This window comes from Comamonas sp. DB36, from assembly GCF_057914905.1.
The window spans coordinates 545,172-599,394 of the sequence record NZ_CP196631.1; the positions used below are offsets into that span (position 1 = coordinate 545,172).

General features: G+C 66.2%; 57 protein-coding genes and 1 riboswitch (2 of these 58 only partly in view). Of the genes, 31 read left to right on the plus strand and 26 right to left on the minus strand.

Annotated elements, in window-relative coordinates; genetic code table 11:
* From ACSVDO_RS02540 to ACSVDO_RS02560, 5 genes are all read left to right on the plus strand, one after another.
* On the plus strand, positions 1 to 793 hold the 3' portion of the coding sequence (locus ACSVDO_RS02540) for an MFS transporter (protein WP_332533851.1). Its footprint begins 449 nt before the window's first position; 793 of the gene's 1,242 nt are visible here — the last part of the coding sequence; its start codon lies off the left edge, out of view; the stop codon is at positions 791 to 793.
* Positions 794 to 871: 78 nt separating this feature from the next.
* Positions 872 to 985: riboswitch (S-adenosyl-L-homocysteine riboswitch) on the plus strand.
* Between the two features lie 63 nt (positions 986 to 1,048).
* Entirely contained in the window at positions 1,049 to 2,479 is a 1,431-nt protein-coding gene (gene ahcY, locus ACSVDO_RS02545) for an adenosylhomocysteinase (RefSeq protein ID WP_489594785.1), read from the plus strand.
* Between the two features lie 265 nt (positions 2,480 to 2,744).
* Positions 2,745 to 3,527 carry a TlyA family RNA methyltransferase gene (locus tag ACSVDO_RS02550; protein ID WP_489594786.1) on the plus strand — a complete coding sequence of 261 codons (783 nt, stop codon included), beginning with the start codon at positions 2,745 to 2,747 and terminating at the stop codon, positions 3,525 to 3,527.
* On the plus strand, positions 3,524 to 4,360 hold the full coding sequence (metF, locus tag ACSVDO_RS02555; RefSeq protein ID WP_489594787.1) for a methylenetetrahydrofolate reductase [NAD(P)H]: 837 nt from the start codon (positions 3,524 to 3,526) through the stop codon (positions 4,358 to 4,360). Before ACSVDO_RS02550 ends, metF begins: the two co-directional genes overlap by 4 nt.
* Positions 4,361 to 4,424: 64 nt before the next feature.
* Complete coding sequence (locus ACSVDO_RS02560) at positions 4,425 to 5,186, plus strand: septal ring lytic transglycosylase RlpA family protein (RefSeq protein ID WP_489594788.1); 762 nt, start codon at positions 4,425 to 4,427, stop codon at positions 5,184 to 5,186.
* Between the two features lie 59 nt (positions 5,187 to 5,245).
* On the opposite strand, the gene ACSVDO_RS02565 is transcribed toward ACSVDO_RS02560, so the two are convergent.
* Entirely contained in the window at positions 5,246 to 6,112 is an 867-nt protein-coding gene (locus ACSVDO_RS02565) for a 23S rRNA (adenine(2030)-N(6))-methyltransferase RlmJ (protein WP_332533856.1), read from the minus strand.
* A 278-nt stretch (positions 6,113 to 6,390) separates the two neighbouring features.
* On the opposite strand from ACSVDO_RS02565, the gene rplM reads away from it, so the two are divergent.
* The 5 genes from rplM (at position 6,391) to mdtD (ending at position 10,971) form a co-directional block, all read left to right on the plus strand.
* Positions 6,391 to 6,819, plus strand: a complete 429-nt coding sequence (gene rplM, locus ACSVDO_RS02570) for a 50S ribosomal protein L13 (protein ID WP_159917394.1) — start codon at positions 6,391 to 6,393, stop codon at positions 6,817 to 6,819.
* Between the two features lie 11 nt (positions 6,820 to 6,830).
* The gene (gene rpsI / locus ACSVDO_RS02575) at positions 6,831 to 7,223 is read left to right on the plus strand and encodes a 30S ribosomal protein S9 (RefSeq protein ID WP_175505228.1); all 393 of its coding nucleotides are present in this window, start codon (positions 6,831 to 6,833) and stop codon (positions 7,221 to 7,223) included.
* Between the two features lie 152 nt (positions 7,224 to 7,375).
* The gene (locus tag ACSVDO_RS02580) at positions 7,376 to 8,905 is read left to right on the plus strand and encodes a methyl-accepting chemotaxis protein (RefSeq protein ID WP_489594789.1); all 1,530 of its coding nucleotides are present in this window, start codon (positions 7,376 to 7,378) and stop codon (positions 8,903 to 8,905) included.
* A gap of 111 nt (positions 8,906 to 9,016) precedes the next feature.
* Positions 9,017 to 9,382 (plus strand): iron-sulfur cluster insertion protein ErpA, encoded by a 366-nt coding sequence (gene erpA / locus ACSVDO_RS02585; protein WP_332533860.1) that lies wholly within the window; start codon positions 9,017 to 9,019, stop codon positions 9,380 to 9,382.
* Positions 9,383 to 9,603: 221 nt separating this feature from the next.
* A complete protein-coding gene (mdtD, locus tag ACSVDO_RS02590) occupies positions 9,604 to 10,971 on the plus strand; it encodes a multidrug transporter subunit MdtD (protein ID WP_489594790.1) in 1,368 nt (455 codons plus the stop codon).
* Here the strand turns inward: mdtD and ACSVDO_RS02595 are convergent, their stop codons facing one another.
* Both ACSVDO_RS02595 and ACSVDO_RS02600 read right to left on the minus strand, forming a co-directional pair.
* Positions 10,972 to 12,099, minus strand: a complete 1,128-nt coding sequence (locus tag ACSVDO_RS02595; protein ID WP_332533862.1) for an anhydro-N-acetylmuramic acid kinase — start codon at positions 12,097 to 12,099, stop codon at positions 10,972 to 10,974. It lies immediately after the preceding gene.
* A gap of 85 nt (positions 12,100 to 12,184) precedes the next feature.
* Positions 12,185 to 13,543 carry a peptidoglycan DD-metalloendopeptidase family protein gene (locus ACSVDO_RS02600; protein ID WP_489594791.1) on the minus strand — a complete coding sequence of 453 codons (1,359 nt, stop codon included), beginning with the start codon at positions 13,541 to 13,543 and terminating at the stop codon, positions 12,185 to 12,187.
* 182 nt (positions 13,544 to 13,725) lie between these two features.
* Between ACSVDO_RS02600 and tyrS the strand changes: the two genes are divergently transcribed.
* Positions 13,726 to 14,958, plus strand: a complete 1,233-nt coding sequence (gene tyrS, locus ACSVDO_RS02605; RefSeq protein WP_332533864.1) for a tyrosine--tRNA ligase — start codon at positions 13,726 to 13,728, stop codon at positions 14,956 to 14,958.
* Positions 14,959 to 14,961: 3 nt separating this feature from the next.
* Here tyrS and ACSVDO_RS02610 read toward each other — a convergent pair whose 3' ends face one another.
* Positions 14,962 to 15,939: a LysR substrate-binding domain-containing protein gene (locus tag ACSVDO_RS02610; RefSeq protein ID WP_332533865.1), complete on the minus strand. Its 978-nt coding sequence runs from the start codon at positions 15,937 to 15,939 to the stop codon at positions 14,962 to 14,964.
* 181 nt (positions 15,940 to 16,120) lie between these two features.
* Here ACSVDO_RS02610 and glmU point away from each other — a divergent pair, with 181 nt between their 5' ends.
* Positions 16,121 to 17,557: a bifunctional UDP-N-acetylglucosamine diphosphorylase/glucosamine-1-phosphate N-acetyltransferase GlmU gene (gene glmU, locus ACSVDO_RS02615; RefSeq protein WP_489594792.1), complete on the plus strand. Its 1,437-nt coding sequence runs from the start codon at positions 16,121 to 16,123 to the stop codon at positions 17,555 to 17,557.
* Complete coding sequence (locus ACSVDO_RS02620; protein WP_332681510.1) at positions 17,554 to 18,366, plus strand: sensor histidine kinase; 813 nt, start codon at positions 17,554 to 17,556, stop codon at positions 18,364 to 18,366. Before glmU ends, ACSVDO_RS02620 begins: the two co-directional genes overlap by 4 nt.
* A gap of 8 nt (positions 18,367 to 18,374) precedes the next feature.
* On the opposite strand, the gene ACSVDO_RS02625 is transcribed toward ACSVDO_RS02620, so the two are convergent.
* Complete coding sequence (locus ACSVDO_RS02625) at positions 18,375 to 18,854, minus strand: Lrp/AsnC family transcriptional regulator (protein ID WP_332533868.1); 480 nt, start codon at positions 18,852 to 18,854, stop codon at positions 18,375 to 18,377.
* A gap of 143 nt (positions 18,855 to 18,997) precedes the next feature.
* Here ACSVDO_RS02625 and glmS point away from each other — a divergent pair, with 143 nt between their 5' ends.
* Positions 18,998 to 20,905 (plus strand): glutamine--fructose-6-phosphate transaminase (isomerizing), encoded by a 1,908-nt coding sequence (gene glmS, locus ACSVDO_RS02630; protein WP_332681508.1) that lies wholly within the window; start codon positions 18,998 to 19,000, stop codon positions 20,903 to 20,905.
* Positions 20,906 to 20,909: 4 nt separating this feature from the next.
* Here the strand turns inward: glmS and ACSVDO_RS02635 are convergent, their stop codons facing one another.
* Genes ACSVDO_RS02635 through ACSVDO_RS02650 form a run of 4 tightly spaced genes read right to left on the minus strand, consistent with a single transcriptional unit; the run spans position 20,910 to position 24,134 of the window.
* Positions 20,910 to 21,311 (minus strand): RidA family protein, encoded by a 402-nt coding sequence (locus ACSVDO_RS02635; RefSeq protein WP_332533870.1) that lies wholly within the window; start codon positions 21,309 to 21,311, stop codon positions 20,910 to 20,912.
* Positions 21,301 to 22,446: an alanine racemase gene (locus tag ACSVDO_RS02640; protein ID WP_489594793.1), complete on the minus strand. Its 1,146-nt coding sequence runs from the start codon at positions 22,444 to 22,446 to the stop codon at positions 21,301 to 21,303. Before ACSVDO_RS02640 ends, ACSVDO_RS02635 begins: the two co-directional genes overlap by 11 nt.
* A 4-nt stretch (positions 22,447 to 22,450) precedes the next feature.
* A complete protein-coding gene (locus ACSVDO_RS02645) occupies positions 22,451 to 23,443 on the minus strand; it encodes a tripartite tricarboxylate transporter substrate-binding protein (protein ID WP_489594794.1) in 993 nt (330 codons plus the stop codon).
* 22 nt (positions 23,444 to 23,465) lie between these two features.
* Positions 23,466 to 24,134, minus strand: a complete 669-nt coding sequence (locus ACSVDO_RS02650) for an HAD family hydrolase (protein WP_489594795.1) — start codon at positions 24,132 to 24,134, stop codon at positions 23,466 to 23,468.
* Between the two features lie 73 nt (positions 24,135 to 24,207).
* Here ACSVDO_RS02650 and ACSVDO_RS02655 point away from each other — a divergent pair, with 73 nt between their 5' ends.
* The gene (locus ACSVDO_RS02655) at positions 24,208 to 25,107 is read left to right on the plus strand and encodes a LysR family transcriptional regulator (protein ID WP_489594796.1); all 900 of its coding nucleotides are present in this window, start codon (positions 24,208 to 24,210) and stop codon (positions 25,105 to 25,107) included.
* 11 nt (positions 25,108 to 25,118) lie between these two features.
* Here ACSVDO_RS02655 and ACSVDO_RS02660 read toward each other — a convergent pair whose 3' ends face one another.
* The 3 genes from ACSVDO_RS02660 to ACSVDO_RS02670 form a co-directional block, all read right to left on the minus strand.
* Positions 25,119 to 26,930: a sensor histidine kinase gene (locus ACSVDO_RS02660; RefSeq protein WP_489594797.1), complete on the minus strand. Its 1,812-nt coding sequence runs from the start codon at positions 26,928 to 26,930 to the stop codon at positions 25,119 to 25,121.
* Positions 26,931 to 27,366: 436 nt separating this feature from the next.
* On the minus strand, positions 27,367 to 28,065 hold the full coding sequence (locus tag ACSVDO_RS02665; RefSeq protein ID WP_489594798.1) for a LuxR C-terminal-related transcriptional regulator: 699 nt from the start codon (positions 28,063 to 28,065) through the stop codon (positions 27,367 to 27,369).
* Between the two features lie 107 nt (positions 28,066 to 28,172).
* Entirely contained in the window at positions 28,173 to 29,075 is a 903-nt protein-coding gene (locus ACSVDO_RS02670) for a LysR family transcriptional regulator (RefSeq protein WP_489594799.1), read from the minus strand.
* Between the two features lie 110 nt (positions 29,076 to 29,185).
* Here ACSVDO_RS02670 and ACSVDO_RS02675 point away from each other — a divergent pair, with 110 nt between their 5' ends.
* Positions 29,186 to 29,815, plus strand: a complete 630-nt coding sequence (locus tag ACSVDO_RS02675; protein WP_489594800.1) for an RraA family protein — start codon at positions 29,186 to 29,188, stop codon at positions 29,813 to 29,815.
* Positions 29,816 to 29,838: 23 nt separating this feature from the next.
* Positions 29,839 to 30,807, plus strand: coding sequence for a Bug family tripartite tricarboxylate transporter substrate binding protein (locus ACSVDO_RS02680; RefSeq protein ID WP_489594801.1), 969 nt, complete (start codon positions 29,839 to 29,841; stop codon positions 30,805 to 30,807).
* Positions 30,808 to 30,827: 20 nt separating this feature from the next.
* Here ACSVDO_RS02680 and ACSVDO_RS02685 read toward each other — a convergent pair whose 3' ends face one another.
* Positions 30,828 to 31,466 carry an SMI1/KNR4 family protein gene (locus tag ACSVDO_RS02685; protein WP_489594802.1) on the minus strand — a complete coding sequence of 213 codons (639 nt, stop codon included), beginning with the start codon at positions 31,464 to 31,466 and terminating at the stop codon, positions 30,828 to 30,830.
* A 55-nt stretch (positions 31,467 to 31,521) separates the two neighbouring features.
* Positions 31,522 to 32,043, minus strand: coding sequence for a MarR family winged helix-turn-helix transcriptional regulator (locus ACSVDO_RS02690; RefSeq protein ID WP_489594803.1), 522 nt, complete (start codon positions 32,041 to 32,043; stop codon positions 31,522 to 31,524).
* A 62-nt stretch (positions 32,044 to 32,105) separates the two neighbouring features.
* Between ACSVDO_RS02690 and ACSVDO_RS02695 the strand changes: the two genes are divergently transcribed.
* From ACSVDO_RS02695 to ACSVDO_RS02720, 6 genes are all read left to right on the plus strand, one after another.
* Positions 32,106 to 32,978 carry an EamA family transporter gene (locus ACSVDO_RS02695; protein WP_489594804.1) on the plus strand — a complete coding sequence of 291 codons (873 nt, stop codon included), beginning with the start codon at positions 32,106 to 32,108 and terminating at the stop codon, positions 32,976 to 32,978.
* Between the two features lie 137 nt (positions 32,979 to 33,115).
* Positions 33,116 to 33,643, plus strand: coding sequence for a DUF2796 domain-containing protein (locus ACSVDO_RS02700; RefSeq protein ID WP_489594805.1), 528 nt, complete (start codon positions 33,116 to 33,118; stop codon positions 33,641 to 33,643).
* A gap of 8 nt (positions 33,644 to 33,651) precedes the next feature.
* Complete coding sequence (locus ACSVDO_RS02705) at positions 33,652 to 34,368, plus strand: ATP-binding cassette domain-containing protein (RefSeq protein WP_489594806.1); 717 nt, start codon at positions 33,652 to 33,654, stop codon at positions 34,366 to 34,368.
* Positions 34,365 to 35,636, plus strand: a complete 1,272-nt coding sequence (locus tag ACSVDO_RS02710) for an ABC transporter permease (protein WP_489594807.1) — start codon at positions 34,365 to 34,367, stop codon at positions 35,634 to 35,636. The genes ACSVDO_RS02705 and ACSVDO_RS02710 overlap by 4 nt, the downstream gene beginning before the upstream one ends.
* 4 nt (positions 35,637 to 35,640) lie before the next feature.
* Positions 35,641 to 36,201, plus strand: coding sequence for a DUF3299 domain-containing protein (locus tag ACSVDO_RS02715; protein WP_489594808.1), 561 nt, complete (start codon positions 35,641 to 35,643; stop codon positions 36,199 to 36,201).
* Positions 36,202 to 36,323: 122 nt separating this feature from the next.
* Positions 36,324 to 36,671 (plus strand): serine/threonine protein kinase, encoded by a 348-nt coding sequence (locus ACSVDO_RS02720; protein WP_332533886.1) that lies wholly within the window; start codon positions 36,324 to 36,326, stop codon positions 36,669 to 36,671.
* Positions 36,672 to 36,737: 66 nt separating this feature from the next.
* On the opposite strand, the gene ACSVDO_RS02725 is transcribed toward ACSVDO_RS02720, so the two are convergent.
* Both ACSVDO_RS02725 and ACSVDO_RS02730 read right to left on the minus strand, forming a co-directional pair.
* Positions 36,738 to 36,938 carry a hypothetical protein gene (locus ACSVDO_RS02725; RefSeq protein WP_332548217.1) on the minus strand — a complete coding sequence of 67 codons (201 nt, stop codon included), beginning with the start codon at positions 36,936 to 36,938 and terminating at the stop codon, positions 36,738 to 36,740.
* Positions 36,939 to 37,059: 121 nt separating this feature from the next.
* Complete coding sequence (locus tag ACSVDO_RS02730; RefSeq protein WP_489596316.1) at positions 37,060 to 38,496, minus strand: sensor domain-containing diguanylate cyclase; 1,437 nt, start codon at positions 38,494 to 38,496, stop codon at positions 37,060 to 37,062.
* Between the two features lie 208 nt (positions 38,497 to 38,704).
* Here ACSVDO_RS02730 and ACSVDO_RS02735 point away from each other — a divergent pair, with 208 nt between their 5' ends.
* The 8 genes from ACSVDO_RS02735 to ACSVDO_RS02770 all read left to right on the plus strand — a co-directional run bounded on the left by ACSVDO_RS02735 (position 38,705) and on the right by ACSVDO_RS02770 (position 46,393).
* On the plus strand, positions 38,705 to 39,619 hold the full coding sequence (locus tag ACSVDO_RS02735; RefSeq protein WP_332533889.1) for an AraC family transcriptional regulator: 915 nt from the start codon (positions 38,705 to 38,707) through the stop codon (positions 39,617 to 39,619).
* Between the two features lie 167 nt (positions 39,620 to 39,786).
* Complete coding sequence (locus ACSVDO_RS02740; RefSeq protein WP_489594809.1) at positions 39,787 to 40,770, plus strand: Bug family tripartite tricarboxylate transporter substrate binding protein; 984 nt, start codon at positions 39,787 to 39,789, stop codon at positions 40,768 to 40,770.
* 6 nt (positions 40,771 to 40,776) lie between these two features.
* Positions 40,777 to 41,556: an SDR family NAD(P)-dependent oxidoreductase gene (locus ACSVDO_RS02745; protein WP_489594810.1), complete on the plus strand. Its 780-nt coding sequence runs from the start codon at positions 40,777 to 40,779 to the stop codon at positions 41,554 to 41,556.
* 14 nt (positions 41,557 to 41,570) lie between these two features.
* Positions 41,571 to 42,557, plus strand: a complete 987-nt coding sequence (locus ACSVDO_RS02750; RefSeq protein ID WP_332533892.1) for a fumarylacetoacetate hydrolase family protein — start codon at positions 41,571 to 41,573, stop codon at positions 42,555 to 42,557.
* The gene (locus ACSVDO_RS02755; protein ID WP_489594811.1) at positions 42,554 to 43,510 is read left to right on the plus strand and encodes an NAD-dependent epimerase/dehydratase family protein; all 957 of its coding nucleotides are present in this window, start codon (positions 42,554 to 42,556) and stop codon (positions 43,508 to 43,510) included. The genes ACSVDO_RS02750 and ACSVDO_RS02755 overlap by 4 nt, the downstream gene beginning before the upstream one ends.
* A gap of 45 nt (positions 43,511 to 43,555) precedes the next feature.
* Positions 43,556 to 44,491, plus strand: a complete 936-nt coding sequence (locus ACSVDO_RS02760; protein ID WP_489594812.1) for a LysR substrate-binding domain-containing protein — start codon at positions 43,556 to 43,558, stop codon at positions 44,489 to 44,491.
* 383 nt (positions 44,492 to 44,874) lie between these two features.
* Positions 44,875 to 45,474 (plus strand): BspR family type III secretion system anti-sigma factor, encoded by a 600-nt coding sequence (locus ACSVDO_RS02765; protein ID WP_489594813.1) that lies wholly within the window; start codon positions 44,875 to 44,877, stop codon positions 45,472 to 45,474.
* A gap of 247 nt (positions 45,475 to 45,721) precedes the next feature.
* The gene (locus ACSVDO_RS02770) at positions 45,722 to 46,393 is read left to right on the plus strand and encodes an RNA polymerase sigma factor (protein ID WP_332533896.1); all 672 of its coding nucleotides are present in this window, start codon (positions 45,722 to 45,724) and stop codon (positions 46,391 to 46,393) included.
* Positions 46,394 to 46,673: 280 nt separating this feature from the next.
* Here ACSVDO_RS02770 and sctC read toward each other — a convergent pair whose 3' ends face one another.
* The 10 genes in view from sctC to sctN are tightly spaced (at most 57 nt apart) and all read right to left on the minus strand, a layout consistent with a single transcriptional unit that may run on beyond the window.
* Positions 46,674 to 48,590 (minus strand): type III secretion system outer membrane ring subunit SctC, encoded by a 1,917-nt coding sequence (gene sctC, locus ACSVDO_RS02775; RefSeq protein ID WP_489594814.1) that lies wholly within the window; start codon positions 48,588 to 48,590, stop codon positions 46,674 to 46,676.
* Between the two features lie 57 nt (positions 48,591 to 48,647).
* Positions 48,648 to 49,049 carry a type III secretion system chaperone family protein gene (locus tag ACSVDO_RS02780; RefSeq protein WP_489594815.1) on the minus strand — a complete coding sequence of 134 codons (402 nt, stop codon included), beginning with the start codon at positions 49,047 to 49,049 and terminating at the stop codon, positions 48,648 to 48,650.
* Positions 49,050 to 49,060: 11 nt separating this feature from the next.
* Positions 49,061 to 50,110: a type III secretion system export apparatus subunit SctU gene (sctU, locus tag ACSVDO_RS02785; RefSeq protein WP_489594816.1), complete on the minus strand. Its 1,050-nt coding sequence runs from the start codon at positions 50,108 to 50,110 to the stop codon at positions 49,061 to 49,063.
* Positions 50,111 to 50,125: 15 nt separating this feature from the next.
* Positions 50,126 to 50,905 carry a type III secretion system export apparatus subunit SctT gene (sctT, locus tag ACSVDO_RS02790; protein WP_332533900.1) on the minus strand — a complete coding sequence of 260 codons (780 nt, stop codon included), beginning with the start codon at positions 50,903 to 50,905 and terminating at the stop codon, positions 50,126 to 50,128.
* Positions 50,906 to 50,960: 55 nt separating this feature from the next.
* Positions 50,961 to 51,230, minus strand: coding sequence for a type III secretion system export apparatus subunit SctS (sctS, locus tag ACSVDO_RS02795; protein ID WP_332533901.1), 270 nt, complete (start codon positions 51,228 to 51,230; stop codon positions 50,961 to 50,963).
* Between the two features lie 20 nt (positions 51,231 to 51,250).
* Entirely contained in the window at positions 51,251 to 51,898 is a 648-nt protein-coding gene (gene sctR / locus ACSVDO_RS02800; protein WP_489594817.1) for a type III secretion system export apparatus subunit SctR, read from the minus strand.
* Positions 51,895 to 52,983 carry a type III secretion system cytoplasmic ring protein SctQ gene (gene sctQ / locus ACSVDO_RS02805; RefSeq protein ID WP_489594818.1) on the minus strand — a complete coding sequence of 363 codons (1,089 nt, stop codon included), beginning with the start codon at positions 52,981 to 52,983 and terminating at the stop codon, positions 51,895 to 51,897. Before sctQ ends, sctR begins: the two co-directional genes overlap by 4 nt.
* A 22-nt stretch (positions 52,984 to 53,005) precedes the next feature.
* Positions 53,006 to 53,587 carry a hypothetical protein gene (locus ACSVDO_RS02810; RefSeq protein ID WP_332533904.1) on the minus strand — a complete coding sequence of 194 codons (582 nt, stop codon included), beginning with the start codon at positions 53,585 to 53,587 and terminating at the stop codon, positions 53,006 to 53,008.
* Between the two features lie 27 nt (positions 53,588 to 53,614).
* The gene (sctO, locus tag ACSVDO_RS02815; RefSeq protein ID WP_489594819.1) at positions 53,615 to 54,118 is read right to left on the minus strand and encodes a type III secretion system stalk subunit SctO; all 504 of its coding nucleotides are present in this window, start codon (positions 54,116 to 54,118) and stop codon (positions 53,615 to 53,617) included.
* Positions 54,118 to 54,223, minus strand: the 3' portion of a protein-coding gene (gene sctN, locus ACSVDO_RS02820; RefSeq protein ID WP_489596317.1) for a type III secretion system ATPase SctN. It continues 1,226 nt past the right edge of the window; only the last 106 of its 1,332 coding nucleotides appear in the window; the start codon falls outside the window, past its right edge; its stop codon occupies positions 54,118 to 54,120. The genes sctO and sctN overlap by 1 nt, the downstream gene beginning before the upstream one ends.

The following is a 54,223-nucleotide window of genomic DNA, read 5'->3' on the forward strand; positions in this document are numbered from 1 at the left end:
GGGCCTGTATGTCGGCGGTTCGGCGCTGGGCGGAATGCTCGGGCGCGTGGCCATGGGCGTGATGACCGAGTACGTCGACTGGCACATGGCGCTGGCCGCGCTGAGCCTGGTCAACCTGTGCGCGGCCATAGGCTTCTATCTGCTGCTGCCGCCATCGCGCAATTTCGTGCGCAAAACGGGCCTGGGCGCGGCCTACCATCTGCAGGCCTGGGGCCGGCATCTGGCCCAGCCCGGTCTGCTGTGGCTGTTCCTGATCGGCTTCGGCCTGATGGGCGTGTTCGTCAGCATCTACAACTATGTCGGCTTTCTGCTCGCCGGCGCGCCCCATGCGCTGAGCCCGCTGCAGATCAGCCATGTGTTCTACGCCTACCTGTTCGGCGTGGTGGCTTCGCCCGTGGCAGGCGCACTCGCCGACCGTTTCGGCCGCGCGCCCGTGCTGCTCGGTGGCGTGGCGCTGATGGCGCTGGGCGTGCTGCTGACCTTGATGACGCAGCTGAGCGCCATCGTGCTGGGAATCGCGCTGCTGACCATGGGCTTCTTCACCGCGCATTCGGTGGCCAGCGGCTGGGTGGGCCGGCTCGCCACGCAGGCCAAGGGCCATGCGTCGTCGCTGTACCTGCTGGGCTATTACCTGGGCTCCAGCCTGCTGGGCGCGGCCGGCGGCTGGTTCCTGCAGAACACGGGCTGGCCCGGGCTGGTGGCGAGCATGCTGGTGCTGCTGGCGGCGGTGCTGTTGCTGGCGCTGCGCGTGCGGCACCTGGCGCCTACGGCAAGGCCCGCTGGGCCTCATTAGGCAGGCCGTTCATCGTTCGACAAGCCCGGGACAAGCGCCGGCGGTCAGCATGCCGCCCGCTTTTTAGTACAATGCGTGCTTTCCGAGGAGCGTTGCAGCGCACCCCCCGCACCATCCGGTGCCCGGCGGAGCGTGAGGCTCGGAACCCGCCTGTGACCTTCGGTCCGGCGTTAGCAACGACGCTCGCCCACGTCGTCTGTGCGGTGAGTGTCTTCCCCCCAGAGCGTGGTTTTGCCATCCGTAACGGAGAAAACCATGAACGCAGCTATCCCTCTGAACACCCTTGATTCGGCCATCGCCGACATTTCCCTGGCCAACTGGGGCCACAAGGAAATCCGCATCGCCGAGACCGAAATGCCCGGTCTGATGGCAATCCGCGAAGAATTCGCCGCCGCCCAGCCCCTCAAGGGCGCGCGCATCACCGGTTCGCTGCACATGACCATCCAGACGGCCGTGCTGATCGAGACGCTGCAGGCCCTGGGCGCGCAAGTGCGCTGGGCATCGTGCAACATCTTCTCTACGCAGGACCATGCAGCCGCGGCCATTGCCGACGGCGGCACGCCGGTGTTCGCGATCAAGGGCGAGTCGCTGGCCGATTACTGGGACTACACCCACCGCATCTTCGACTTCGGCCCCAAGGGCAGCGAAGGCGAAGGCCCGAACATGATTCTGGACGACGGCGGCGATGCCACCATGCTGATGCATCTGGGCCAGAAGGCCGAGAAGGACCTGTCGGTGCTGGCCAACCCCGGCAGCGAAGAGGAAGTCATCATGTTCGCCGCGATCAAGGCCAAGCTGGCCGTGGACGCCACCTGGTACACGCGCAAGTCGGCGCAGATCATAGGCGTGACCGAGGAAACCACCACCGGCGTGCACCGCCTCAACGAGATGTCGGCCAAGGGCACATTGTTGTTCCGCGCGATCAACGTCAACGACTCGGTGACCAAGAGCAAGTTCGACAACCTGTACGGCTGCCGCGAATCGCTGGTCGACGGCATCAAGCGCGCCACCGACGTGATGATTGCCGGCAAGGTCGCCGTGGTCGCCGGCTACGGTGACGTGGGCAAGGGCTGCGCCCAGGCGCTGCGCGCACTGAGCGCCCAGGTCTGGGTCACGGAAATCGACCCGATCAACGCGCTGCAGGCCGCGATGGAAGGCTACAAGGTCGTGACCATGGAATGGGCCGCAGACAAGGCCGATATCTTCGTGACCACCACCGGCAACCGCGACATCATCCGCCACGAGCACATGCTGGCGATGAAGGACCAGGCCATCGTCTGCAACATCGGTCACTTCGACAACGAAATCGATGTCGCTTCGATCGAGCAGTACGAGTGGGAAGAAATCAAGCCCCAGGTCGACCACATCAAGTTCCCCGACGGCAAGAAGATCATCCTGCTGGCCAAGGGCCGTCTGGTGAACCTGGGCTGCGCCACCGGCCACCCCAGCTTCGTGATGAGCGCTTCGTTCGCCAACCAGACCATCGCCCAGATCGAGCTGTTCACCAAGCCCGAAGCCTATGAAGTCGGCAAGGTCTACGTGCTGCCCAAGCTGCTGGACGAAAAGGTCGCGCGCCTGCACCTGAAGAAGGTCGGCGCGATGCTGACCGAACTCACCGAAGGCCAGGCGGCCTATATCGGTGTGTCCAAGCAAGGCCCTTACAAGCCTGACACCTACCGCTATTAAAAAGCGGCTCGGCCATGCCGCACGCCGGCATGGCCGCTGAACATTTTTCCGCCCCTGAGGGCAATGCCAGACAGCCCAACCGTTCGTGTTGCGCCTGTCGAACCATGAACGGCCTGTCCTCAAGGAAAATGCCGGTTCATTCTTCGACAAGCTCGGGACGAACGGACAATTTCCCGGGCTGACTGGAATTGCCTGAGTCAGGGGCACTTTGCCGCCGGCCCCTGCGCCGGCGGTAGCGATTCCATTTTTAAGACGGATTAACTCCATGCGTGCCGATCAATTGCTTGTAGACCAGGGCCTGGCGGCTTCCCGCGCGCAAGCCCAGCGCCTGATCGCTTCTGGCGTCGAGTGGCGCACCGCGGCCACGGGCCAGTGGCAGGCCATCAAGAAGAACAGCGAAGACCTCGCTGGCGACGCCGAACTGCGGCTGCTCGACATCGCCGAGGCGCGCTATGTGTCGCGCGGCGGCCTCAAGCTTGAAGGCGCGCTGGCGGCGTTCAAGGTCTCGGCCCAGGGCAAGTGGTGCCTCGACGTGGGCCAGTCCACGGGCGGCTTCACCGACTGCCTGCTGCAGCAGGGCGCCGAGCGCGTGGTCGGCGTCGATGTGGGCCATGACCAGCTCAATCTGACGCTGCGCGGCCACGAGAAGATCGTGTGCCTCGAGCGCGTCAATGCGCGCACGCTCGATGCCGACACGCTGGTCGAGGCCGGCGCGTTCGAAGGCGCGCCCGATGAATCGCAGCAGTTCGACCTGATCGTCGGCGACCTGTCCTTCATCTCGCAGACGCTGGTGCTGCCCGCCGTCGTGCCTTTCCTGGCCCCCGCGGGCGACCTGCTGATGCTGGTCAAGCCGCAGTTCGAACTCCAGCCCGAGCACATCGGCAAGGGCGGCATGGTGCGCGACGTGGCCTCTTATGCCGTGGTCGAGACACGCATCCGCGAATGCCTGGCCGAGCTGGGCCTCGAAGTGCGCGGCTGGATCGACAGCCCCATCACCGGCGGCGACGGCAACCGTGAGTTCTTCGTGCACGCGCGGAGGAGCGCATGACCCGGACCACGCTTCCCATCAGCTATGAGTTCTTCCCGCCCAAGACGCCCGAAGGCGCGGAAAAGCTGCGCGCCGTGCGCCAGCAACTGGCCGTGCGCCGGCCCGAGTTCTGCTCTGTGACCTATGGCGCGGGCGGCTCCACGCAGTCGGGCACCTTCCGCCTGGTGCAGGAAATCCAGCAGGAAGGCATGAGCGCGGCTTCGCACTTCTCGTGCGTGGGCGCGACGCGCGAAAGCGTGCGCACCGAGCTGCGCGAGCTGCAGTCCATGGGCATTGCGCGCCTGGTCGCGCTGCGCGGCGATCTGCCTTCGGGCTACGGCCTGGGCGGCGAATTCCAGTACGCGAGCGATCTCGTGGCGTTCATCCGCGCGGAGTTCGGCGACGCCTTCCATATCGAAGTTGCGGCCTACCCCGAGATGCACCCCCAGGCGCGCTCGCCCGACGCCGATCTGCAGGCGTTCGCGGCCAAGGTCAATGCCGGCGCCGACTCGGCGATCACCCAGTACTTCTACAACGCGGACGCCTACTTCCGCTTTGTCGACAGCGCGCGCGCGCTGGGCCTGGACGTTCCCGTGGTGCCCGGCATCATGCCCATCACCAGCTCCACCCAGCTGTTGCGCTTTTCCGACGCCTGCGGCGCGGAAATTCCGCGTTGGATACGCCTGCGCCTGCAAGGCTACGGCGATGACACTGCCTCCATCAAGGCTTTTGGCTTGGATGTCGTGACCGAATTGTGCGAACGTCTGCGCAGCCAAGGTGCACCCAGCCTGCACTTCTACACCATGAACCAGAGCGCGGCCGTGCTGGCCATTGCCGAGCGGCTGGGCTTGTAAACATTGCGGTCGGCGTTGCGGCGGCCTGCGCACCGGCGCTCGAGCCGCAATTCCAGGAGACACAATGGATGAAAGCAAAACCCGCTGCGCGCGGTGGACCCGCTGGCTGGGAATAGTCGGCATGTCGCTGTGGCTTGCGGCCTGTACGCCGCTGCCCGTGGCCCAGGAGTCCGGCGCTGCGCTGTCGACCTGCACCGTGCCCGTGGGCGGTGGCGAGGGCGACACCACGACCCAGGCCTGTCCCGAACCTGCCGACTCGTTGCAGCCGGCCGATCCCTTCGAGCGCCCCGCGCCGTCGCGGCCACGGCCGCCGCGCAAGCCCAAGCCGGCCTTGCCGCCCGTCGCCGAACCTGCCGCGCCGCCTTCTTCGCCTTATGAGCTGTCGCCGCCGCGCGAAAGCGATCAGCAGGGCCTGGCATCCTGGTACGGCCCGCGCTTTCACGGCCGGCGCACGGCCAGCGGCGAGCGTTTCGACAGCCAGGATCTGACGGCAGCGCACCGCACGCTGGCATTCGGCACGCGTGTCTGCGTGCGCAGCAGCATCACCGGCAAGGCCGTGGTGGTGCGCATCAACGACCGCGGGCCGTTCTCGCATGGCCGCGTGATCGACCTGAGTCAGGGCGCGGCCGAAGCCTTGGGCATGGTCGGCCTGGGCATCAAGCCTGTCGAGCTGTGGCAGCTCGACAAGGACGAGGAAGAGTGCCCTGAAATGTTCGACGAAGCCGCGGCCGATGCCGAGCCCGCGGCAGCCAAGCCTGTCGCCCGCGTGCAGCAAAAAGCCAAACCTGCGCCGCGCAAGAAGGTCGCGCCTCAGCGCAAGCGCTGAGGCGCAAATGCAAAAAGCCAGGCAGCGGCCTGGCTTTTTGCTGGACGCAGCGCCGGAAATCAGCCGCCGGATTCGAGCGAGAAGGTCGCGTTGTTGTCCTGGCCCAGCAGCTTGACCAGCTGGGGCATGGCGGGCTTGAGCAGTTCCTTGAGCTGGAACGGCGGGCTGATGATGAACATGCCGCTCGCGGGCAGGCCGCCGCGCTCGGACGTCTTGTTGCTCTTCACGGTCAGCGTCACGTGCAGCCAGCTCTTGCCGGCCTTGACGGCCATGGTCTTGAGACGGCGCGGCAGATCGTGGGCTTCGGGCCGCGGAATGATCGGGTACCAGATGGCGTAGGTGCCCGTGGGGAAGCGCTTGAGGCTGTCGGTCACCATGTCGAGCACGCGGCCGTAATCGGTCTTCATCTCGTAGCTCGGGTCGCACAGCAGCAGCGCGCGGCGCGAGACCGGCGGCAGGAATTTCTTCACGCCTTCGAAGCCGTCTTCGTGCAGCACGGCCAGCTGGCGGCCGGCTTCGAGCTGGGTCACGTTGCCGGCGAGCGAGCGCATGTCGGTCGGATGCAGCTCAAACAGCTTGAGTTTGTCGTGTGAGCGCAACAGGGCCTGGCTGATGAACGGCGAGCCCGGATAGTTGCGAATGCCGCTGCCCTGATTGAACGAGCGCACCATCGCCAGGTATTCCTGCAGGATGGGAGCGAGTTCCTCGGTCGGCGTCTGGGCCAGCTTGAGAACGCCTTCGCTGGCTTCTCCGCTCTTGCTCGCGTAGTCGCCGTCGAGGCGGTACAGGCCCGCGCCGGCGTGCGTATCCAGAACGGTCAACGCCGCGTCTTTCTGCGTGAGGTATTGCAAGGTGGCAATCAGCACCGCGTGCTTGAGCACGTCGGCGTGGTTGCCCGCATGGAAGGCGTGGCGATAACTAAACATGGGGCAATGGTAACCAGACGCTGCCAAGAGGCAAGAGCGCAGGTCTTTGGGAATGGGCAGGTATTTTTACATGCCGGCCAAGGTCATGCAGCACAAGGGTTGCCGCATTTCGTATAATGGAGAGCTTCGCAGCGATTTTTTGGTCCCGCGGCGGAGTGTTTGCGGTCATGCACTATGTGCATAGAGGCTGCGGGCATCGCCACCTAAGAGGCTTCCTTCAGAGAAGCGCCGACCGTGGAAAAGGACCTTCAAACCCTCTTATCGAAAAGAGAAAACTCATGTCTACATTCAGCGCAAAACCCGCTGAGGTGCAACACGAGTGGTTTGTGATTGACGCCACCGACAAGGTGCTCGGCCGGGTAGCCAGCGAAGTTGCCCTCCGTCTGCGCGGCAAACACAAAGCCATTTATACACCTCACGTTGATACCGGCGACTTCATCGTCATCATCAACGCAGCCCAGCTCAAAGTGACTGGCACCAAGTCCCTGGACAAGGTGTACTACCGTCATTCCGGCTATCCGGGCGGCATCACTGCCACGAACTTCCGTGATATGCAGTCGAAGCACCCCGGTCGTGCTCTGGAAAAGGCCGTCAAGGGCATGCTGCCCAAGGGTCCTCTGGGCTACGCCATGATCAAGAAACTCAAGGTGTATGGCGGTGCTGAGCATCCCCACACCGCACAGCAGCCCAAAGCGCTGGAAATCTAAGGAGCCTTGAGATGATTGGTGATTGGAACAATGGCACAGGCCGTCGCAAATCCAGCGTCGCCCGCGTGTTTCTGAAGAAGGGTTCCGGCAAGATTACTGTGAATGGCAAAGACATTCAGCAGTACTTCGGCCGCGAAACTTCCATCATGATTGCTAAGCAACCGCTGGCACTCACGGAAAACCTCGAAGCTTTCGACGTGCAAATCAACGTGCACGGCGGCGGCGAATCCGGCCAGGCCGGTGCTGCCCGTCACGGCATCACCCGTGCACTGATCGACTATGACGCAGGCCTCAAGCCCGTCCTGAGCCAAGCCGGCTTCGTGACGCGCGATGCCCGTGAAGTCGAACGTAAGAAGGTCGGCCTGCGCTCTGCTCGCCGCGCCAAGCAGTTCTCGAAGCGTTAAGCCTCCAGTCCTGCAGTCTGCCGCAGTCTCTGCGGCGGGCGCAAGAAAAGCCACCTTCGGGTGGCTTTTTTCATGGGCGTGCACCTCAGCGGCGCATGCGCCTCACCCACGCACCAGCTGTTCTGCCCTCCAGCGCAGAGCGGGAAGAAATCGTGAAACTCAGTCTCAAACTGCCTCTGGTCATCGCCGCATCGCTGCTCTTCATGCTGTGCGCCGCACTGCTCGGAATCCAGCAACTCAACCAATCGCTCACTACCTACGCCACGACGGTGAAGGCCCGCCATGACAGCGAGCGCGACGTCGCCGACATGGCACTGGCGTTCAAGACGCAGGTGCAGGAATGGAAAAATGTGCTGGTGCGCGGCAAGGATCCGAAAGCCCTGGACCGCCACTGGAGCGCTTTCAACCAGCTGTCGCGCGACGTGGAGGCGGCCAGCCGCAGGCTGATTGCGTCCCTGCCTGCGGGTGAAGCCAGGGCATTGGTCGAGAAGTTCGCCGCCTCGCATGCCGACATGGCCGCGCGCTATCGGCGCGGATTCGACGCGTTCAAGGCCGCCGGCTTCGATCCGCTGGCCGGCGACTCCGCGGTCAGCGGAATCGATCGCGAACCCGCGCGGCTGCTCGATGAATCGCGCGACAAGATCGCGGCCGACAGCGCTGCACAGTCGCTGCGCGCAGACAGCAGCGCTCGCCGGGCGACCATGATCTCGCTGACGTTGATGTTCGTGGTCTTTGGCGCCGGCCTGGGTGCGGGCGTGCTGTTCAGCCGGACCGTCACCCGCCCCATCGCGCGCGCGGTGGCGGTGGCGCGCGCCGTGGCTGCGGGCGACTTGAGCCGGCAGTTCGACGCGCAGGGCAAGGACGAAACCGCACAGCTGCTGTCTGCGCTCCAGCATATGCAGGCCAGCCTGACCCGGGTGGTGGGTGAAGTGCGCCAGAGTTCGGAGTCGGTGGCGACGGCGGCATCACAGATCGCGCAGGGCAACAGCGATCTGAGCCAGCGCACCGAAGAGCAGGCGTCGGCGCTCGAAGAAACCGCCGCCTCGATGGAGCAGCTCAGCGCCACGGTCCAGCAGAACGCCGAGCATGCGAGGCATGCCAATGAACTTGCGCAGACCGCATCCACGGCGGCGGTGCGGGGCGGGGAGGTCGTGCGCCAGGTCACCGAAACCATGCAGACCATCAATGACAGCTCGCGCCAGATTGCCGCCATCATCGGCGTGATCGATGGCATTGCATTTCAGACCAATATCCTGGCGCTGAACGCCGCGGTCGAAGCGGCGCGCGCGGGCGAGCAGGGCCGTGGCTTCGCCGTGGTCGCCAGCGAGGTGCGCAGCCTCGCGGGTCGCAGCGCCCAGGCCGCCAAGGAAATCAAGCAGCTGATCGACGCCAGCGTTCAGCGGGTCGAGCAGGGCAGCGCGCTGGTCGATCGCGCCGGCACCACGATGTCGGAAGTCGTCGGTTCTGTGCAGCGCGTCACGGACATCATGGGCGAGATCAGTTCGGCCAGCGCCGAGCAGAGCACGGGTGTGGCCCAGGTCGGCGAAGCCATCATCCAGATGGACCAGGTCACGCAGCAGAATGCCGCGCTCGTCGAGGAAAGCGCCGCTGCCGCGGCTAGCATGCAGGCCCAGGCCGGGCAACTGGTTCAGGCCGTGGCGGTGTTCAAGCTGGCGCACTGACTGTCGGCGGATAAAGGCCCCACTTGCATAAGCGGCAAGCGCGCAGGGGTCCGAATTCCCGAGCGATTTGCAGTACCATTCCCCTCAAACCTTGAATATCGGAGTACCCACATGAGCGCCGTTGCAGAAAACATCCAGAGCGAAATGCCTTCTCCCATCCTTTTCACCGACAGTGCCGCGGCGAAAGTGGCGGACCTGATCGCCGAAGAAGGCAACCCTGAGTTGAAGCTGCGCGTGTTCGTGCAAGGCGGCGGTTGCTCGGGCTTCCAGTATGGTTTCACGTTCGATGAAATCACCAACGAAGACGACACGGTCATGTCCAAGAACGGCGTCTCGCTGCTGATCGACGCCATGAGCTACCAGTACCTGGTGGGCGCCGAGATCGACTACAAGGAAGACCTGCAGGGCGCGCAGTTCGTGATCAAGAACCCGAACGCCACGACCACCTGCGGTTGCGGCTCCAGCTTCTCTGCATAAATGATGCACCCCCTGAGCCGCTTCGCCGGATGGCCGGCCCCGGCTTCCCCCTCTCAACCTTCGGTGGAGGGGGACGGCACCCTTGCTGCGGGGCGGCCCTTGCTCGGTGCCCCCACGATGGGACATGCCCATTCATAAAGTTCGCCCATGTCCATGAGACCGCTGTCAGAGGCGGTTTTTTTACGCCCGTTCCCGCCTGCTGATGGCACTGATGTTTCTCCATGACGACTGATCGCTCGAATTCGGTGCTGCTGTGGCTGGTGGCCCTGGGCTTCTTCATGCAGACGCTGGACGCCACCATCGTCAACACGGCCCTGCCTGCGATGGCGCAGGCCCTGGGCGAGAGCCCGCTGCGCATGCAGTCGGTGATCGTCGCGTACTCATTGACCATGGCGCTGGTGATTCCGGCTTCGGGCTGGGTCGCCGACCGCTTCGGCACGCGCCGCGTGTACCTGATGGCGATTGCGCTGTTCGTGCTCGGTTCGCTGCTGTGTGCGCTGGCCGCGAGCCTGAACCAGCTGGTGCTGGCGCGCGTCGTCCAGGGCTGCGGTGGCGCGCTGCTGCTGCCCGTGGGCCGGCTGGCGGTGTTGCGCGCCTTTCCGCGCGAGCAGTTTCTCAAGGCCATGAGCTTCGTCACGCTGCCGGGGCTGGTCGGCCCGCTGATCGGTCCCACGCTGGGCGGCTGGATGGTCGAGTACGCCTCGTGGCACTGGATTTTCCTGGTCAATGTGCCGGTGGGCATCCTGGGCCTGCTGGCCACGCTGCGCCATATGCGCGATGCTGCGCCAATCATCCACCGGCGCTTCGACGGCGCCGGCTATGCGCTGCTGGCGTTTGCCATGGTGGGCGTGTCGCTGGCCCTCGAAGGCCATGCGCTGCTCGGAGCATTGGGCGCAGGCGCGCTGCTGGCGGCGGGCGCGGCCAGCCTGCTGGTCTATTGGTGGCATGCGCGGCGCCGGCCCGATCCGCTGTTCGCTCCAGCGCTGTTCACGGTGCGCAGCCTGCGCATAGGCCTGCTGGGCAACCTGTTCTCGCGCCTGGGCGGCTCCTGCATTCCGTTTCTGATTCCACTGGTGCTGCAGGTCTGCCTGGGCTTCTCGCCCATGGAGGCCGGCATGATGATGCTGCCCACGGTGCTGGCCAGCATGACCGTCAAGCGCGTGGCTGCGGCGCTGATCGAGCGCTGGGGCTACAGACGCACGCTGGTCGCCAACACGGTGCTGCTGGCGCTGATGATCGCGAGCTTTGCGCTGGTCGCGCCGGACCAGCCGCAATGGCTGCGCATCCTGCAGCTGCTGGTCTTCGGCGCGACCAATTCGATGCAGTTCACGGCCATGAACACCGTCACGCTCAAGGACCTGGAAACGTCCCATGCGAGCAGCGGCACCAGCCTGCTGTCGATGGTGCAGATGCTGGCCATGGGGCTGGGCGTGGGCATTGCGGGCGCGGTGCTGGCGGGATTCCATGAACTATGGGGCCAGGCCAGGCCCGAGGCCGTGCTGCACGCCTTCCAGGCGACCTTTGTCTGCATGGGCGTGCTGACGCTGTTCTCGGCGTCGATCTTTGCCCGGCTGGACCGCGGGACCTGATCAGGCCGGGTAGATCGCGCCGAGCACGCGCGGCCCGCGCGCGCCGGTCACGCGCGCGAGGTTGCCCGGCAGCCCCAGCAGCGTCTGGCGCGCGAGCCAGGCAAAGGCCGCGGCTTCGACCTGCAGCGGCGGCAGTCCGCCAGCTTCGGTGCTTTGCACCTGCATGCCGGGCAGCAGCGCGGCCATGCGCGCCATCAGATGGCCGTTGAGCGCACCGCCGCCGCAGACCAGCAGTTGCTCCGCGTCCCGACCCCAGCGCAAAGCGCTGTCGGCGCAGGCGCGCGCGGTGAATTCGGTCAGCGTGGCCTGCACATCCTCGGCGCGGGTGTGCGCCGGCAGCCATTCCAGCCGCTGCTGCAGCCACTGCGCGTTGAACAGGTCGCGCCCCGTGCTCTTGGGCGGGGCCTGCTGCAGAAAAGGCTCGTCGAGCAGCCGCTGCAGCAGTGCGGGCAGCACCTTGCCGCTGGCCGCCCAGGCGCCGTTGTCGTCATAAGGCCGGCCCGTATGGCGCTGGCACCAGGCGTCCATCAGCGCATTGCCCGGGCCGCAGTCGAAGCCGCTGACCTGGCCGTCGGCGGGCAGCACGCTGAGGTTGGAAATGCCGCCGATGTTGAGTGCCAGCAGCGTCTGGCCGGGCCGGCCGAACACGCTCTGGTGGAAGGCAGGCACCAGCGGCGCGCCCTGGCCGCCCGCGGCCACGTCGCGGCTGCGGAAGTCGGCCACCACGCTGATGCCGCAGCGCTCGGCGAGCAGCGCGGGATTGTTGAGCTGCAGCGTATAGCCCGTGCCGTCGAACATCTGCGGGCGGTGGCGCACGGTCTGTCCGTGGGCGCCTATGGCCTTGACCGCCTGCGCCGGCACGCTGGCCTGCAGCAGCAGCTGGTGCACCACGTCCGCATAACAGGCGACCAGCGCGTTGGCCGCGAGCGCGGCGCGGTGCAGTTCGTTGTCGCCTGCGGTGTTGAGCTCCATGAGCTCGGCGCGCAGTCCGACAGGGAAGCCGCAGCTCGCATGCTGCAATACATGTGTCTGGCGCTGGAAGTCGACCAGCACCCCGTCCACTCCATCGAGCGAGGTGCCCGACATCAGGCCGATATAGAGATCCGGGGTGGGGGCAGCAGAGGTCATGGGGCAATGTTAGCGGCGTGGTGCACCGCAGACATGAAAAAAGCCGCTTTGCAGCGGCTTTCGGGAAGAGGCGGAAGGCGGCGGCTTATTCCGCGCTGGCCAGCGTCTGGCCGGCGGAGTCGAGGGCCAGACGCATCTGCGCGGCCTTGCGGTTGAATAGAGCGCGCGACGCCGTAGAAATCGGGCGTGCGGCCTGCGCCGTGCCGATCACGGTCAGCGGGTCCTGGGCCTGGCCGTTGACGCGCACTTCGAAGTGCAGGTGAGGCCCTGTAGCCCAGCCGGTGGAGCCGACGGCGCCAATGGTCGCGCCTTGTTCCACGCGTGCGCCCTTGCGCACATCCATGCGGCTCAGGTGGGCGTAGACCGTGACATTGTTGTCGGGGTGCTTGACGAAGATCACGTTGCCGTAGCCGTTCTGCACGCCCGAGAATTCAACGATGCCATCGGCCACGCTGCGCACCGCCGTGCCCGTGGGCGCCGCGAAATCGGTGCCGCTGTGCGCGCGCCAGGTCTTCTGGATGGGGTGGAAACGCATGGCGAAGCCGCTGCTCACGCGCGAAAACGCCAGCGGAGCGGAGAGGTACGAACGCTCCAGGCTGGAGCCGTCGAGCGAGTAGTACGCACCCTTGGTGCCGGGTTCCTGGAACCACATGGCCTGGTGCACATCGCCATTGTTGTGGAACTCGGCGCTCAGCAGGCGGCCGCTGCGCAGCGGTTCGCCATCGGCTTCCAGGGTTTCGTAGACCAGGGTGAAGCGGTCGTTCTTGCGCAGCGAGCGGCGGAAGTCGATCTTGCCGTTGAACACCTCGGCGAGTTGCGAAGCGACGGCATCGGGGATGTTGGCCGCATCGGTCGCGGCGAACAGCGAGCTCTGGATCACGCCGCCGGCCAGGCGGTTGTTCGACACCAGATCGCCGGTTTCAAGACGGGTCACGAAACCCTTGTCCTTGCGTTCCACCACCAGGCGCTGGAACTTCGTGCTGTCGTCATCGGGTGCCCAGCGCGCGGTCAGGCGCGTGAGTTGATGGTCGTTCGTGGCTTCGGCCGAAACCAGGCGGCCGCCGCGCGCCAGCAGGTGCTGGCGCACCTGCTCATTGCTGCGCAGGAAGGCCGAGGCCTGGGGATCGGCAATGCCCAGGCGCTGCAGCAGCGCTTCGGCGTTGTCGTTGCTGCGCGAAAGGTCGGAGCGGTAGAGCGCAAAGTCCTGCAGCTCGGTCAGCTCGACCAGAGGCGTGTCATCGGCCAGCGAGACGACTTGTTGGGTCAGGGTGCGGACCGGCAGATCGGCTGGATCGGGACCCAGCGACGCCACGGCGAAAGCACCACCACCACCAGTCAGCAACAGGGCAGCCAGCGCGGCGGTAACGCGCTTGGGATGCTGTTGCAGTGTGTTACTTATCCGCGCCAGCAAAGCATTGCCGGCAATGATCAGTCCAGATTTCAAAATGGAGTTCCCGTTTCGGTGCGCGTCCACTCGGACGAGGAAAAGGAGGTGCGACAGGACGCGCTTTCCAGGGGTTGGAGGCCATTCGACAGTGTCGATACGGGGACCCTACTAGAATTCGCCACAGCGACAAGCCACGAATTATAACGGGGGGCACTTCCCCAGCATCGAAAAAAACCCTTATGAATCAACCTGCTGTTACAACATACCCAGTCACCGAAGCGGTAGGACAAGCGCTTGAAATCACTTTGCGCGGCGTCGAAGAGCTTCTGCCCCAGGAGGAATGGACGCGCAAACTCGCGCGCTCGGCGGCCACCGGCGTGCCTTTGCGGGTGAAACTGGGTCTTGATCCTACGGCGCCGGATATTCATATCGGTCATACGGTGGTGCTCAACAAGATGCGCCAGCTGCAAGATCTGGGCCACCAGGTGATCTTTCTGATCGGCGACTTCACCACGCTGATCGGCGACCCCTCGGGCCGCAACTCCACGCGCCCGCCGCTGACGGCCGAACAGATCAAGATCAACGCCGAAACCTACTACCGCCAGGCGGCGATGGTGCTCGATCCGGCACGCACCGAAGTGCGCTACAACAGCGAATGGTGCGACAAACTGGGCGCGCGCGGCATGATCGAGCTGTCGGCCAAGTACACCGTGGCGCGCATGATGGAGCGCGACGATTTCCACAAGCGCTTCCATGGCGGCCAGTCGATCTCGCTGCACGAATTCCTCTACCCGCTGCTGCAGGGCTATGACTCGGTCGCGCTCAAGGCCGACCTGGAGCTCGGCGGCACGGACCAGAAGTTCAACCTGCTGATGGGCCGCCATCTGCAGCAGGAATACGGCCAGGAGCCGCAGTGTGTGCTCACAATGCCGCTGCTCGTGGGTCTGGACGGCGTGGACAAGATGTCCAAGTCCAAGAACAACTACATCGGCATCACCGAGGAAGCCAACACCATGTTTGCCAAGGTGCTGTCGATCTCGGACACGCTGATGTGGGACTGGTACACGCTGCTGTCGTTCAAGAGCCTGGCCGAGATCGCCGCGCTCAAGGCCGAAGTCGCGGGCGGGCGCAATCCCAAGGATGCCAAGGTCATGCTGGCCAAGGAAATCACCGCGCGTTTCCATTCCGCCGCTGCCGCCGATGCCGCAGAGCAGGACTTCATCAACCGCAGCAAGGGCGGCGTGCCCGATGAAATCCCCGAAATTGCGCTGTCCGGCGCACCGCTGGGCATTGGTGCGCTGCTCAAGCAGGCGAATCTGGCGCCATCGAGCAGCGAAGCCAACCGCCTGATCGACGGCGGCGGCGTGCGCGTCGATGGTGCGGTGATCAGCGACCGCGGCTTGAAGCTCGATGCCGGCACTTTCGTGGTGCAGGTCGGCAAGCGCAAGTTTGCGCGCGTGACCCTGGGCTGATATTCAGGGCGTGCCCATGGCCGCGCGCGTCAGCGCGGCCTGGCCGCGCAGCCAGTCGCAGAAGGCCTGCACTTCGGGTCGCGGCGCGCTGCGCGGGCCGGGCAGCAGCCAGTAGGCCAGGGGCGAGTCGAGCCGGTGCGCGGGCAGCACTTCGACCAGATCGCCGCTGGCCAGCGCGTCGGCCACCAGCGGCAGGCGCGCGATCGCCAGGCCCTGGCCGGCAAGCGCGGCCTGCACGATCTGGTGGGCGTAATTGAAATAGAGCCAGCGCGGCGGTTGCAGTTGCGCGCAGCCGTGCGCATGGAACCAGCGCTGCCAGCCCAGCCAGGCAAGCTGCGGCAGGCGCTGGGCGTCGCCGGTCTCGATCAGCGTGAAGCGCGCGGCATCGGCCGGCGTGCGGATCGCGGGCTGGCTGCGCAGCAGCCAGGGGCTGGCCACGACAGCCAACTGTTCGCCGAACAGCCGCTCGGCACCCACGCCCTCGGGCGCGCGGCTGTAGCGCAGCGCGAGATCGACATCCGTGGTCTCCATGTCCATCACGGTGTCCGAGGTGTCGATGCGGATGTCGATGTCGGGAAATTCGCGCTGAAAGGCTTCGAGCCGCGGAATCAGCCACATGGCCGCGAAGCTGGCCCAGGTGGTGATCGCCACGCTTTTGCGCCCCGCGGTCTGGCGCAGCTGGCGCACCGCGGCGTCAATGCGCTCCAGCCCTGGCGCGACCGCGCGCAGCAGGTGCACGCCGGCGCTGGTGAGCTCCACGGCGCGCGTGTGGCGCAGGAACAGTGCCACGCCCACCTCGTCTTCGAGGGCCTGGATCTGTCGGCTCACGGCCGACGGCGTGAGCGCCAAGGTGTCGGCGGCGGCGCGGAAATTCAGGTGCTCGGCCGCGGCCACAAAGGCCCGCAGATGGCCTGCGGCCACGGCGCGCGTGCGCAGCGGCAGTGCGGCGGCTGACGATGCGGGGAGCGGTGAAGAGGACATGGACAGCTCCAGGGCAGGAATGCGGCGGCAAAGGACTGCCGGTGTCGCACTGAAATGTAAAAGATATTTGTTTGCCGTTACCTGGGGTTGCCGCTGGTATGTGCGGGCAAGGACCGGGCGCGATAATTCGGCACCATGTCTGTGCCTCAGGCGCATTCTTACGATCACGACAAGCAATCAAATGACAGTATCACTGGACCTCATCATCATGGCCGCGGGCAAAGGCACGCGCATGAAAAGCCGTTTTCCCAAGGTTTTGCAACGCCTCGCGGGCCGGCCGCTGCTGCAGCATGTGCTGGACCAGGCTGCGCACCTCGGAGCGCGCAGCGCGGTGGTGGTGACCGGTCATGGTGCGGCTGAAGTGGAAGCCGCGATTTCCGCGGCAGCCTATGCCCGCCCAATGGGCTTTGCACTCGATTTCGTGCGCCAGGAACCCCAGCTGGGCACGGGACACGCGGTACAGCAGGCGGTGCCGCTGCTGCGTGACGACGGCGTCGCCGTGGTGCTGTCGGGCGACGTGCCGTTGACCCAAGCCGCAACGCTGCAGGCCCTGGTCGACGCCGCAGGCAGCGACAAGCTCGCGCTGCTGACCGTGACCCTGCCCGACCCGAGCGGCTACGGCCGCATCGTGCGCACGCCGGCAGGCGCGGTCCAGGCCATCGTCGAGCACAAGGATGCGAGCGAGGAACAGCGCCGCATCACCGAAATCTACAGCGGCATCATGGCCGTGCCCGCGCGCCTGCTCAGTGCCTGGCTGGCGCGCCTGACCAACGACAATGCCCAGGGCGAGTACTACCTGACCGACATCGTGGCGATGGCCGTGGCCGACGGCGTGGCCGTGGTCGCGCATTGCATTGATGACGCGCTGCAGGTCGCGGGCGTCAACAGCCCGGTGCAGCTGGCCGAACTCGAGCGCGCCCACCAACTGCGCCAGGCGCATGCATTGATGGAGCAGGGCGTGCGCCTGGCCGATCCCGCGCGCTTCGACCTGCGCGACGACCAGCGCAGCGGCGCGCGCGCGGCGCTCACCTGCGGCCAGGACGTGGAGATCGATGTCGGCTGCATCTTCAGCGGCGCGGTGACGATTGGCGCGGGTGCGTCGATTGGCGCGCATTGCAGCATTGCCAACGCCACCATTGGCGCGGGCGCGGTGATCCACCCCTATACCCACATCGACGGCGAAAAGCTGGGCGTCACGGTAGGCGAAGGCACGCTGGTCGGCCCGTTCGCGCGCCTGCGCCCCGGCGCCCAACTGGGCCGCGAAGTGCATATCGGCAACTTCGTCGAAGTCAAGAACAGCACTCTGGCCGATGGCGCCAAGGCCAACCACCTGGCCTATCTCGGCGATGCGACGGTGGGTGAGCGCGTCAACTATGGCGCCGGCAGCATCACGGCCAACTACGATGGCGTCAACAAGCACCGTACGGTGATCGAGGCCGATGCGCACATCGGCAGCAACTGCGTGCTGGTGGCGCCGGTCACGATAGGCGCGGGCGCGACCATCGGTGGCGGCTCGACCATCGCCAAGGATGTGCCGGCTGGCACCTTGGCTGTGGGGCGCGGCCGTCAGGCCAATATCGCTAACTGGAAACGACCGAGCAAACTTCCCAAACCATGATGCCCGACCCTGCTCCCAGCGCTTCTGCGGACAGCGCGCTTGCGACCGATCTGCCCCAGGCGCTGGCCTTGCTGGCCCAGCGCGAGCAGGAGCTGGCCGCGCTGCGCGCCAGCCACGACGATTGGCTGCGCGCGCTGTCGCACGATCTGCGCGCGCCGCTGCGCCACATCACTTCGTACACGCCCCTGCTGCGCGAAACCCTGCATGTGGCGGGCCTGCAAGGCGCGGATGCGCAGGAGGCCGAACAGTTTCTTGGCGTGATGGAGCAGGCGGCGCGCCGCATGGGCGGCATGCTCGATGGCGTGCTGCAGGTCGCCGGAATGCTGCGCGAGCCGCAGCGCCGCCAGAGCGTCGACCTGGCGCAGATGGCCGCCGAAGTCCGCGCGGCGCTGCTCGCGGCCGAACCCGCAGGGGAGCAGGTGCAGTGGGAGCTGCCATTGGCGCCCGTGCCGCTGCAGGCTGCGCCCGAATTGCTGCGCCCCATGCTGGCCGCGCTGTTCGACAATGCATTCAAGTTCTCGCGCGGCCAGCCCATGCCGCGCATCAGCCTGCAGGCGCAGGCGCTGCCCGGCGGCGCCTGGCGCTGGCAGGTGCAGGACAACGGCGTGGGCTGCGACGGCGCGCGCGCGGGCCAGGTGTTCGGACTGTTCCAGCGCCTGCACCGCGAGTCCGAGTTCGACGGCGCGGGCGTGGGGCTGGCGGTCGCGCAGACCGCGGCGCGACTGCAGGGTGCAGACATTGCGCTGCACAGCGCGCCCGGCCAGGGCTGCACCGTGACCGTCGACTGGCCGGCTCCTGCCGCCGGGTAAATCCGCGCTCAGCGCAGGGGGGCCAGCGGAATCTTGGTCTCGAACTTGGCGCGCTTGGTGGCGAAGAAGGCGCGCACGTTGCGCACATTGCTGTCCTGCGTGAACAGCCTCTGGGTCAGAGCCAGGTAATCGGGCATGTCGCGCGTCCAGGTGGCGAGCATGAAGTCGGGGCCGGGGGACACACGCCAGCATTGCTGCACGGCATCTTCGGCCACGGCGCGGGCTTCGAAGCGGTCCAGCGCCTGCGCATCCTGGCGGTCGAGCGTGACTTCCACCCAGGCCGTGAGGCCGTGACCGGCGAGCGCGGCGAGGCGCTCGGGCTGCAGGAAGGCGACCTGGCGCTCGATGATGCCGTCCTCGTGCAGACGCCGCACGCGGCGCAGGCAGGTGGGCGGCGACACGTTGACGCGCTCGGCCAACGCCTGGTTGCTCAGGCTTGCATCCCGTTGCAATAAATCCAGCAGTTGCAGGTCGATTTCGTCGATCATTTATTTTGAAGTTTGCATGAATATGAAATTTAATTTCTCCATTGGCAGTTTGAGAAATTAAGTTTCATAAGTTGTTGAATATCAACTGAATATTTCTTGGTTGTCAGCATAGCATCGCCTGTCTTTCTTCAGGAGCATTCCTTATGTGTGGCATCGTCGGCGCCGTTTCCCATCGCAACATCGTTCCCGTGCTGGTGCAGGGCCTGCAACGGCTCGAGTACCGCGGGTATGACTCCTGCGGCGTCGCCGTGCATGCGCTGGATGCGTCCGGCGTGCGCAGCACCGGCCTGCAGCGCGCGCGCAGCACGGCGCGCGTGGCCGAGCTGCTCGAGCAGGTGCAGACCGAGAACCTGCAGGGTTTCACGGGCATCGCCCACACCCGCTGGGCGACCCATGGCGAGCCGGCGGTGCGCAACGCCCACCCGCATTTCAGCTTCGGCCCGGGCGAGGCGCTGCCGGGCCAGCCGGCGCGCGTGGCGCTGGTGCACAACGGCATCATCGAAAACTACGAAGCGCTGCGCACCAGCCTGCAGGCCAAGGGCTATGTGTTCGTGAGCCAGACCGACACCGAAGTCATTGCCCATCTGGTCGACAGCCTCTACAACGGCGACCTGTTCGAAGCGTTCAAGGCGGCGGTCGCCCAGCTGCACGGTGCCTACGCGCTGGCCGTGATGCACAAGGACGAGCCCGAGCGTCTGGTCAGCGCGCGCGCGGGCTCGCCGCTGATCCTGGGTGTAGGCGAAGGCGGCGAGCATTTCGTCGCCAGCGATGCCATGGCGCTGGCCGGCGTGACCGACCAGATCGTCTATCTGGAAGAAGGCGACATGGTCGACCTGCAGCGCGGCCGCTATTGGCTGTTCGACAAGGCTGGCGAAGCGCTGGGTGCCGAGCAGCGCCCGGTGCGCACCGTGCATGCGCACAGCGGCGCGGCCGAACTCGGCCCCTACCGCCACTACATGCAAAAGGAGATCTTCGAGCAGCCGCGCGCGATCGCCGACACCATAGACGGCGTGCTGGGCATCGTTCCCGAGCTGTTCGACGGCGCCTGCGTGCACGGCAAGACCGGCGCCGCGGCCTGGCGCGTGTTCAAGGAAGTCGACAACGTGCTGATCCTGGCCTGCGGCACCAGCTACTACAGCGGTTGCGCGGCCAAGTACTGGCTCGAAGGCATTGCAGGCATTCCCTGCCAGGTCGAAGTCGCCAGCGAATACCGCTACCGCACCAGCGTGCCCAATCCGCGCACCCTGGTGGTGACCATCAGCCAGTCGGGCGAGACCGCCGACACGCTGGCCGCGCTGCGCCATGCGCAAAGCCTGGGCATGCAGCACACGCTGACGATCTGCAATGTCGCGACCAGCGCGATGGTGCGCGAATGCGAGCTGGCCTACATCACGCGCGCCGGCGTCGAAATCGGCGTGGCCTCGACCAAGGCCTTCACCACGCAGCTCGCGGGCCTGTTCCTGCTGACGCTGGCGCTGGCGCAAAGCAAGGGGCGCCTGACCGAGGAAGACGAAGCGCGCTACCTCACCGCCATGCGCCACCTGCCCGTGGCGCTGCAGGCGGTGCTGGCGCTGGAGCCGCAGCTGATCAGCTGGGCCGAGGAGTTCGCGCAGCGCGAGAATGCGCTGTTCCTGGGGCGTGGCATCCACTACCCGATAGCGCTCGAAGGCGCGCTCAAGCTCAAGGAAATCAGCTACATCCATGCCGAAGCCTATCCCGCGGGCGAGCTCAAGCACGGCCCGCTGGCGCTGGTGACCAGCGCCATGCCCGTGGTGACGGTCGCGCCCAACGATGCGCTGCTGGAAAAGCTCAAGAGCAACATGCAGGAAGTGCGCGCGCGCGGCGGCGTGCTGTATGTGCTCGCCGACGCCGACACGCATATCGCCAGCGCCGAAGGCATGCATGTGATCCGCATGCCCGAGAACTACGGCGCGCTGAGCCCCATCCTGCATGTCGTGCCGCTGCAGCTGCTGGCCTATCACACTGCCTGCGCGCGCGGCACCGACGTCGACAAGCCGCGCAATCTCGCGAAGTCGGTGACGGTGGAATAAGTCCTCAGGCGAGCGCGACGGCTTCCATCTCGACCAGAAAGCCGAAGTGCAACGGCCCCGTGGGCACGACGGCGCGGGCCGGGCGTGAGGCGCCGGCCCACTCGCGGTACAGCGCGTCGAAAGCCGGCCAGTTCGCGATGTCGTCCACATAGACGCGCACCTGCAGCAGCCGCTCGACGCCGCTGCCCGCGGCATGCAAGGCCTGTTTGACGTTCTCCAGCACCTGCGCGGCCTGGATCTCGAACGCGGCGTTCACCAGGCGCTCGCCCTGCGGCGTGATCGGCAGCTGCCCGGCGATGAACACCAGGCCCGCGCCGCTGCACGCATGGCTGTAGTGGCCGCCGGGTGGGGCGAGCATTGGGGCCTGGACGTAGACCGGCGCCGCCAGATCTATTTCACCAGCCATGGAAGCGCTCCCAGGTGCGCAGCGTGCCGTCTTCGGCCAGCGCGTGGTATTGAGGAAACTGCGCGCCGGTCGCGCAGGCATGGTTGGGCAGCACGCGCAGCCGCGTTCCCATGGGAAAGCGGTTGACGATGTCCGTGTCCGGCGCGCCTGGCGCCGACAGGATGCCGTGCTCCTGGTTTGCGCCCGACAGGATGTAGCCGTCAATCGCCTGTCCATCGAGCGTGCAGACCTGGCCGTAGCCGTAGTCGCGCTGCTGTTTCGAGGTGCCGTGGTCGCGGCTCATGGCCATCCAACCGGCGTCGACGATCGCCCAGCCCTTGTCGGCCTGGTGGCCTATCACCGTAGTCAGCACGCTCAGCGCAATGTCGTCTGCGCTGCAGACGCCCACGTTGCGCATCACCAGATCGAAGAACACATAGACGCCGGCGCGCAGCTCCGTCACGCCTTCCAGCGATGCGGCTTCGAGCGCCGTGGGCGTGGAGCCCACCGAGACGATCTCGCAGGGCAGGCCGGCCGCGCGCAGGCGCTGGGCGGCGCGCACGCAGCCCGCGCGCTCCTGCTCGGCCAGCTGTGCAATGGCGGCTGGCGCAGCGAGTTCATAGCTCGATCCGGCATGCGTGAGCACGCCCGCGAGATGCATTCCGCCGCGATGCAGTACCCGGCCGACGTCCAGCAGCGCGTCCTCATCCGGCTTGATTCCCGAGCGGTGGCCGTCGGTATCGATTTCGATGAGCACCTCGAACGCATGCGCATGCTGCCTGCCGAAGTCGGCGATGGCCTGGGCGCCCGCGACGCTGTCGGTCATGATCTGCAGCCCGCAGCCGCGCGCGCGCAGATCCAGTGCCTGCGCGAGCCGGTGGGGCGCCATGCCTACGGCGTAGAGGATGTCGGTCTCGCCCTGGGCGAAGAACTGTTCGGCTTCCTTGAGCGTGGAGACGGTGATGCCGCTGGCGCCGGCGGCGCGCTGCGCGGCCGCGACTTCGGCGCATTTGGTGGTCTTGACATGGGGACGAAAGCGCACGCCCAGCGCGTTGGCGCGCTGCTGCATGCGCGCGATGTTGCGCTGCATCTTTTCCAGCGAGATGATGGCCGCAGGCGTATCGAGGGTGGTGAGATCGTTGTGCATGGGTGTCATGGGTTCAGTCGAGGTATTCGCTTCTGGCCTTGAGGGCCGGAACGTCTTCGCGCAGGCCGCGGGCAATCAGTGCCGACACCGCCGCGGAGGTGGCCTGCTGCGGCCACGGCAGATCCACGCCCAGGGCTGCCATCTGCCTGCGCAGCGCGGCGTCGGCGACCGCGTGCTGCAGCGCCGCGGTCAGCTTCGCCACGACGGGCTGGGGCGTGGCGCGCGGCGCGAAGAATGCGTTCCAGGAGCGGATGTCGAGCGCGTAGCCGGCTTGTGCCGCCGTGGCGACGTTGGGCAGTTGCGCCAGGCGGGCATTCGACAGCACCGCGATGGGCTTGATGCGCCCGCCCGCGAGCTGCGGCAAGGCCGTCGTCGTCTGGTCGCACATGAAGTCGGTCTGGCCGCCCATCAGATCGTTCATTGCGGGCGCCACGCCTTTGTATGGGATGTGCGTGACGTTCCGGCCCAGCGCCGACAGCAGCAGCACGCAGCCATAGTGCGAAATGGAGCCCACGCCCGCGCTCCCGTAGGACGCCTTGGCTTTGTTCTGCGCGGCCCAGGCGACGAACTCGCCCAGGTTGGCCGCAGGCAGGTCGGCGCGCGCCAGCAGCACCATCGGCGAGGCGCCCGCCGGGCCTATGGGAACGAAGTCCGCGACGGGGTCGTAAGCCAGTTTCTTGTAGAGCGCGACGTTGGCCACATGCGTGCCTATGCCGCCAAAAGCAATGGTGTAGCCGTCGGGGCTGGCCTTGATGGCCTTGGTGAGGCCGATCACGCCGTTGGCGCCGCCCAGGTTCTCGATGACGATCGATTGGCCCAGATGCTCGGCCATCTTGTGGGCCACCGAGCGCGCCAGCGCGTCGCTCGGGCCGCCGGCCGGAAACGGCACGATCAGCGTCACGGGACGCGCGGGAAAGGCGGGCTGGGCCCAGCTCGCGGGCGCGGCCAGCAGGCTCAGGCTGGAGGCCGCGGCAAGCAGGGCCGCGCGCCGGATGCGGTCGTTCATGGTGGACTCCTCGGTGGATTGCTCAGGCCTGGAAAGTCCGCAGCCAGGGCAGCGCGCTCTCCAGCGTGGGGGATTCGATGTCGGCCAGGGGCGCACCCTGGGGCCTGGCCAGGCCCACGCGGTTGTGCCAGTAGGTGCGCAGGCCGACGCTGGCCGTGCCGAACATGTCGTAGCCCGAGCCGGCTACAAAGGCCGCGTCGGCGGCGTTCACTTCCAGCCGCTGCAAGGCCAGCTGGTAGGGCCGGGGATCGGGCTTGTAGAAGCCCGCTTCCTCGGACGTGATGACTGCATCCCAGGCGATGCCCAGTCGCGCCGCGGCGCGCTCGCCCAACTGGCGCGAGCAGTTGGTCACCACGGCCAGCTTGCAATGCGGCTTGAGCGCCTGCAGCAGTTCCCGGGCGCCGCTCCAGACGGGCAAGCCGTCCCACTGGTCTTCGAGGGCCTGGGGCGCGCTGGCGGGCAGGCCCACATTGGCCGCCGCCTGGCGCACCAGTTCTTCGTAGGGAACGTAGGCGCCGCAGCCATAGGTCAGGCGCAGGTATTCCGCGCGCCAGGTGCGCCCCGCGGGCTCTGAGCCCGCGGCGGCGTTCCATACGGTCCAGGAATCCAGCAAGGCCGTGAGCAGGTCGAACAGCACGGCGCGCGGATAGCGGTCGCCAGCGGCAAAGGAGGGGGATGAGGTGTTCTGCATGGATCTACTGTAGGCTTCGATCCTGGTCTCTGGTTTTCACTCTTTCATCATCAATCGTTAAGCACAGCTGAATATGCAGATCGACGATCTTCGCCTTGCTGCAGCGCTGCTGCGCGAGCGTTCCCTGAGCGCCGCCGCGCGCTCGCTGGGCGTCACGCCCCCGGCCCTGTCGATGCGCCTGCGCAAGCTCGAGGCCACGCTGGGGCTGGTGCTGGCCAATCGCACGGCGCGCAAGCTGCAGCTGACTTCCGAAGGCGAACGTTTCGGCCGCGAGGCCTACGAACTGCTGCAAAAGCTCGACGGCCTGCGCGAATCGCTGCAACGCGACGACCAGCAGCTGACCGGAACGCTCAGAGTCTCCGCGCCTTTCGGCTACGGCCGCACCCATGTCGCTCCGCTGCTCGCGCGGTTCTCGCGGCTGCACCCGAGCCTGCGCCTGCAGCTCGATCTGCGCGAGACGCCCTGGCCCGACCGGCACGACGCCGATGTCGTGGTCCATGTGGGCACGGTGCGCGACTCATCGTGGGTCGCGCACCCGCTGGCGACCAACGAGCGCTGGCTCTGCGCCAGCCCCGCATACCTGCGCGAACATGGCAGGCCGCGCAGTCCGCAGGACCTGGCCTACCACTCCTGCATCTGCATACGCGAGAACGACGAGGACGTGACGCTGTGGCATATGCGCCCGGCCGAAAGCGGGCGCAAAGGCGAGACGCTGCGCGTGCATCCGGCGTTCGTGACCAACGACGGCAGCGTCGCGCGGCAGTGGGCCGAAGACGGCATGGGCCTGGTGCTGCGCTCCGAATGGGACGCCGCGGCCGCCGTGGCGGCCGGGCGGCTGGAGCGCGTGATGCACGATTGGACTTTCGGCGCGGCGCCCGTGATGGTGCTGGTGCCCACGCGCAAGGGCCGCAGCCCGCGCACCCAGGCTTTCGTCAACTTCCTGCGCGAAGCGGCGCGGGCAAAGGCGGGCTGAAGCCGGCCATGCTACTCGGCGCGTAACGCGGGCTCGCGGCCCAGGCTGGCACGCACCACGCTGCGGCCAGCCCGGGACTCGAGGTGCAACTGGCCGCCCAGTCGGGCGATGCGGGCCTGCATGGAGGACAGGCCTATGCCGCTGGCCTCGTGGCTCACGGTGGCGATGTCGAAGCCCACGCCGTTGTCGCGCACTTCCAGCGTCAGCGCGCCGTGCGCGTCCGCCTCCAGCTTGATGTCGACTTCGGTTGCCGCGCTGTGCTTGAGCACGTTGGACAGCGCTTCCTCGAGCAGGCGCGTGAGTTCCAGGCAGACCGCGACGCTGGGCGGCTCGGGCCATTCTGGCAGGCATGACCAGTGGCTGGTCACGTCGAGTTCATCGAACAGCGTGGAGAAGCGGTGGCGCGTTCGTGCCATCCACTCGGCCGGTGTCGCGGGCGTGTCTGCGGTGGCGGTGCGCCCGCCGTCCATCACATTGCGCAGATCATCGCGCAGCGACTTGAGCGTGGAGACATGCCGCGCCGCTTCGGCATGGCCCTGGGCATCTGCGCTGTGCTCGGCCTGGACGATGGCCCGCACCAGCGCACTGCCGAAGCCGTCGTGCAGATCGTGAATGAACTGCAGCCGTTCCTGCAGGCGCGAATTCGACAGCGCGAGCTGGTGTTCCTTGCCCATCGTGGTTTCGAGTTCTAGGCAGGCCTTCCCGACCGCGGCCGTGAGTTCCACATTGAAGCGTTCGATGCGGCGCATGCTGGCCGCGATGCGCGAACTCAGCACGCCGGCGATCACGATCATCGTGAGCAGGTTGGCGTAAGGCGTCAGCATGAGGGCGTCTGATGCCCCGAGGTTGAAGGTGTGCATATCGTGCAGTGCGATGAACACGAACCCCAGGCCCACCAAGGAATAGAAGGCATCTTCTCGCTTGCGGCTGCGCCAGGCATGGATCAGCGGGGCGCAACACGCCCAGACAAAAACCAATATGTGTGTATCCCAGGCCAGCTGCGTGGTGGCAGCCAGATGCCTTTCCGGTACCAGCGCCACCAGCAGCGACATGCCCAGCGTCAGCGCGATCAGTGCGCGTTTCTGCCAGCGTGGCTGGGTACGTTCCTGAAACTGGTAGCTGAATATGCAATAGAACGCGCAGAACGCCATGAATGCGATGGTGTTGGCCCGCGCCACGCCCACGGTATCGCCAAATGGCCAGGGATCGGTGGCCACGATGTTGTAAAAAAACACGACCCAGGCGAAGTTCAGCAGCGAGAACCAGCCATGCACGGATTGCCTGCGGTAGAGAATCCAGATGCCGGCAAACAAGCCCGCGATGCACAAGGACGCAATGATGTTGATCACATAGACCGAGCGGTGTGACCAGCTGATCTTTTCGAGATACGCGAGCATCGGCGCTGCGGGACCTGTCATGACCCTGCCCAGGCCTGGCTTGACGACGGCCCGACCCTGGATACGGATCCATATCGCGTTGTCGGAAGGCCGCAGTGCCGATTCGGGCAGGATCCAGTACCGGGGAATGTTCCAGCTTCTCGACAACGGCTCCTGCAGGCTGGCATCGCGCCACAGCAAGGTGTCGTTCAAAAAGATTTCACCGGCCATGTTGATCGATTCGGTGATCAGCGCCACGGGCTCGTCGCGCGCGCCCGTGGCGCCGCAGTCTTCGCGCAGCATGATTCGGTACCAGACCGTGCCGCTGTAGTCGGGCCAGCGCAGGGTCCAGGTGTCGGGCAGCGTCACCGGCTCCCAGCCCTCAGTGGGGCGCGCGGATGCTCCGGGCAGTTCCTTGGCGGCGTGCACCGCCCCAATGGTGGGCATGCAGGTCTGAGCCCAGGCGGATTGGAGCAGACTGCATGCCAGCAGCGCTATGGTGAGCAGCAGCGAGCGCAGTGCGGATTGCCTCGACGGCCGGGGGGGAGGCCGTGCAAAAACGCTGCGTGGATGGTTCGAGAGCGCGACAAAAATTTCAGGGGTCGATAAATGCGCGTGATATGACATTCAACGGTGTAACGAAGATAAATAGAAGTTCTGTAATTCCCCTTCCATTTGACTTCTCGTCAACGAACAACGCAAGATGTTCGTTGCGTCGAGGTCGCCCTAACCCCAGGCGCGAGGATCTGAGGGTATCCCCGAGCTTGTCTTTTTCCCGCCGCGGCGTGGATCGAATGTTCCGGCGGTGAAGGCACCCTGGCGGCGGCGCCCGCCGCCAGGGTGCAAATGAACCGGCTTCAGGCGCGGTTCAGCAGACGGGCCGCTATTTGAGCAGGCCGCGCAGGCGTCCTTCGTTGATGGCCTTGGTTCGCGAGGACACTTCCAGCTTGCGGTAAATGTGCGTGATATGGCATTCAACGGTGTAGCGCGAGATCTGCAGGTGTTCCGCGATATCCCGATTGGACTTGCCGTCGGCGACCAGCGCCAGGATTTGTGCTTCGCGTGCTGTCAGTACGCTGGGGGGCACGACGCGCGCGGGCCCGGTCTCTGCGCTCTCTTCTTTTGCCTGCGGCAGTTCGGCCAGGATATGCCGGGCTATGAAGGGATCGATGGGTGCGCCGCCGCGCAGCACGCTGCGTATCGACAGCATCACTTCCAGGTCGTCGCGTTCCTTGAGCAGATAGCCCGTGGCGCCCGCATGCAGCGCGCGCAATATCGTTTCCTGCGTGCTCCAGGCGGAGATCACAAGAATGCTCAGAGACGGGTCGCTCTGGCGCAGTTCGGCGATGAAATCACAGCCGTTGCCATCGGGCAGGCCCAGATCGACCAGGGCCAGCGCGAAACGCTGCGCTGCCGCGAGCCGGCGGGCATCCGCGAGCGTGCCGGCAACACGAATGACTTCGGTGGCATAGCCCAGATCGCGCATGATCTTCAGCAGGCGTTCCTGAATGGGGAACTCGTCTTCCACCAGCAGCACAGGGCTGGGAAGTATTTGCGTGGCCGGCAGCGCGTTCTTGGACATGGTTTGGGAGGGCTGAAAGCGCGAGGAAATTACCGCGTAATGTAGCGCGAGGACAGGCCGCAGCGCCATACTTGAAAACCGTTAGTTCCACTGCATTCCAGGGCGCATCAGGTCAGAAAACTGGTGCTGAAGTCACAGCATGCCTGGGCCGAATGCGCGAGTTGCCTGAAAAGTTCGCTCTGCAGTTCCTGGCGGTACAGGATGTCGTAGATCACGGGATCGTTGCGCAGGCCGGTATCCACCGGTACCAGGCGAGCGGCTTCGATTTCGCGCCGCAGGTAGCCCGTGGGCAGAAAGCTCACGCCCTGGCCCGCGAGCGTCATTCCGACCAGCGGCAGCAGGCTGTTGGTGCGCAGCACCTGGTGGTGGCCCAGGTGCGTGCTGCCCGCCAGATACCGCTCGGTGATGAAACCCAGGCCCGAGCCGTTGCCCTGCATCAGCAGCGGCGTATCCCAGGGCGCGTCGGCGCTGCGGCGCGCGAGCTGCGCTTTGACTGCGGGGCTCGCGAGCCATTCGAATTGCGCCTGCCCGAGCTCGCAGCGCACAAATCCCGGCTGCTGCGCAAACCGCGGGATCACGATCAGATCGAGCAGCTGCGCGTCGGCCTTGGCCAGCAGGTCATGGGAAAAATCCACATGCGGCCTGATGGAGAGCTGCGGAAACTGCGCATGCAGCGCGATCAGGTACTGTGAAAGCCAGGTCGATGAGACCAGTTCGGTCACGCCGATATTGATCACGCGGTTGATGTGTTTGGGGTCGACCAGTTCGTCCATGAGCGCCTGGCGCTGGCGCAGCAGGGCTTGCGCGCCCTGCGCGAGCATCGATCCCTTGGCGGTCAGGCGCACCTTGCGCCCGCTGCGGTCGAACAGGCGCTCGCCGACGATCTGTTCGATCTCCTTGATGCGCTTGGAGATGCCGGCCTGCGTGGTGTGCAGCTGCTCGGCGGCATTGACGAAGCTGCCGGTTTTCGCGATCCAGTAGACCGCTTCGATCTGTTTGAAGGTGAACAACGCAGGTCTCCCTATCCATAGCTTTTGGTTGTTGTACTTGCGGATTAAATATCACTTTTTATTATTCCGTTCCGTGGGTAGATTCGGCGCTCGAGACAACGGGGCTGAACATGACTGATACGGAAATTTTGGAAGCGCTGGCGCGGATTCCCACCTCCCATCTGAGCGACAACCTCGATCGGCTGCAAGGCATTGCCGGACTGAACCGCTACCACGGCAGCAAGAAGCTGATCGGGCGCGCATTGACGGTGAAAGTCCGGCCCGGCGACAACCTGTGGATCTACAAGGCGCTGACGCTGGGACAGCCCGGCGATGTGCTGGTGATCGACGGCCATGGCGAAACATCGAACGCGCTGGTCGGCGAGCTGATCATGCTCTACGCGATTCAGCGCGGCTTCCAGGGTTTCGTCATCGACGGCGCGGTGCGTGACTGCGCGGCGTTCCTCGACGCCGGCTTTCCCTGCTATGCGAGGACGATCAACCACAAGGGACCCTACAAGCTCGGTCCGGGGCAGATCAACGTGGCCGTCAACGTCTGCGGCCAGGTCGTCAACCCCGGCGACTGGGTGGTGGGCGACGAAGACGGGGTGGTGACTTTTGCTCCCGACTTGGCGCAGGAGCTGATTGCCAAGGCGCTGGCCACGGCGCAGAAGGAGCGCGGCATCAAGGAAGAAATCAGCAACGGGCAGCTGTACCAGAAGTGGCTTTTCGACACGCTCGAAAAGAACCAGCTGGTCTGAACAAAAACAAGGGAGACAAGACAATGATCAAGCAATTCAAACCGCTGGCGCTGGCCGCCGCGCTGGCGCTGGGCGCCCATGGCCTGGCGCAGGCACAGAACTTCCCCACCAAGCCGATCAAGATCGTCGTGCCATGGGCGCCGGGCGGCGCGACCGATGTGATCGCGCGCGTGCTGGGCCAGAAGCTCGGCGAGCGCCTGGGCCAGCCGGTGATCGTGGAGAACAAGGCGGGCGCGGGCGGCAACATCGGCACGGCGGCATTCATCCGCGAAGCGGCCGACGGTCACACGCTGCTGATGGGCACCAGCAGCACCAACGCCATCAATCCCAGCCTGTATAAGGATCTGCCTTTCGATCCCGTCAAGGATTTCACGCCCATCATGCTGGTGGCCACGGTGCCCAACGTGCTGGTGGTTCCGGCCCACTCCAGGTTCAACTCCGTCGACGAGCTGGTGAAGGCCGCCAAGGCCGAGCCCGGCAAGATCTCCTATGGCTCGGGCGGCAATGGCTCGTCGCAGCATATCGCGGCCGCGATCTTCACCAAGGTCACGGGCAGCAACCTGATGCATGTGCCCTACAAGGGCTCGGGCCCGGCGGCCGCCGACCTGATGGCCGGCCATATCGGGCTGATGTTCGACACCGGCTCCGTGGGCCATATCAAGGGCCAGAAGCTCAAGGCCCTGGCCGTGGCTTCGAGCCAGCGCGTGCCGGCGTTGCCCGACGTGAAGACGTTCGAGGAACTGGGCTACAAGGGCGTGCAGGCCGCGGCCTGGTACGGCTTCTATGCGCCGGCCAAGACGCCGGCGAATGTCGCCGACCGGCTCAACAAGGAGCTCAACGCCGTGCTGCAGGATGCCGAAGTGAAGAAGCGCCTCAACGACTACGGCGCGATCGTCAACGGCGGCGCGCGCGAGGAGTTCGCACGCTTTACCGGCGCCGAGATCGAGCGCTATCGCAAGATCATCCAGGACGCGAAGATCGCCATCGAGTAAGCGCGCGGCGCGCCGTTCGCTCAGCGCGCGGGAAAGAGCGCGGCCAGCGCATCGAGGAAGTGGGACTTGTGCGGCCGCAGGGTGTTGAAGCTGCGGCCGCCATCGTCCTCCTGCTCGAAGTGAAAGTTGCCTGCAGCGAGTTCGGCCAGCATCCAGCCGACAAAGGCATGGATGCTAGGCGCCACGGCAATCTTGCGCTCTTCGTCGCGGCCGAAGCTGATCACCTGGCCCCAGGTGCCCTGCACATCCGGGTCCAGGTCGATTCCCAGGTAGTTGCCGCCCCAGTCGTAGGCAAACGGAATCCACAGCGCGTTCGCGTACTGCTTTCTGACATGGCCTGCGGGCGTCGACTGCATCTGGCTGTCCAGATCGGCGCGGGATTCCGGGCTCGATTGCTGGAGCACATCGCGCCACATCTCGCACTCGCTTTGCACGCGCGCCAGCGGCAGAAAGCTCAGGCCATACCAGGGGCCGGTATGGATCGCCATCTGCTGGCCATCATGCCAGCGGTAGAGCTGCACGAAATCGGCGGGCAGGCGCAGGCCCAGCGCGCTGGCGAACTGGTCCAGTGCCGCAGCCGTGGCGCCGGGGTTCAAGTCTGCGGCGACTTCCGGGAGGTGGGTCTTGAGCCAGGCTTCGAGCGCATCGAGGGTCTGCATGGGTTTCCTGGGAAAGAGGGGTAAGGCAGCGGCTGGCGGCAGCGCGGCGCGCTGATCAGTTCCTGCGGTTTTCAAGCGACAGCAGCAGCGTGGACAGGTGCGTGTCGAGGTCCGCGAGCACATCGGCGTGCACGGCCGACAGCAATCGGCGCTCGTTCTCGACATGCGCTTCGACGGCGCGCTCGATCAGCGCCAGACCGGCGGGCGTGAGCTGCACCAGCATGCTGCGCGCATCCTGTGCATTGGGCACGCGTTCAATGAAGCCGCGGGTTTCCAGCCGCTTGAGCCTGTGGGTCATGGTGCCCGAAGTCACCATCAGCGTCGAGAACAACTCGGTCGGACTCAGGCGGCAGGGCGCGCCGCTGCGCCGCAATGCGGCCAGCATATCGAACTCCCAGAGGCTCAGATCGAAGGCCGCGAAGCCGGCTTCCAATTGCTGCTCGAGCAGCGCCGCGCAGCGCTTGATCCGGCCTATGGGCCCCATGGGGCTGGCGTCCAGGTCGGGGCGTTCGCGTTGCCACTGCGCAAGGATGGCGTCGACGGCATCGGGCGTGCGGGAGCGGGTTTTTGTCTGCATATGTCTTGACTTCAAGATAACTGGCAAGCACAATGGACTTGTCTTGAGTTGAAGATAATAACATGCACCCCAACACCTCCCTGCGCCACTGGCGCGACGTCCTGCTGACCGCGCTCGCGCCCGCGATCTGGGGCTCCACCTACATCGTGGCCTCCGAAATCCTGCCGCCCGACCGGCCTTTCACCGCGGCGCTGATCCGCGCCCTGCCCGCGGGCCTGCTGCTGTTGCTGTACACCCGGGTGCTGCCCGCGCGGCGCGACTGGGCGCGGCTGCTGGTGCTGAGCGCGCTCAACATCGGCGTGTTCCAGGCGCTGCTGTTCGTCGCCGCCTACCGCCTGCCCGGCGGGCTGGCGGCGGTGCTGGGCGCGATACAGCCGCTGCTGGTGATGCTGCTGGCCTGGGGGGTGGACCGGCGCGCTCCGGCGCAGGTCACGCTCTGGGCCGCGGTGGCCGGCGTGCTGGGCCTGGCCGTGCTGCTGCTGTCGCCGCAGACCGTGTTCGAGCCCGTGGGCATCGCCGCGGCCCTGCTGGGCGCGGCGTGCATGGCCGCGGGCGTCTGGCTCACGCGCCGCTGGCAGCTGCCACTGTCGGTGCTGCCGCTCACGGGCTGGCAGCTGACGCTGGGTGGCTTGATGCTGGCGCCCATCGCCTGGCTGGCCGATGCGCCGCTGCCGCCATTGACGCCGCTGCAATGGACAGCCTATGCCTATCTGAGCCTGGCCGGCGCCTTGCTCGCCTATGCGCTGTGGTTTCGCGGCGTGGCGCGCCTGCCCACGGTCGCCGTGGCCTCGCTGGGTCTGCTGAGCCCGCTTGCGGCCGTGGTGCTGGGCTGGACGCTGCTGGGGCAGGCGATCACGGGCCTGGCGCTGTGGGGGCTGGTGATCGCGCTGGTCAGCGTGTTTGCCGTGCAATGGACCACGGCGCGCGGCCGCTGAGCGCTGGTTGGTGCGCGGTCTGCGGGCATGGCGCAGGTGTGAAATGCGCATATTTTTGTGATGCTATAACATCGGTTCCCGGTCCGGGCGCGGGTTTTGCCGCCGCGCCGGTCTTCTTCTGTGATCCGGAGTTGCCGATGTTCAAACCCTTTCTGACGCTGGTGCTGGCCGCCGCCGCGCTGTCTGCCGCCGCGCACCCGCATGCCCATACGCATGGACTGATGACGCTTGATGTCGCGGTCGACGCCCGGACCATCACGCTGGCAATCGCCTCGCCGCTCGACAGCTTTCTGGGCTTCGAGCGCGCGCCGCGCACCGATGCCGAGCGCAAGCAGGTTGCCGACATGGTCGCGCGCCTCAAGGCTGCAGACCAGCTGTTCCAGCCCGACGCCGCGGCCGGCTGCAAGCTCGCCAAGGTGGATCTCGAATCCGCCGCGCTGGGGCTTGGCGCCGCGCATGGCCATGGCGAGAAGAACGAGCATGCCGACATCGCGGTCGACATCGTCTTCAGCTGCGCCAAGGCCGCGCAGGCGCGCTTCATCGACGTCAGGCTGTTCGACGCCTATCCGCGCCTGCGCAGCATAGACGCCCAGGTGGCCGCGCCCCAGGGCCAGTTCAAGCGCAGCCTGCGGCCGGCCGCCGCGCGGCTGGGCCTGACGCGCTGAGCGCCGCCATGCCGGCCGGGTTGCTCGAATTGCAGGACCTGCGCTTTGCCTGGCCGGGCAGCGCGCACGACTGCCTGGACATCGCCGCGCTGCAGGTCGCGGCCGGTGAAACCGTTTTTCTCCACGGCCCCAGCGGCTGCGGCAAGAGCACGCTGCTGTCGCTGCTCGCGGGCGTGCTGCTGCCGCAGTCGGGCCGCGTGGCGCTGGGCGGCGTGCACTGGGGCGATCTGCGCGCCAGCGCGCGCGACCGCCACCGCGTCGACCATGTGGGCTATATCTTCCAGCAGTTCAATCTGCTGCCGTATCTCACCGCGCTCGACAACGTGCTGCTGCCCTGCCGCTTTTCCACGCATAGGCGCGAGGCCGCGGCCCGCAACCAGCGGTCGCTGCGTGACGAAGGCCAGCACTGGCTTGCGGGCATGGGGCTGGACGCTTCGGTCTGGGAGCGGCCCGCGCACACGCTGTCGGTAGGCCAGCAGCAGCGCGTCGCCGCGGCACGCGCTCTGGTGGGCCAGCCGGGCCTGGTGATCGCCGATGAGCCGACTTCGGCGCTCGACGAAGACCGGCGCGACATCTTTCTGGATCTGCTGCTGTCGGCCTGCGACCAGGCGCGCAGCGCGCTGGTGCTCGTGAGCCACGACCGGCGCATTGCGCGGCGTTTCGGGCGCGAGGTCTCGCTGCCGCAGATCAACCGCGCGGCGGCCGCCGCCGAGGGGGGCGCATGAAAGCCGGATTCCTGCTGGGCCTGGCCTGGCGCAGCGCCTGGAACCGGCGCTTCACGCTGGCGCTGACCGTGTGTTCCATCGCGCTGTCGACCTTCATGCTGCTGGGCATGGAGCGCGTGCGCACCGATCTGCGCAGCAGTTTCAGTTCGGCGGTATCGGGCACCGACCTGATCGTCGGCGCGCGCACCGGCTCCACACAGCTGCTGCTGTACGCGGTGTTCCATGTGGGTGCGGCGACGAACAATATCCGCTGGAGCAGCGTCGAGGCGCTGCAGAAGCTGCGCGGCGTCGCCTGGGTCGTGCCGCTGTCGCTGGGCGATTCTCACCAGGGCTTTCCGGTGCTGGGCACGACGCCGGCCTATTTCGACCATTTCCGCTATGGCGAGCAGCAGCCGCTCACGCTGCGCGAGGGCCGGCGCTTTGCCGATCTCTACGATGTGGTGATTGGTGCCGAGCTGGCCGAACGCCTGGGCTATCGCCTGGGCCAGCGCATCACCTTGGCGCATGGCATGGGCGAAGTGCAACTGGGCGGCGACCATGCCGACAAGCCTTTCACCGTCACCGGCATCCTGGCGCGCACCGGCACGCCCGTCGATCGCACGGCGCACATCAGCCTCGAAGCGCTCGAAGCCATCCATGTCGACTGGGCGGTGGGCGCGCCGCTGCCAGGGCGGCGCATAGACGCCGAGCAGGCGCGCGCCATGGATCTGACGCCCAGAAGCGTCACGGCGGCGCTGGTGGGCCTGCACAACCGCGCGGCCGTGTTCTCGGTGCAGCGCCAGGTCAACGGCTTCGGTGCCGAGCCGCTGATGTCCATCCTGCCGGGCGTGGCGCTCGACGAGCTGTGGGACGTGGTGGGCGCGGGCGAGAAGGCGCTGCTGCTGATGTCGGGCCTGGTGGCCCTGGTCAGCATGGCGGGGCTGATGTCGGTGATCCTCGCCGGGCTGAACGAGCGCCGGCGCGAACTCGCGGTGCTGCGCGCCGTGGGCGCGGGCCCGCAGCATGTGCTGGCGCTGCTGGCGCTCGAAGGCATGCTGCTGACGCTGGCCGGCATCGCCCTGGGCATCGTGGCGCTCGTGGCCGGCGTGGTGGCATCGAACCCCTGGCTGCAGGCAAATTTTGGCCTGACGCTGCATCTGGGGCAAACTACGCCCCTGCAATGGCTGCTGCTCGCCGGGCTGCTGGTTGCGGGTTGGCTCGCAAGCCTGCTGCCGGGATGGCGTGCCTACCGGCTGTCGCTGGCCGACGGCCTGTCTCCGAGAATCTGACGCCATGTTCACACCTCCTGCCTCCACCGCAATCTCCCGCCGCCGCCTGCTGCAAGGCCTGGCCGCCTCCCTTTGCCTGGGCGCCACGCCCTGGCTGCACGCCGCGCCGTTTGCGGAGATCAGCTGGGATGCGCTGGTGCCGCGCAACTGGGACCCGATGAAATCGTTCGAGGACCTGCAAAAGCTCAGCGCGCTGCCCGACTCCGATCCGCGCGTGCAGCAGCTCTACGACCGCATGCGCAAGGTCTGGGACGAAGCGCCCACGGTGGCTTCATTCGACGGCCGCCAGGTCAAGATTCCGGGATTCATCGTGCCGTTGGACAGTGCCGACAAAGGCATGCGCGAATTCCTGCTGGTGCCGTATTTCGGCGCCTGCATCCACACGCCGCCGCCGCCCGCCAACCAGATCATCCACGTGAAATCGGACACTCCGGTCAAGGGCTTCAAGTCGATGAGCGCGGTCTGGGTCAGCGGCACCATGGGGCAGGCGCGCGGCAATTCGGAGCTTGGTACCAGCGGCTACAGCATCCAGGCCAAGCGCGTGGAAAAGTACCGCGAGAAATAGCCGCCGCGGTCGGTCTGCTCCTACCTGCAGGAAGGTGCTGCACCGACCTGGGGGGCGCGCGTACGCGATCACGCTAGTCGCTGAGCTGGCCAATGCCGGCCATGCCCGAACTGGAGACCGCCATGCGCATACCGAACACCCATCCGCAAGACCTTGATCAGCCTGGAATCGACCGCAGCGAAGATGCCAATGCCGAGTTGCCAGAAGGCGAGGACATCAACGACCGACTGAGTGCCGAGACCGACGTCACCGACTCGCTCGACGATGCGTCGCTGCACCGCTTCGACGACATGCCGCAGGACGGGCCGCTGAACTTCGATGACGGCACCGACATGGGCCATCCGCGCGGCAACACCGCGCGCGAAGGCGGCACCTGGGAGGCCGAAGGCGGCGACAGCGGCGACATCAAGCCGCCGGCCGAACTGCATTCCGATCCCGGCAGCCCGAGCGAGCGCAAGAACCAGCGCTGAGACGCAGCGCAGACGGCAAGGGCGCCGGCGCCCTTGCCGTTTTCAAGCCTGCGCTGCGGCGAGCGGTCAGCCCGCGCCGCGGTTGCCGCCGCCGCCGCCGTTCTGCCGCGACTGGTTCTGGTTGCCGCTGCCGACCTGCGATTCGCGATCGCTGCGGCTTTCAGGCGTGCGCTGGCCTTCGTTTTTCTGCGTAGGCTCCTTGTTTCCCTGCTGGTTGTGGTCGTTTTCCACCTTGCCCTGGCCGGGTTGCTGCTTGTCTGTGGACATGCTGTTCTCCTGTGTAGATGCCGGTCGGATGACGCGAACACCCCACTCTAGGCAGCAGCTCCCGGTCCGCAGGCAGGTGAGGGTGCCGCAAGCACGTCAGGCCTGACCGACAGCCACGGCTTCAGGACCCGCTGGACCCGAGCCTGCGGTCCGTCTCGCGTTCCCGGTAGAAACGCGCCTTGTCGGCATACATCGCCTGATCGGCGCGGTGACCCACGGCTTCCATGGACGCGCCTTCCTGGCCGCACGCATGGCCCATCGCCAGATGAATGGTGTGGCCGGGATAGAACTGGTTGTTCATCTCGAGCAGCGACAGGATGCGCTCCTGCATGGCGATCGCGCCGCGCTCGTCGGTCGCGGGCAGCAGCACCATGAATTCATCGCCGCCAATGCGCGCGACGCACGACGGATCATCGACGGCCTTGGCCAGCACTTCACCCAGGCGGCGCAGCATCGCGTCGCCCGCGGCATGGCCGTGCTCGTCGTTGACGGCCTTGAGGCCGTTCATGTCGATCGCGACCATGGCCAGCGGCCAGGGGCCCTTGCGCGACAGTCGGTTGAGCTCTTCCATGTAGAACGCGCGGTTGCGCAGCTGGGTCAGCACGTCATGCTTGCCCAGGTATTCGAGATAGGCTTCGGCTTTCTTGCGCGCGGTGATGTCGACCAGCGACAGCAGCACCAGATCCCAGTTCTGCGCCTGGCTGACCATGATGGACAGCTCGAGGTGGATGTGCAGCGTCTCGCCGTTGAGCGCGTAGTTGACCACTTCGCGCTGCTGCACGAGCTTGCCGTCCCAGAGGTCCTGCAACTGCTCGGCAAACGAGTCGTACATTTCCCCGCGGAACACGCGTGACAGGTTGTGCAGCAGCTCGGGCTTGCTCTTCGCGCAGAACATCTCCAGCGTCTGCCGGTTGACGTCGATCACGCGGATTTCGCGCATGCAGCGCGTGACGAATTCCGGGTGGACCTTGAGGAACGTCCTGAAGTCGGTGATGCCGCGGGCGCGCACTTCATCGAGCAGCCGTTTGACCGCGCTGAAGTCCTCGACCCACAGCGACACCGGCGAATGCTCGAACAGATCGCGCGCATATTGCTCGCTGCGCTGCAACTGTTCCAGGCCTTGCGCTTCGGCGGTCACGTCTTCGAGCGAGACCAGCACCCGGCTCCAGCTGTCTTCGTAGCCCGGCACCACGCGCGCGCGCACCTGGACGTCGAGCCGGCGGCCATCGAGTGCGTAGTTCACCGAGCGGGTCTCGAAGCCCTGATCGCCGCGCCACAGCGCGAGCAGTTCGACGAGGATGCTGTCGAGCATGTCGCCGCGGAAAACCTCGTGCAGCCGGCTTTGCAGCGTCTGCTGGTCGGGTGCCTTGAACAGGTCCAGCGTGTATTGATTGACGCGCAACACCTTGTAGGACTGGCTGCAGAGCTGCAGGCGCGTGGGATCTTCGCGCAGGAACGCGAGCAGGTCGGTGATGCCTTCGGCCCGCCATTGATCGAACAATAGCTTGAGCCCACTGTAATCCTCCATCCACAGGGATACAGGAGCCAGGTCGAACATGTCTTCAAAGTCCAGACCGGTTGCGAGAGAAATGGTCACCACTAACACCTCCGCTGACAATTATTGCCGACCTCGCGCGTGCAGCGCCATTTCCGTGGCGCGAGATGTTGCAGGCAGCGCAACGCCGCGGGTTCGCGAGAGGGTGACAGGGTTGCGCCAGGCTCTAAGATACCGCAATGTCCAGGGTGATTTTTCAGAAAGAGCCACCATGCCGTTGCTAGACGCCATGCCAGTGGATAGCCGTCGCTGGCGCGGCGCCGAGCGCGCGTTCATGGACGAACCGCTGGACGCCGTGCCGCCCGAGCAGGTCCAATGTTCGAGCGCAGGCCTGCCCTGGCATGGCATGTCGCTGTGGCACCAGCGCGCCGACGCCCAGGACCTGTACATCCCGCCCGCGGGCAAGCACTGCATCATCGTGCGGCGCGGCCCGTCCACGGGACTGCTGCAGCGCCATGGCAATGAAATGCACGATACGCGCTGGAATACCGGCGACATGGTGCTGCTGCCCGCGCATACGCCCAGCTTCTGGCGCACCGAACTGCCGCGCGACAACCTGCATCTGGACCTGTCGCCCCAGTGGCTGCAGAAAGTCAGCGGCGACGCGGGGCGGCCCATCGCCTTGCGCAGCTGCTTCGGCAAGAGCGATCCGCTGCTGACGCAGCTGGTGCAGGTGCTGCTGCTGGCGCTGAACGACAACAGCGGCCTGCAGCCGGCCTTTGCCGACGGCATCGCTTCCACGGTCGCCATCCATTTGCTCGAGCATTACCGTGCGCCCGACAGCGCACCGCCGCCTGCGGCGGCGCTGTCGGCGCGGCAATTGCGCCGCGTGCAGGCATTGGTGCGCGACAACCTCGACCAGCCGCTGACGACCGCGCTGCTGGCGGCCGAGGTGGAGTTGAGCGTGTTTCATTTTTCGCGCTGCTTCAAGGCCACCTGCGGCCTCACACCCCACCAGTTCGTGCTGCAGCAGCGCATGCTGCGCGCGCGCGCGCTGCTGCGCGAGAGCGGCGCCGCCGTAGGCGACATTGCCGCGCAGCTGGGCTTTTCTTCGGGCTCGCATTTCTCGCAGGCGTTTTCTCGGCATTGGGGCATGACACCGCTGCGTTTCCGGATGCAGCACTGAAGCACGCCCCGGGCGGCTTGGCCGCACGGCGGCGGCCCATGCGCAGGATTTCGACAAACCGCGCAATCCGCCGGCATTCGCGCGCCGCGCGCTCTCCATACTGGCGCCTCGATGGTCAACCTGCAAAGCACAGGTGCTGACCCCTTCCCGACAATATGGAGACAAACATGATTTCACGGCGTTCCCTGCTGCTGACCGGTGCAGCCCTGCCCCTGGCTCCCGCGGCGTTCGCGCAGACGCCTGCGTTCCCGCGGCGCCCGGTGATGTGGGTTGTTCCCTACCCCGCGGGCGGCTTCGGCGACGCGGTGTCGCGCGTGCTCGCCCAGCATATGACCACCACGCTCAAGCAACCCGTGGTGGTGGAGAACAAGCCCGGCGCGGCCGGGCAGATCGCGGCCGCGCATGTGAAGCAGCAGCCGGCCGACGGCCATACGCTGCTGTACGGCGACATCGGTCCGTTCGCGATGAATGCCGCGCTGTATCCCAAGCTCAACTACAACACGCTCAAGGACTTCCAGCCCGTGAGCCGGCTGCTCACGTCCAGCCTGCTGCTGGTCGTGCCGCCGGGCAGTCCATACAAGTCGCTCGACGATCTGCTCAAGGCCGCGAAAAGCCGGGGCGCCGGATCGGCCATCACCTATGGCTCGTACGGCATGGGCAGCCAGCCGCATATCTGGATGGAAATGCTGCAGCGCGAAACCAAGGGGCACTTCCAGCATGTGGCCTACAAGGGCGCGGCGCCGGCCGTGCAGGACCTGATGGGCGGACATATCGAAGTCATGCTCGATGTTGCGGCCAACAGCCTGCCTTATGTGCAGGAAGGCAAGCTGCGCGCGCTGGCCGTGGTCGGCGCCGACAAGCGGCTCGAGCGCCTGCCGCAGGTGCCCACGCTGGCCGAGCTGGGCCTGCCCGGGCTCAACGCATCGGGCTGGACCGGCGTGGTCGTCAAGGCGGGCACTCCCGCCGATATCGCCGCGCAATTGCACCAGGCCGTGGTGCAGGCCGTTCAATCCGACGAGATCAAGCGCCGTTTCGGTGATCTGGGCGTCACGCCCGCGCCGCAGTCGCCCGCCGATTTCGCGCGCTTCATCCAGACCGAGACCGAGCGCTGGGGCAGCGTGATCCGCAGCGCGGGCGTGGTGCTGGAGTGACGGCGCATGGCTTACTCCCTGTTTGATCTGCGTGGCAAGGTCGCGATGGTGACCGGCGCCACGGGCGGCCTGGGCCAGGCGATCTGCGCGGCGCTGCGCGCGCATGGCGCCAAGGTGCTGGTGTCGGACCACGACGCCAATGGCTGCGCCCGCCTGGCGCAGGCCCTGGCCGGCGACGGCGGCCAGGCGCATGCACTGCCCGCAGACCTTGCCGATATCGCCGGCCTGGGCGACTGCGCCGCGCGCGCGCTGGCCTGGCAGGGCCGGGTGGACATCCTGGTCTGCAATGCGGGCGTCCAGGGCCCGGCCGGACCGTTGGCCGCGGTCAGCGACAGCGACTGGCAGCAGGTCATGGACATCAATCTGCGCTCCGCGGTGGAGCTCACGCGCCACCTGCTGCCGGCCATGGCCGCTGGGAGTGGTGGCGGCAGCGTGGTGCTGATGGCCAGCATTGCCGGCCTGCGCGGCAACAAGGCGATAGGGCTTTACGGCCTGTCCAAGGCCGCGCTGGCCCAGCTGGCGCGCAACCTGGCTGTCGAATGGGGGCCGCAGGGCATACGCGTCAATGCCATCTCGCCGGGCCTGATACGCACGCCGCTGGCCGCGCAACTGCTGGACAACGCCGACTTCATGCCGCGGCGCCTGGCGCTCACGCCGCTGCGGCGCGTGGGCGAGCCCGATGAGATCGCGGGCGCGGTCGTGCTGCTGGCCAGCCGCGCCGGCGCGTTCATCACGGGCCACAACCTGGTGATCGATGGCGGCACCACGATATCCGACGGCAACTGACTTCAGGGAACCCCATGAAATTTGCAACACTCCATTCCGAACATGCAGACGGCCGCCTGGTCGTCGTCTCGCGCGATCTGCGCACCATGGCCTGTGCCTCGGCCATCGCACCCCACCTCGGCACCGCCCTCGCGCAGTGGGACGCGGTCGCGCCCGCGCTGGGCCAGCTGTACGAGGCGCTCAATGCCGGCGCGTGCGCGCAGGCCCAGGCTTTCGATGCGCGCCAGTGCGCCGCGCCGCTGCCGCGTGCGCCGCAGTGGTGCGACGGCTCGGCGTTTCTGAACCATGGACACCTGATGGAGAAGGCGTTCAATACCGCGCCCCAGCCCGATGCGCTGACCGTGCCGCTGATGTACCAGGGCGCGAGCGACGACTTCCTCGGGCCACATGCCGACGTTGCGCTGCCCAGCGAGGCCGACGGCATCGACTTCGAAGGCGAGTTCGGCGTGGTCGTCGGCGCCGTGCCCATGGGCGCGACGCCCGCGCAGGCGCTGGCCGCCGTGCGACTGGTGGTGCAGATCAACGACTGGAGCCTGCGCGCGCTGGGCCCGCGCGAGATGCGCACCGGCTTCGGCTTTCTGCAGGCCAAGCCGTCGAGCAGCTTTGCGCCCATTGCGCTCACGCCCGACGAACTGGGTCCGGCCTGGCGCGACGGCCGCGTGCAGATGCGGCTGCAGGTGCAGTGGAACGGCGAGCATTTCGGTGCGCCCCACGGCGGTGAAATGAACTTCGGCTTCGGCGAGCTGATCGCGCATGCGGCGCGCACGCGCCGGCTTTCGGCCGGCACGGTGATAGGCTCGGGAACGGTCTCCAACGCCGACCGCGCCGCGGGCTCGGCCTGCATTGCCGAGCGGCGCGTGCTGGAAATACTCGACCATGGCGAAGCGCGCACGCGCTATATGCATTTTGGCGACAGCGTGCGCATGCAGGCGCAGTTCGACGGCAGCGACGAAGCGCCGTTCGGCAGCATTGCCCAGCGCGTCGTGGAGTACGTGCGATGAGCTGCGTGCTGGTCACGGGAGCGCAGGGCTTCATTGGCCAGCAGCTGGTGCAGCGGCTGCTGACCGCAGGCTTGAACGGTCAGCCGCTGCGCAAGCTGGTGCTGGTCGACCTGGCGTTCGACGGCGCAGCGGCCGGCGCTTGCGTGCAGCACATCGCGGGCAGCGTGGCCGAGCGCGGCGTGCTGCAGCGCGCGATCGACACCCGGCCCGACTGCATCTTCCATCTGGCCAGCGTTCCCGGCGGCGCGGCCGAACGCGATCCCGCGCTGGGCCGCAGCGTGAATCTGGACGCAACGCTGAATCTGCTTGACGCCTGCCGGTCGCTGGCGCAGCCGCCGCGCTTCGTCTACGCGAGCTCGGTGGCGGTCTACGGCGACCGCTTTTCGGGCGTCGCCAGCGAAGACCTCGCGCCCGCGCCCGCGATCAGCTACGGCGCGCACAAGCTGGCCTGCGAAATCCTGCTGGCGGACGCCAGCCGCAGAGGCTGGGTCGACGGCTGCTCCGTGCGCCTGCCGGGCATTGTCGCGCGCCGCGATGAGAATGCGGGCCTGGCGTCGGCCTTCATGAGCCAGCTGTTCTGGAGCCTCGCCGAAGGCCGGGCCGTCACGCTGCCGGTGTCGCCCACGGGCAGCTGCTGGTGGATGTCCGCGCGCACCTGCGTGGACAATCTGCTGCACATGGCCCGTATGGACTCGGGGCTGTGGAATGCGCAGCGCAGCTACCAGATGCCCGTGCTGCATCTGACGATGGGCGAGGTCATCGATGCGCTGGCCCAGCACTTCGGCCCCGGGGTCAGGGAGCTGGTCAGCTATGCGCCCGATCCGTTCATCGACCGCGTGTTCGCGCGACTGCCGCCGCTGCGCACGCCCAATGCCCAGCAGCTGGGCCTGCGCCACGATGGGGATGGCCCGACGCTGGTGTGCAATGCGCTGGGGCTGGGCCAGGCGCGCTGAAGCCCGGGCGCCTGGCCGCCGCGGCCAGGGCTTCTAGAATCGCGCATGGTCAAGAAGATTCCCCCGCTCAATCCCCTCAAGGTCTTCGATGCGGTGGTGCGCACGCGCAATCTCACGCAGGCCGCCAAGGAACTGCACATCAGCCAGTCGGCAGTGAGCAAGCAGCTCAACGTTCTGCAGTCCTATCTCGGCGCGGAGCTGTTCCGGCGCGAGCGCCACGGCGTCAGCCTGACCACGGCCGGCCTGCGTTACGGCGAAGCCATCGCCCCGGCGTTCGAAAGCATCGCCAGGGCCACGGGCGAGATCATGCGCAGCGGATCGGACAGCACGCTGCGCATCCAGACCTACACCACGTTCGCGGCCAAGTGGCTGATTCCACGGCTCAGCGACTTCCATGCGCGTCATAGCGACATTGCGGTGGTCATCACCAACTCCGTGAAGGACGTCGACTTCGACCGCGACCCGGTCGATCTGGCGATACAGATGGGGCGCGGCGCCTGGCAGGGCATGGACACCGATTTCCTGTTCGAGGATGTGATCGAGCCTGTCTGCAGTCCTGCCTACCTGCGGGCCAATGCTCCCGAGGCTGCCTATCCCCAGGCCTTGCTGCGCAAGCGCCTGCTGGTCTCGCACTACCGGCAGAAGGACTGGCAGACCTGGGCGCGGCTGTGCCGCTACGAAAGTGAAATCCAGGATGTCGAAAGCATGCAGTTCAGCAGTTCGGTGCTTACCTGGCAGGCCGCGGCCGATGGCCTGGGCATCGCGATCGGCCAGACGGCGCTGCTGGTCGACGACCTGGCCAATGGCAAGCTGCTCGCGCCGTTTCACCTGCCGGTGCGCACCGGTGCCTCCTATTACCTCGTGAGCCCGCAACTGCAACGCCAGTCGCGCAAGGTCGAAGTGTTTCGCGACTGGCTCAAGGAACAGGTCGCTGCATCGGCGGCTTCGGCGCAGCATTTCGACGCTGCTTCTGCGGGTTGAGCGACCCCGCTGCGCCAGCGTGGCAATTTCGCAGGGATTAATTCGTATCCATATCATGGGCGACATCACGGATAACCACTAGTCAATTCCCGTGATTTGTAATTTGTCAATGCGCTGGCGATTTTTAAATATCACGGATAACTGGTAGTTAATTTCCGTGATTTCAGATTTGGCGATTCAATCAGAAATTGGAAATATCACGGATAACTGGTAGTTGTTTTCAGTGATTGATTGTTTGACTATTATTTATTGCGAGATGTAAAATATCACGGTAATTAACTAGCAGCTTTCCGTGATTGGCGGCCTGGCCTTTTTTGACTAGGAACCGTGCTCAGTGTGCGGTTACTAAAGATAAGAATTTACTAATACCTGAAGAGGTTTCTGTGGCTGTGACTATTAAACCGCTTGTGCACCCTGCTCAGCTCTCGCTGGATTCCTTCGGTGATTCAGCAAAAAAGGGCGAAACCGTGCAGGTGGTGCACGATGGCTCGCTATGGACGGTGGGGGCGTGCAGCACGGCGCAGGCGCAGCGCTTCGGTGCACGGCCCGACATCGAGGTGGACACCACCTCGATGTTCATCGCCGCCCTGGGGGCGGCGTTTCCCGGGGGCATCCGGGACGCAGTAGTGCGCGAACTGGGCCTGGTCCCCAGCCCTGGCGCACCTCTGGCGTCGCGTCTGGTGCTGCAGGCCATCGACATGGCCGAGACCAGCCAGAAGGCCTTGCAGGGCGTTGATTTCATGACGCAATTCATGTTCAGTGCCGCCCCCCACAGCGTGGCGTTCGTGCACGCCTGCGCGGCCCTTGGCTTGCGCCCTGAAGCGGTCAGCCCGCAGCAGCGCGACGCGATCGACGCATGCATGCAGGAACGCTTTGCGCGGGCCGCGCAACAAGGGCAGGTTCCGGTCGCACCCGCCGTGGCGCAGGAATGGCTGCGGTCGGAACTGCAGACCGTGTCCGCGTCGTCCTCCGGTTCGTACTGAGACGGGCGCTGCGGCCCATGGCCTGATGCGCAACGCAGGCCTTCTCAGTTTTGTGTAAAAAAAAGTTACTAAAACAGCAGTCCCGGATACTGCCAAACGATGAGATATTGCGTCGGAAGGCATTATCTTCGTCTGTAGATGGCGTGTTGCATTGAGATAACCGTGTGGCCGATTGTGAGAAGCTGGATGCGGCATTGGGATATTTCAATCTATACAGCTTCTGCAATTCCATGTAAGAATTAGTTACGTGGGTAATTCCACTTTTTTAATTCGTACATGGGCGGTGGCCAATATGATTTACGAGTCAACGGTGCAGGTGTGGGAAACCGATGCCTTGGGTGCCGAGGCGTTTTCTGAAAGTGAGAGCATGACGCCAATGGACGAGCAGTCCATGGCGCAGCGTGACGAGTTGTTTCAAGGTCTGGTGCAGGCGCATGGCACACGCCTGTATCGCTTCATCATCAAGAACATCGGCAATCCCAGCGATGCCCAGGATCTGGCCCAGCAGGCCTTCCTGGAAGCGGTTCGATCCTATAGCTCGTTCAAGGGGCAGTCCGAGCTGTCCACCTGGTTGTATGGCATCGCCATGAACCTGGTGCGCAACCATCTGTCACGCGCGCCGCATCGCCGCTACGAATTCGCGGACGAATCGATGCTTGACGAGATGGCTTGCGACGCACTGGCGCCGGACGAGGCAGTCGAGCAGACTCAGCGCATGCGCCATCTGCAACTTGCGCTCGAGGATCTGCCCGAAAGCATGCGCTCCATCCTGCTGATGGTTGCGGTCGACGAACTGTCCTATGAAGCCGCGGCTGCACTGCTGACCGTGCCCGTGGGAACGGTGCGCAGCCGGCTCTCGCGCGCGCGCGCGGCATTGCGTGCGAAGCTGCAGGCGCGTGGCGTCGAACTCGATTTCTAGGCAGCGCAACGTCTGATGCGGACCTGAACCGCAGCCCCTCCAGGGGGGGCAGGGCTGCGGCGCGATCCGCGCTGCCTGGGCAGCGCAGGCAGCGGCTGCGCTCGAGCCAGTTCTCCATCAATCCTCGCAAGCTGATCCACAGTGGCCATCTCGGTGGCCATCTCGGGCCTTGCTGCCGTGTGCACGGGCAGCGGCGCTGCGAGTACTTCAGAACCGATGCCGCGGGAAAGGCTTGCGCGGCACCGCGGCCCGGTGGGCGAGGACCTGACCAGGCTTCTTCTCAGGGTTCCTGCGGTACGGCCTCGATGCCAGCGTAGTCGACCACGCTCGCGCGGGAATCGTGTGGCGCTGCCGGTGTCTCCCCTACGACGGGCGGCGGCGTTTGCGACGACACGGGCATGGCCGCGGGGGCTTCTACGGGTGCGCGCAGCGCGTTGATGTCCGAGGTGACGCCCGTGGGCAGGGTCACGAGCCGCGGCTTGATCATGAACAGCCGCTCGCGCGATGCCTGGTTATGCACCTTGTTCGAGAACAGCATGCCCAGCACCGGTATCGAGCCCAGTCCGGGCACCTTGTTGACATCGCGCGTCGACTGCGTGCTCTTGTAGCCGCCGATCAGCAGCGTCTGGCCTTCGCCGACGATGGCCTGGGTGCTGACCACGCTGCGGCGCACGGTGGGCAGGGTATCGATCTGCGTGTCCTGGATCTGGCCGTCCTCGATGTCCACATCGAGCTGGATCACCGGCCCTTCGGCGCGCTGCACATAGTGCGGCGTGACGCGCAAGGTAGTGCCCGCCGTGATCGGCGTGATCGTCGCCACGCGCTCGCCTATGCTGCGGACATAGAAGGTTTCCGACAGATCGAGCAGCGCGCCTATGTTGTCGATGGTGAGAATCGACGGGCGGGACTGGATGCTGGCTTCGCCCGTGCCTTCGAGCGCGCGGATGCGGTTGATCAGGAAGTTGCCCGAACTCACCACCAGGCTCGCGGGGTCGACGCTGGCGCCGCGCGCAACCGCGCCCAGCACCAGATCGTTGCCATCGCCCTTGGTCGCCATCGAACCGAAGCCGGCGACGCTGCCGCCGCGGCGTGCGCTCCAGGCAATGCCCAGTTCGTCGAGGCGCGAGGAATTGATATCGATGATCATGGCCTCGATCTCGATCAGCGGCGAAGGAATATCGAGCTGCTCGATCAGGCTCTTGTAGAGCGGCATGCGCTCGGCCGTGTCCTGCACGATGATGGCATTGAGCCGAGAGTCGGCCTGTATCGAGGGCGCGAGCCGGCGCATGCCCGCACCTGTGGCCGCGCCGCCTGGTTTCTGGGCGGCGCTGGCGCCGCTCTGGGCGCCGGCCGCATGGGCCGTGCCGTTGGCCGAAGCAAACGGTCCGTTGGGCAGGCCGGAGCTGTTGGAGTCGAATGTCAGGCCCGCAGTGTTGGCCGCGCTGAAAAGGCCTGGCAGCCCCTGGCCCTGGCTTGGGGCCACCGAGGAAATCAGCGCGTTGTTGACTCCCGAGCCGCCCGACTGGCCGCCTATCAGGTTGCGCAGCACCTGGGCCAGGCCCGGCGTGGTGATCTGGCGGTCGCGGTAGAGAATGGTGCGGTCATCCACCGAAGCATGCTTGAGACGGAACACCGCGACCTGCTGGCCGCCGGCCATCATCGGCAGCTGGGCCATGGTGCGCTCGATCAGCGCGACATAGGGCGCGGGCCCCGAGACCAGCGCAATGCCCTGTTCGGGCAACTCTCCCCAGCCAAAGCGCGCATCGAGCACGCCCAAGCTCGTCAGCGCCTGGCGCACGGTGGCGATGTTGCCGCCGCCCGCGCTGATGCTGCGCGTCGTGACTTCGGTGGTGCGGCCCACATGCAGGGTGCCCGCATGGGTGAACCAGGTCAGGCCGTAGACGCTGGCCAGCCGGTCCATGAATTCCGTCGGACTGGCGCTGGTGAATTTGCCCTGCACCTTGCCCGCGACCTGGGGCGACAGCTCCAGCGACAGGCTGAAGCTGCTGGCGAAATCGCTCAGGACCTGGGTCAGGCTGGTGCTGTCCGCATAGTAGCTGTAAGGGGCTTCGGTCCAGGGCGGCGCAGCCGCATGTGCCGAGCCCCAGGACGCAGCGAAGAGGCTGGCGCAGACCAGTGCTTGCAGCGTCTTGCGCGGCCAGGCCTGGTTGCGCGGGGATGGTCTCGTGGCGGGCATGGGGGACTGGAGACGGGGTGGCGGTGTCATGGACAGGTAGCTGCGCATGGACCGTGTTCAAAGAGAGCGACTGGCACGTGACCAGAAAGCCAGCGAGTTAACGAACCGGCCCACGGCATCGTCTATATCCTTGATCGATAGGGCGGGCGCCGGCAGCTGCAGCCAGATGGCCCGACAGCGCGCATCCACGCTGCACGTCGTGGCCTGTTGTTTCATGGTGCCGCAGGCCAGCCGGGCGCAGGCCAGCAGCAGGTCGTCGCGCGCCGGACCGGGGTCAGGCAGCGCTTTCAGGCGGGCGCTGACCATGATTCCTGCGCCAGGCAGGGCGCGCAGTTGCAGTCGGTAATGCCCATCGACGAGCATTTGCAGCGCGGCCGCGCCGGGGGCCATGGGAATGTCGTATTGCGCGGCATAGCTGCCAAGCAGGGCGGCCGCGTCTTGGGGCGCAGGGCGGGACATGGGCATGGCCTTCAGGTCGGGGCCTGTGGGTCGAGCTGCTGCAGCAGCCTGAGCAATTCGGCGACAGGCTCCACCAGTTCGGACGGAATGTACTGGCCCGCCTCTCCCTGCGCGGTCAGCGCGCGTGCCAGCGGAATGTTCTGCATCACGGGAACGCCGGCGGCGCGCGCCGCGTCCATCATTGCCTGTGCCAGAGCGCCCTCGGCCATGGCCAGGATCAGCGGCAGCGGCGTTTCGTTCTCGTCGTAGCGCAGCGCGACCGCGAGGTGGGTCGGGTTGGTCACCACCACGCTGGCCTCGCGCGCGCTCTGCACCACGGAGTTCTGCTGCATCTCCTTGCGCAACTGCTTGCGTTGCTGCTTGATATACGGGTCGCCTTCCATCTGCTTGTACTCCTGCTTGACTTCGTCCTTGGACATCATCAGACCCTTGCGGTACTGCATGCGCTGCCAGACGAAGTCGGCCAGCGCGATCACGCTGTACGCCAGGCCGATATAGATCAGCATGGTCTTGAGCAGCGACGCCATGACCTGGCCCAGGCCCGGCAGGCCGGCCTGCGGAATGCTGGTCAGTATCGGCATGGCGTCGCGGATCAGCAGCGCCACCAGGCTAGAAAGAATGCCGATCTTCAGCACCGACTTCAGGAACTCGACGAAGTTCTTCTTGGAGAAGATGTTCTTCGCATTGGTCAATACGTTGAGCTTCTTGCCCGAAGGTTTGACCTTTTCAACCGCGAAAATGATGCCCACCTGCATGGCATCGGCGAAGAGGCCCACGCCCAGCACGATGCCTATGAACGGCAGCACCACCCAGGCCGCGCCGGTCAGCAGCTCGATCACCAGGGTGTTGGCCGCGTCCTGGAAGTTCAGCTGCAGCAGCGTGCCGGGCAGCAGAATCATCTCTCCCAGGTTTTCGACGATGTGCGCGCTGTTGACCAGCAGATAGCCGAAGATGCTCAGTATCAGCAGGGTCTGGGTGAAGTCCTTGCTGTACGCGACATCGCCTTTCTTGCGCGAGTCGCGCAGGCGCTTGGCCGTCGGTTGTTCGGTCTTTTCGCTCATCGCTGCTGCGGGCGCTCAGCCGGCCGGCCCCCATTGATCGCGCAGCCAGGGCAGGATACGGCCTATGGCCAGCACATGGTCGGTGGCGTACTCGAACAGCGATGACGCGTAGAGGAGCAGCACCAGCATGGCCAGCGCGCTCTTGATCGGCATGGCCATGAAAAACACCTGCAGCTGCGGAGCGAAGCGGCTGACCAGGGCCAGGCCGAACTCCGCGAGAAACATCGCCACCATCGCCGGTGCGGCCAGCAGCAATGCCATGCGCACCAGACGGCCAAGCTGCTCGAGCATCACCGGCACCGACTCGGCGCGCAGCTCGGGCGTCCACTGCAACACGCTCCAGAGCGCAAAGCTGTCATAGAGCGTTCCCAGCAGCAGCGTGAAGCCGCCGCTGAGCAGAAAGAAGACGATGAACGCCTGGTTGAACAGAATGCCCAGCGGCGAGGAATCATTGCCCGTCAGCGGGTTGAGCGTGGCGGCAATGCTCGCGCCGCGCTGGTTGTCGATCAGAAAGCCCACGGCTTCGAAGATCCAGAAAGGGACGGCCGCGAGGTAGCCGATGACGAAGCCTATGAAGGCCTCCTTGAGCATCAGCAGCAGCAGCATTCCGGTATCGAGCGTGGCCGCCGCTTGCGCGACCACCGGGGCCAGCGCGGGCACCATCACCAGGCTCAGCGCCGCGGCCACGCTGAAACGCAGCATTCCCGGAATGATCTGGGCGTTGAATAGCGGCAGGGCGATGAACATGGCGAGGATTCGCGGTTGGGTGAGTGCCAGCGTCTTGAGCAAAGACATGGCCTCATCGTAGGTAACCGGCAGCTCCATGGGGTTCCCTGGCATTCGTGGGTGCTCAGCGCCCCAGGGCGGGCAGGGCGTCGAAGATCTGCACCGTGAAGTTGAACATCTCGCCGCCCACCCAGCGCGCGGTCAGCAGGATGGTGATCGACACGGCGATCAGCTTGATGCCGAACGACAGCGTCTGCTCCTGGATCTGCGTCAGCGCCTGGAACAGCGAAAACAGCGTGCCGACGATGGAGCCGACGATGATGGGCGGCAGCGACAGCCAGAGCACCAGGTACAGCGCCTGCGTGAAGTAGGAAACGACATCGACGGATTGCATGGGGGCGTCCTTAGGGAAGATCAGGCGTAGCTGAGCACCAGTCCCTGGATCAGGCGCGACCAGCCGTCGACCATCACGAACAGGAACAGCTTGAGCGGCAGGGAGATCGTGACGGGCGAGACCATCATCATCCCCATGGCCAGCAGGATGTTGGAGACGATCAGGTCGATCACCACGAACGGCAGATAGATGAGAAAGCCGATCTGGAACGCGGCCGTGAGCTCCGACACCACGAAGGCCGGCGCCAGCACGATGAAGTCGCGCTCCGAAATGCCTGCGGACAGCTGCGGGCCCCACATGCGCTGGGCGGTGCGCACGAAGAAGTCGCGCTGTTCGATGCGGCTGTTCTTGAGCATGAATTCGCGCAAGGGCTCCGCGCCCTCGCGCGTTGCGCCGACCAGCGCCGGCACGCTCTTGAGCGCTTCGGGCTCGGCGCTCAGTCGGTCGAACATGTGCACGCCCACCGGTGCCATCACATAGACGGACAGGATCAGCGCCATGCCGTATAGCGCCAGGTTGGGCGGCATCTGCTGCACGCCCAGCGCATTGCGCAGCAGCGACATGACCACCGCGATCTTGAGGAACGAGGTGGTGACGACGACCAGCGTGGGCAGCAGCGCCAGCAGCGCCAGCATTACCGCCAGCGAGATCGGATCGAAATGGTTCATGCTGCGCTCTGCGTGCGCGGGGCAAACAGCTGGCGCACCGAGATGCCCAGCAATCCGTCGATTTCCACCAGTTCGCCTTCGCCGATCAGCGCGCCGTTCGCGCGTATGCGCACCGCACTCGCCAACGGATGACCCAGGCTGATGGACTGGCCGGGCTGCAGGGCACGCAGCTCGGCGAGCGTGAGGTTGATCTCGCCGAGATCGAAAGAAAGTCGTACCGGGATGGCGTCGAAGCTCGCGGCTTCGTTCGCAGGCGGGTCAAGGGCGGGCATGGTGTGGCTCCAGGACTGGACAACGGTGAGAGAGGGCGCGCGCGCAGGGGCCGGTGCGGAGTCTGTTTCTGGCGGCGCTGGCAGTTGCACGTGCAGACCGCCGGCGCCCGGCGCCTGCAGCCACAGAACGCGCTCGGCGCTCACAAAGCGGTGCGCCAGCGGCACCACGTCGCCCAGGGCCAGCAGCCGCAGTTCGTCGATGGCCAGCGTGGCGTAGCCGATGTCCAGGTACAGCGCGAGGGGCAGGTCCGCATTCGCCAGCGGTCCGCCGCGCGGCGGCAGGATCGATGCCAGGCCGGCGATCAGCAGCAGGCCCAGGCTGTCGCTGCGCACCAGGCCGGAGATGGCCTGGCGGCCTTCGAGCGCATCGAGTTGCAGAGCGAACGCATGGGGCAGCGCGGCGGGCAGCTGGCCTTCTGCCTGCGATATGAACCGGGGCGCACCGCGGCCCAGGCGCTCCAGGCTGATCAGCAGATCGTCCAGCGCCGCGGCCAGCGTGCTGGCGTGCATTTCCTGGGGCAGCGGCGGCAGCGCGGCGCCGTCGAGCAGGGCCGACAGCAGCTGTTCTGTGACGGCGTGCGGCAGCTGCAGCTGCAGCTGTGCGCCCGCCCACTCGATGGCAATAAGGACGTCGCTGGCAAGCGTCTGCCATGGTGCCTCGATGACAGGACGCAGACTCGCCCGCCAGTGCGTTCCCCCTGCGCGCACTGGCATGCCCATGGCCCGCTGGGCAATGGTCGTGTGGGCCTGCGCCTCGTTGCGCGACAGCTGTGGCGGTTTCCAGGAGGCCGGAGCTGGCAGGGAGGTGGACATCAAGGGTGGCAAATAAGGAAAGTCAGTGGTTCGCATCGACCTGCACCAGACATCGGTCTTCAGCGTCGTCGGTCTGTATCTCCACGCGGGTGTCGCGCTGCAGGCGCTGCGCCAGGCTTTCGCCCAGCCAGGCCGCTGCGGCGCACAGCCGCTCGCGCGCGGCTTCGTCACTGCAGGTGAAGCGCGCCACCAGCCGCGCGGCTTCCTCGAAGACATCGACCACCACGCCGCGCAGTTGCGCGTCGCTCAGCGTGATCTGCACGCCGCGCCGGCCTTGACGGCCGTCGGCGACCAGCAGGCGGCTGGCCATCTGTTCCAGGGTTTGCGTCAGCGCAGGCGCGGCCGGCGGCGCTTGCCGCGCGGCGGCGGCGAGCGCCGGCTGAAACAGATCGAAGGGGTTGGCCAAGGCTGGGCCGGCCTGGGCCGCCTCGGCGTCCGCAGGCGCATTGCGCTGCCGGCTCAGCAGATCGCGCAGGTTGCGACCATCGTCGGCGAGCTGCTGCTGGCTGCGCGTGTCGGCCTGGCCGGGCGTATCGGATGGCGTGCCAAATGCGTTGCCCGATGGCACGCCTGCATCGAGGTGAAGGGGGCGTTCAGAGCGCATGCAGGTCTCCTGTGGGGTGGGCTGGCATCAGGCGACCTCTTCGCCGGCGCTGTGCCAGTCTTCGCGCTCGCGCACCACGCTGGCCGCCTCTTCCATTTCGAGGTCCTCGCGGCGTTCTGATTCGAGTGCCTCGACCGCAGCGAAGCTGCCGGCCAGATCGATGAACTTGCTGGTCTGCCGCGCGGCCTCCTGGTGCTGGCCGCGCGCCTGGTCGAATCGCTGCTGCGCTGTTTCCAGCGCGCGCTGCGCGGCTTCCAGCGCATCCTGCTGGCGCTGCTCGCGCTGGCGCAATGCGGCGACCGCCAGATGCACCTGCTGTATTTCGCGCAGGCGCACCATGCGCGCGCACAGGTCGGCGTAGAGCTGCCGTTCGGCGAGCACGCCTTGGGCCAGCAGCCGGGCCAGCAGGGCTTCGGCGTCCAGGCGCTCTTGCTGGGCCTGGCGCAGGGCCTGGCGCTGCGCGCGCATCGCCGCTTCGGCCCGGCCTTCGCGAAAGCGCTTGATCGCCAGCAGATCGTGCAGCAATTTCATCATCCGGTTCCTACCAGGTTCGCGAGCCCGGCCAGCGTGTCCGCCAGGCTGGAGCTCTCATGCGTGCGCTGCTTCAGGAAACCGCGTATGGCCTCCATCTTGTCG

Bases quoted from the DNA above. Each gene is read 5' to 3' on its own strand.
- mdtD (WP_489594790.1), top strand. From the start codon at position 9,604: ATGACGACTGATCGCTCGAATTCGGTGCTGCTGTGGCTGGTGGCCCTG.
- ACSVDO_RS02780 (WP_489594815.1), bottom strand. From the start codon at position 49,049: ATGTCCCGCCCTGCGCCCCAAGACGCGGCCGCCCTGCTTGGCAGCTAT.
- ACSVDO_RS02710 (WP_489594807.1), top strand. From the start codon at position 34,365: ATGAAAGCCGGATTCCTGCTGGGCCTGGCCTGGCGCAGCGCCTGGAAC.
- ACSVDO_RS02725 (WP_332548217.1), bottom strand. From the start codon at position 36,938: ATGTCCACAGACAAGCAGCAACCCGGCCAGGGCAAGGTGGAAAACGAC.
- glmS (WP_332681508.1), top strand. From the start codon at position 18,998: ATGTGTGGCATCGTCGGCGCCGTTTCCCATCGCAACATCGTTCCCGTG.
- ACSVDO_RS02685 (WP_489594802.1), bottom strand. From the start codon at position 31,466: ATGCAGACCCTCGATGCGCTCGAAGCCTGGCTCAAGACCCACCTCCCG.
- erpA (WP_332533860.1), top strand. From the start codon at position 9,017: ATGAGCGCCGTTGCAGAAAACATCCAGAGCGAAATGCCTTCTCCCATC.
- sctS (WP_332533901.1), bottom strand. From the start codon at position 51,230: ATGCAATCCGTCGATGTCGTTTCCTACTTCACGCAGGCGCTGTACCTG.
- ACSVDO_RS02695 (WP_489594804.1), top strand. From the start codon at position 32,106: ATGCACCCCAACACCTCCCTGCGCCACTGGCGCGACGTCCTGCTGACC.
- ACSVDO_RS02565 (WP_332533856.1), bottom strand. From the start codon at position 6,112: ATGTTTAGTTATCGCCACGCCTTCCATGCGGGCAACCACGCCGACGTG.
- ACSVDO_RS02650 (WP_489594795.1), bottom strand. From the start codon at position 24,134: ATGCAGAACACCTCATCCCCCTCCTTTGCCGCTGGCGACCGCTATCCG.
- sctC (WP_489594814.1), bottom strand. From the start codon at position 48,590: ATGCCCGCCACGAGACCATCCCCGCGCAACCAGGCCTGGCCGCGCAAG.
- ACSVDO_RS02635 (WP_332533870.1), bottom strand. From the start codon at position 21,311: ATGGCTGGTGAAATAGATCTGGCGGCGCCGGTCTACGTCCAGGCCCCA.
- ACSVDO_RS02640 (WP_489594793.1), bottom strand. From the start codon at position 22,446: ATGACACCCATGCACAACGATCTCACCACCCTCGATACGCCTGCGGCC.
- glmU (WP_489594792.1), top strand. From the start codon at position 16,121: ATGACAGTATCACTGGACCTCATCATCATGGCCGCGGGCAAAGGCACG.
- rplM (WP_159917394.1), top strand. From the start codon at position 6,391: ATGTCTACATTCAGCGCAAAACCCGCTGAGGTGCAACACGAGTGGTTT.
- ACSVDO_RS02740 (WP_489594809.1), top strand. From the start codon at position 39,787: ATGATTTCACGGCGTTCCCTGCTGCTGACCGGTGCAGCCCTGCCCCTG.
- ACSVDO_RS02560 (WP_489594788.1), top strand. From the start codon at position 4,425: ATGGATGAAAGCAAAACCCGCTGCGCGCGGTGGACCCGCTGGCTGGGA.
- ACSVDO_RS02705 (WP_489594806.1), top strand. From the start codon at position 33,652: ATGCCGGCCGGGTTGCTCGAATTGCAGGACCTGCGCTTTGCCTGGCCG.
- sctU (WP_489594816.1), bottom strand. From the start codon at position 50,110: ATGAGCGAAAAGACCGAACAACCGACGGCCAAGCGCCTGCGCGACTCG.
- rpsI (WP_175505228.1), top strand. From the start codon at position 6,831: ATGATTGGTGATTGGAACAATGGCACAGGCCGTCGCAAATCCAGCGTC.
- tyrS (WP_332533864.1), top strand. From the start codon at position 13,726: ATGAATCAACCTGCTGTTACAACATACCCAGTCACCGAAGCGGTAGGA.
- sctQ (WP_489594818.1), bottom strand. From the start codon at position 52,983: ATGTCCACCTCCCTGCCAGCTCCGGCCTCCTGGAAACCGCCACAGCTG.
- ACSVDO_RS02810 (WP_332533904.1), bottom strand. From the start codon at position 53,587: ATGCGCTCTGAACGCCCCCTTCACCTCGATGCAGGCGTGCCATCGGGC.
- ACSVDO_RS02655 (WP_489594796.1), top strand. From the start codon at position 24,208: ATGCAGATCGACGATCTTCGCCTTGCTGCAGCGCTGCTGCGCGAGCGT.
- ACSVDO_RS02735 (WP_332533889.1), top strand. From the start codon at position 38,705: ATGCCGTTGCTAGACGCCATGCCAGTGGATAGCCGTCGCTGGCGCGGC.
- ACSVDO_RS02625 (WP_332533868.1), bottom strand. From the start codon at position 18,854: ATGATCGACGAAATCGACCTGCAACTGCTGGATTTATTGCAACGGGAT.
- sctO (WP_489594819.1), bottom strand. From the start codon at position 54,118: ATGAAATTGCTGCACGATCTGCTGGCGATCAAGCGCTTTCGCGAAGGC.
- metF (WP_489594787.1), top strand. From the start codon at position 3,524: ATGACCCGGACCACGCTTCCCATCAGCTATGAGTTCTTCCCGCCCAAG.
- ahcY (WP_489594785.1), top strand. From the start codon at position 1,049: ATGAACGCAGCTATCCCTCTGAACACCCTTGATTCGGCCATCGCCGAC.
- ACSVDO_RS02755 (WP_489594811.1), top strand. From the start codon at position 42,554: ATGAGCTGCGTGCTGGTCACGGGAGCGCAGGGCTTCATTGGCCAGCAG.
- ACSVDO_RS02595 (WP_332533862.1), bottom strand. From the start codon at position 12,099: ATGACCTCTGCTGCCCCCACCCCGGATCTCTATATCGGCCTGATGTCG.
- ACSVDO_RS02760 (WP_489594812.1), top strand. From the start codon at position 43,556: ATGGTCAAGAAGATTCCCCCGCTCAATCCCCTCAAGGTCTTCGATGCG.
- ACSVDO_RS02675 (WP_489594800.1), top strand. From the start codon at position 29,186: ATGACTGATACGGAAATTTTGGAAGCGCTGGCGCGGATTCCCACCTCC.
- sctT (WP_332533900.1), bottom strand. From the start codon at position 50,905: ATGTCTTTGCTCAAGACGCTGGCACTCACCCAACCGCGAATCCTCGCC.
- ACSVDO_RS02730 (WP_489596316.1), bottom strand. From the start codon at position 38,496: ATGTTCGACCTGGCTCCTGTATCCCTGTGGATGGAGGATTACAGTGGG.
- ACSVDO_RS02720 (WP_332533886.1), top strand. From the start codon at position 36,324: ATGCGCATACCGAACACCCATCCGCAAGACCTTGATCAGCCTGGAATC.
- ACSVDO_RS02665 (WP_489594798.1), bottom strand. From the start codon at position 28,065: ATGTCCAAGAACGCGCTGCCGGCCACGCAAATACTTCCCAGCCCTGTG.
- ACSVDO_RS02610 (WP_332533865.1), bottom strand. From the start codon at position 15,939: ATGTCCTCTTCACCGCTCCCCGCATCGTCAGCCGCCGCACTGCCGCTG.
- ACSVDO_RS02620 (WP_332681510.1), top strand. From the start codon at position 17,554: ATGATGCCCGACCCTGCTCCCAGCGCTTCTGCGGACAGCGCGCTTGCG.
- ACSVDO_RS02660 (WP_489594797.1), bottom strand. From the start codon at position 26,930: ATGCCCACCATTGGGGCGGTGCACGCCGCCAAGGAACTGCCCGGAGCA.
- ACSVDO_RS02690 (WP_489594803.1), bottom strand. From the start codon at position 32,043: ATGCAGACAAAAACCCGCTCCCGCACGCCCGATGCCGTCGACGCCATC.
- sctR (WP_489594817.1), bottom strand. From the start codon at position 51,898: ATGAACCATTTCGATCCGATCTCGCTGGCGGTAATGCTGGCGCTGCTG.
- ACSVDO_RS02700 (WP_489594805.1), top strand. From the start codon at position 33,116: ATGTTCAAACCCTTTCTGACGCTGGTGCTGGCCGCCGCCGCGCTGTCT.
- ACSVDO_RS02550 (WP_489594786.1), top strand. From the start codon at position 2,745: ATGCGTGCCGATCAATTGCTTGTAGACCAGGGCCTGGCGGCTTCCCGC.
- ACSVDO_RS02750 (WP_332533892.1), top strand. From the start codon at position 41,571: ATGAAATTTGCAACACTCCATTCCGAACATGCAGACGGCCGCCTGGTC.
- ACSVDO_RS02715 (WP_489594808.1), top strand. From the start codon at position 35,641: ATGTTCACACCTCCTGCCTCCACCGCAATCTCCCGCCGCCGCCTGCTG.
- ACSVDO_RS02745 (WP_489594810.1), top strand. From the start codon at position 40,777: ATGGCTTACTCCCTGTTTGATCTGCGTGGCAAGGTCGCGATGGTGACC.
- ACSVDO_RS02680 (WP_489594801.1), top strand. From the start codon at position 29,839: ATGATCAAGCAATTCAAACCGCTGGCGCTGGCCGCCGCGCTGGCGCTG.
- ACSVDO_RS02645 (WP_489594794.1), bottom strand. From the start codon at position 23,443: ATGAACGACCGCATCCGGCGCGCGGCCCTGCTTGCCGCGGCCTCCAGC.